Here is a 57,671-nt window from a genome sequence, read left to right on the forward strand (position 1 = left end):
TGCCGCCAGCGCCTGCAGCGCCGCCGCCGGCACCGTCACGCTCCAGCTGCCGTCCTGGCCCACCGTGGCGGTGTAGGTCTGTCCGCCCAGCGTCACGGTCACGGTCTGGCCCGGCTCGACGTTGGCGGTGATGCCCGAAACGGTCTGATCCGTGGCCTTCTCCGCGTTGTCCAGAATGTTGTCCCCGGCAAAGGGCGCAAGGGTTACCGTCGGATCGCCCGGCGAGGTCACCGGCGCCTCCACGGTGATGGTTTCGGTAGTCGTGGCTGCGGTGCCCGCCGCGTTGCTCACCGTGACCGCGATGGTCGCCGTGCCCGCCGCCAGCGCCTGCAGCGCCGCCGCCGGCACCGTCACGCTCCAGCTGCCGTCTGTTCCTACCGTGGTGGTGTAGGTCTGTCCGCCCAGCGTCACGGTGACGGTCTGGCCTGCCTCCACATTGGTTGTGGTGCCCGAAAGCGTTTGATCTGACGCCTTCTCGGTGTTGTCCAGCACGTTATCCCCGGCGAAAGGGTTGACGGTGAGCGTTGGCGCACCGGGCGTTCCCGGTGCGGCCGGGTTGTCACCACCACCACCTCCTCCGCCCCGACTGGTACCCAGTGCAACGCCCGCCAGACCAAGCAGGCCCACACCGCTGGCGGTCATTAGTCCGGTAGAAATATTGCTGTTATCAGCCAGGAGAAGGGGATCGACACTGTCGAGAGATTCATAGGTGGGCGTCATGGTTGTGGCGGCGTAATCTGTTGCGTCAACCGCCGTGGGGAAAAGCGCATGCTCTGGGGGGTTCACACCATCGTCAAACACCAGTTCACTGTGATCGCCGGCAGCATCATCCAGAAAGAAGTTTTTATAGCGAACCGTGCTGCCGTCACGCATCTGAACGATAAGGTCATCACCCTGCCGTTGAAATTGCGTCACCACTTCACGTGTGCCGTTAATACGGACAACGCTGGGTTCACTGAGGGTAATCGTTTGTGCTGAGACGCCATCGACCTGTGAAATGAGCGTACCATTTGCACGGGAAATGATATCCACCCGAGTTTGAGTGATTTCTGCCATCTTGACCTTACTCCACCAGAGAAGCTAATTAACTGAAATGAAAACCATAAAAATAATTTATGGGTAACCTTTCCACGTTTTACTTGCTGCGAATCTGAAAACGTTTCAACCTGGCGCGACAATAGGTAAAAAAATCAAGAACGATGGCAAAAAATCTAAGCGAAGCGTAATAATTGTTTAAATTTTAATTAATCCGAACTTACTTTTGGCAACATCATGAAAATAATATTCATCACAGTCAGGGCAAAAATCAATCGTAATATGCAGTTTTATTTATGATTTAACCAAGATAACATTAGCCAAATTTTGGTTTTGTCAGTAAAAAAGTGGCAAAAATGTGCCGCGCATCGCTTTCAGATGTTGCTAAATATTTCTAAAAAATGCGCAAAGTTACGGATTAACCTGTTTTTTTTAGGCCTTGACAGGCTGAAGGCATACTCAAATTTAACTAAGCAATACACGTAGCGAAAATGTGACCACGGTCATACAACGTCGCGGCAGGAGGGAAAGTAAGCCAGGAAAGTTCTGGAAAAATCATTGGCACCGCTAAAAGTCGGTACACTGGCGCTGCGCGAAAATCATCTACGTAAAATGATGAACTGTTAAGCCTGTGTTCTCACAGCGTTTTGCAGCAATTTGATGCTACACTTTTTTGCTTCGATACAGATGAAATAAGAGCCATGACAGCACTGGATGCCGCAAAATCAACCTGTTCTGAACGCCGCCTTAGCGCCGGTACGCGTACCATTTTTTTAATTAATGGACTAGGCATGTCAGCCTGGGCACCACTGGTACCTTATGCGCGCGATCGCTTGCAGTTAGAAGGAGCATCCCTCGGTGCCCTGCTACTCTGCCTGGGGATTGGTTCACTGCTTGCGATGCCCGTCACAGGCACGCTGGTCGCCCGCTTTGGCTGCCGTCGGGTGATGATGAGCTCGACGCTGCTGGTCCTGTTAATGCTACCCGTGCTGGCAACCGCGCCTTCCCATCTGGTGATGGCCGCAGCACTCATGCTGTTTGGTGCCGGGTTGGGGATGCTGGACGTTGCAATGAATTATCAGGCGGTGGAAGTAGAAAAAGCCGCAGGACGCCCCATGATGTCAGGCTTTCACGCGTTTTTCAGCCTGGGAGGCATTTTAGGTGCCGGTGCGGTAAGTCTGCTGTTAGGTCTGACATTGACCCCTCTCTTATCGGTTCTGATCGTTATGGCGGTGATGGTCGCATTGCTGCTGTGGCGACTGTCCGGCTATATGAACCAGCGCTTACATCAGCCTGATCAGCCCTGGCTGGTGATTCCGCGCGGGCGTGTCGCCTTTCTGGGCGTACTGTGCTTTATCCTGTTTCTGGCAGAAGGCGCAGTACTGGACTGGGGTGCCCTGTTGCTGCTGCAAAATCCGTCAATGTCGACGGCACATGCAGGTCTGGGCTATGCCGTATTCTCTGTAGCGATGACGGCAGGACGCTTTACTGGCGATAAGATTATTCAACGTTTTGGCCGCTATCCGGTGATGGTCATGGGCGCGCTGGCCGCGGCGTCGGGCCTGGCGCTCGCCGTCCTGCTGCCCTGGCCGGAAGCGTCATTACTGGCTTTCTTACTGGTGGGATTTGGTTTATCCAATACCGTGCCTATGTTATTTAACGCGGCGGGTAATCAGCATGCAATGCCCGCTAACCTGGCGATTTCAGCCATGACAACGTTGGGATATGCAGGTATTCTTTCTGGTCCGGCGTTGATCGGGTTCATCTCTCAATGGATTAGCCTTAGCGGTGCATTTTTACTGATTGCACTGCTCTTGTTGGCTGTGGCTGTCAGTGCGCGCAACGTTGCGCGATAAATCAGGTATCTGAGACGCTATGTTGTATAAGTTTCCTCTGACATCCAGCAATGTCACCCGCTTTTTTATCGTATTTAACCTGGTACTGTTACTGGCGCTGGGTTGTATGGTGCAAAATTCAATTAATGCCTGGCTAACCGATAAACGCTATGCCATGGCCGATATGGCGCACGACGTACAAAAACGTATTGATACCTATCGTTTTGTGACCTGGCAAATTTATGAAAACCTCTCGGCCAGTGCGGCAGGTTCCGTCCCTGCCAGCAATTTACAAGAGACGCGTCTGCGTCCTGATGTCTATTACCTCGAAAAAACCCGACGTAAAACCGAAGCGCTGATCTTTGGTTCGCATGACAGCAGCACGCTGGATATGACGATGCGGATGTCCAGTTATCTTGATACGCTGTGGGGTGCCGAATCGCCGACCTGGTCGATGTATTTCTTAAATGGTCAGGACAACAGCCTGATTATGATATCGACCCTGCCGCTGAAAGATTTGGCCACTCGCTATAAAGAGAATGCGTTAAGTTCATTAGTGGATGCGCGCCGTGCTGAAATGCTGCAGCAGGCGAATGCGCTGGATGAACGCGAAAGCTTTTCGCCTCTGCGTCATCTTGCTTTCCAGAACGATCACTACTTTACCCTGCGTACGACGTTTAATCAGCCCGGCCATCTGGCTACTGTCGTCGCGTTTGATTTGCCTGTGAATGACTTAATCCCGCTTAATATGCCGGTAGAGAACTTCCAGTTGCGTCAGGATGCCAGCTTTACCAATAACACCAGTACAAACCAGGAAGGCCTTGAGACAACCCAGGTTTCGCTGGTCAGCCACGACATTGAGATAGCCGCAGCCCTGCCCAGCACCTCGCTGCAGCTGGTTTACCGGGTCCCCCTTGTTCGCCTGCTGCTCGACAGCGCGCATAACCTGATGTGGCCACTACTGATTAACCTGGTGCTGTTTTTACTTTCACTGAGTGGCGTATTGTTACTACGCAAACAATCGCTTCGTCCCAGTGAAAACCAGAGTGCTGAACTGGACTCCCTTCGCGTACTCAATCAGGAGATTGTGGCTAGCTTACCTGTGGGCCTGTTGGTGTACGACTTTGCGAGTAACCGTACCTTGTTAAGTAATAAGATCGCCGAGCATCTTTTGCCTCACCTGAACCTGCAAAAGATCATCAATATGTCCGATCAGCATCAGGGTGTATTACAGGCTACGATCAACAACGAAGTGTACGAAATACGCCATGCGCGTAGCGTTTTATCGCCGCATACACAGCTGTTTATGATGCGCGATCAGGATCGGGAATTACTGGTCAACAAGAAACTGCAAAAAGCACAGCAGGTGCTGGATCGTAACCACCAGATGCGTCAGCAGTTGCTGCATCACCTTGGCCATGCGTTAAACCAGCCGCTGGAAAAAATCGTCTCGCAGTTGGTGCAGTTGAGTCAGCGTGATAACGACGAAAGCGTGCTGGATATTCTGGACGAGAGCCAGTCACTGGCTCGTCTGGTGGACGATATCGTGCTGCTCAATCGTCTTGAAGCGCATGACTGGTCACCTGATGCGTCGGTATTTAACCTGCAAGAGTTACTGGACGAAATTACGCTGGAGAGCCTGCCGCTGCTGCGCCGCAAAGGCCTGTCACTGGTGGTGAATAATCATCTGGCAAATGACGAGATGCGCTTTGGCGATCGACGTGCATTGCGCAAAATCCTCACCACGCTGATGCATTATGCGCTGATTACCACCCGCTGGGGCAAGATTACCCTGGCGGTGAAGACGGCAGAGAACCAGCCTGACCGGGTCTATATTGAACTGGTGGATACCGGTGCCGGACTGACCGTGGATGAACTGGCCAACGTGGACTTCCCGTTCCTGGGCGATACCAGTCAGGATCGTTATGGTCAGGCGTCCGGCATGGCGTTTTTCCTGTGCAAGCAGTTGTGTAAACAAATGGGCGGTAGCCTGGAGATTGTGGCGAAAGCCGATATCGGCACACGCTATAACATTCAACTGCCCCTCACGCTTGAGGAACAGCGTGATGAGGAGGAAGAGAAAATCCTGGAAGGCGTAACCGCGCTGGTGGAGATCGCCGTTGAAGATGTCCACAAAATTGTTTGTCGCCATCTGGAAAACTGGGGCGCGCGCTGCCTGACGCCTGATGAACGTATTTCGGGTCAGGATCACGACGTACAGATCACCGACGATCCGGGCAAACTGAGTGGCTGGGCATTGTTACTGGCAGAAGACGAACCGGGCCATCATGCGCTGAACGATCAACAGTATCGCGTCAATTTCAATCTCAGTAATGCACTACTGGATGCATTACTGGCACTGATTGAGAAGCAATTGTCCCACGATGTAATGGAGGATAACACTGAAGAAGATGACGCCAGCACGCCACTGCTAAGTGGAGGCTATTTCCAGCTGTTTACTGAGACAGTACCGGATGATGTAAAGAGATTGTATACTGAGTCAGCGATAAACGATTATGCCTCGCTTGCTCAGACTGCCCATCGCCTTAAAGGCGTGTTTGCTATGCTTAATTTGACACCGGGCAAACAGCTTTGTGAAGAATTAGAACACCACATCAAAGTGTGTGACGATTCAAACATTAAAAATACCACCAGTAATATTGACGCTTATGTCAATCAACTGCTGCAGCAAGGTAACCAATAAGATGAATAACCTGAATGTAATTATTGCCGATGATCACCCAATTGTTCTTTTCGGTATCCGAAAATCTCTGGAACAAATTGAGTGGGTTAACGTTGTGGGTGAGTTTGAAGACTCAACAGCACTGATTAACAACCTGTCCAAGCTTGATGCCAATGTGCTGATCACCGACCTCTCTATGCCGGGTGAAAAGTATGGTGACGGTATTACGCTGATCAAATATATCAAACGCCATTATCCTGATCTGTCGATCATTGTTCTGACCATGAACAACAACCCGGCCATCCTCAGCTCCGTGCTGGATCTGGATATCGAAGGTATCGTTCTGAAGCAAGGTGCGCCAACCGATCTGCCTAAAGCGCTGGCTGCGCTGCAGAAAGGCAAGAAATATACGCCGGAAAGCGTGGCGAAACTGCTGGAGAAAATCAGTGCCGGCGGTTATGGCGATAAGCGTCTGTCGCCTAAAGAAAGCGAAGTATTACGTCTCTTCGCTGAAGGCTTCCTGGTAACGGAAATTGCGAAGAAGCTGAACCGCAGTATTAAGACCATCAGTAGCCAGAAAAAATCGGCCATGATGAAGTTGGGTGTGGATAACGATATTGCCCTGCTCAACTATCTGTCATCGGTCAGCGCAACCCAGATCGACAAAGAGTAAGTTTTCAGGCGGTGCACTCGCACCGCCTCCTTCCGCTTCTCTTTTATCCCTGCCGGGCTTTACGTACCCGCTCCGCATAGAGACCCAGCGTTGATTTCAGCACATCCAGCGTCACGGGCTTCGACAAGCAGTTGTCCATCCCTGCGTCCATACAACGCTGCTTTTCTTCGGCCAGCGCGTTCGCCGTGACGCCTATCACCGGGAACACATGCCCTAACTGACGCAGGCGCTGAGTCAGACGGTAACCGTCCATATTGGGCATGTTCACGTCGGTCAGCACAATATCAATTATATTACGGCTTAAGACATTTAAGGCGTCAACACCGTCCTGGGCGGTTTTCACCTGATAACCCAGCGTGCCAAGCTGCTCTGACAGCAGCATGCGGTTGATAGGATGATCGTCAACGATCAGCACCATAATGTCGTCATTATGGATTTTCTCTTCGACCGGCCCGCTCAGAGAAAGCGCGTCCGTGCTCTCGGTTTCCACGGCAATGCGGTAAATACGCGCCAGTAAAGTCGGCAGTTCATGCAGGGTTGCCGTGCTGTGGATCCAGCGCCCTGCCTGCGGCTCACGCGGCATATCCACATGCGCGCCGTCAAACGTGATAACCGCACGCACCTGGGGGAATGTCTCCATTGCATAGTCGGTTAACACCACATCATTACTGCCAGGGTTTGCCAGCATATCGGCGACCTGGAAGCCATGTTGCTTCAACAGCCTGTCCAGATACTGGGCCAGGTACTCATTGCGCATTGCCAGCCAGATTTTCTTATCCTGCAGCCCGTCAAGCAGTGGAATGGACGGCTGCTTACCATTGTAGATGGGGATACGCACGATAAACTGGCTTCCCATTCCCGGCTCTGACTCCACCTCAATATCACCGTCCATCATGTTGATCAGCTTTTCACAAATCGCCAGGCCCAGCCCGGTGCCCTGGAAATTACGCTGGACGCCATTTCCGACCTGGAAGAACGGATCGAATAACCGGGTGAGCTCTTTTGCCGGAATCCCGACGCCGGTATCACGCATACGAAAGGCCAGATAGCCCTGGGTGACGTATGCATGCAGGATAATGCAGCCGGTATGCGTAAATTTGATCGCATTATTGAGCAGGTTAGAAATCACCTGTTGCAGACGCAGGGGATCGCCATCGAGGAACTGCGGAACATCGTGTTCAATATAGCAGTACAGTGTCAGGCGTTTTTTCACCACCAGCGACAGATAGTTACCGACAATATGGGTAATCACTTCACGCGGGGAGAAAGGACGCGGTTCAATCTTCAACTGTTCCGACTCGATTTTCGAGAAATCGAGAATATCGCTGATGATTTTTAACAGCAGACTGGAGGAGTTGTTCATGGCGGTGACCAGCGAGTCGATACCGCTGGGCAACTGTCGTGTCTGTAATAAATCCAGATTACCAATAATGCCGTATAACGGCGTGCGCAGTTCATGGCTGACCGTGGCCAGAAACATCGATTTCGACTGGCTGGCCTGTTCAGCGGCATGCGCCATCTCCTGCAATGACTGCTCCATACGAACGCGCGCGGACACGTCAACCAGCACGCAGATGGCGACGTTTTCATTGCGATATCGGGAATGCACAAAGCTGATTTGCAGATTGGTGTTGCTGCCCGTCAGGACATCCACAAAGTTGACCTGTTGGCCGCCGATAATTTCATTTAACCGCTTGCGGTCTTCCTGCGTCAGCAACGTAAGATAATTATGCGCCAGCTCATTACTCAGAATGTTGGTGCCATCGCTGGTGCGCAGAATACAGATCCCGACCGGTGCTGACGCCACGATCTTACGGTTAAACTGCTCATGCTCTTCCAGCCTGTGTGCATTCTCTTCCGCAGGCAAAAACATGCGCCGCTCAAATAACCAGGCCAGCGTAAACAGCAGTACCGCACTCATGATATTGAGCAGCACCGCGTTAATCATCATGAGCCTGAGCTGATCGACCAGGACATCCGTTGACACCGACCAGATCACATTGAGTTCTGATGGCGGTAAGGGTTTCTTGAGCACCAGCTGGCGATAACCGTCCAGATAACCAAACCAGGTTTTATCGTCGGGTAATTCGTTTAGCGAGAAACCTACGCCTCCCCGGCGTGACGTCAGCAGCGGCGTATAATTTTCGTCGGTTATGGTCGCGGTCACCGGCAGGCTGCCGGGCTGGATAAATTCATCAAGGCGGATATTTTGCTCTACGCCCAGCAAAGCCTGCAGTTTATCGGCCACATAGACCGGCATCACCACAGAGAAGCTGCCTACACCAGGCTGAGCGGAGCTGCTCACCCAGTAAGCCGGATTACGCTGGTCCTCTTCCGGGCTGTTACGGTAACGCTGCAGGTTTTCCCGCAGAAGCTTCAGACTGCGATCGCGACTGACATTATTATTGTTATTGCTGACGGTAAAGTCAGCCAGGCACCTGTTATCGCCGCCAATCAGGAAGACCCGGTTCAGCTCGTAGGAGGAGGCGAAATTGCTTTTCCAGTAGTTAATGTAGTTGCCTAAGGAATCAAGCGAGTTGCGCCAGGTGGTGCTCATGGAGGCACAGTCGTCACCGGAATATAACGGCATAAACTGCGGCTGAATCAGATTGTCCGCCTGGGACTGACCGATGGGTGCAGGTCTGGCGAGCCGGTTTTCAGCAATATATTTGAGTTCACGCATCATGCCCGCAGAATGACGGACGTACCAGTCAATGGTGCCGTAGTTACTGGCAAACTCCTGACGTACCTTGTTCTCTTTGTCATGCAGGACGCTGATAATATAGAACGTCGTCAGAACAGCGCCCAGCAACCAGATGAGCAGTGCCAGCGCGCGAAACAGATAGCGCGAAATGCGCAGCGTCGTGCGGAAAGAAACTAGATATTTCAAAGGTGACTCGCAGGTGGCAAGGTTAGTCGCATTGTTGGATTTTTGATGTTCATACACTAGCTTTATCGCAGCGAAAAAGCCAGTCGACTCCGGGCTCAGGGCGCAGTTTGAGAATGTTTGACCTGCCGCCCACCTCTCCTCTCGCTGTCTTCACAGCCAAAAAAAACGGCAGGCCGGGTTACCCCTGACCTGCCGTTGCGGTTTAACGTACGACGGGTAACTTACTCGTCGTCGTCCACTGCCGGTTCATCATCGTCGTCATTGTCGACTTCAGGTACGATATCATCGTCCCCTTCCGCCACGCTGCCATCGATAGCATCCAGCTCTTCTTCTTCCACCGGTTCCGCTACTCGCTGCAGACCGACAACATTCTCGTCTTCGGCTGTACGAATCAGGATCACACCCTGGGTATTACGGCCCACGATGCTGACTTCGGAGACACGGGTTCTTACCAGTGTGCCGGCATCGGTGATCATCATGATCTGATCGCTGTCGACAACCTGTACCGCACCAATAACTGGGCCATTACGCTCAGTTACTTTGATGGAAATCACGCCCTGCGTTGCACGGGATTTGGTCGGGTACTCACTGTTCGCGGTACGCTTACCGTAGCCGTTCTGCGTAACCGTAAGAATAGCGCCCTCTTCACGCGGCACGATAAGCGAAACTACACGATCGTTTTGCGCCAGCTTAATGCCCCGTACGCCCGAAGCCGTTCGGCCCATGGCACGTACCGCGGATTCTGCAAAGCGCACCACCTTACCGGCCGCAGAGAACAACATCGCCTCATCGTTACCGTTCGTCAGCGCCACACCGATCAGCTCATCGTCATCACGCAGGTTAATCGCGATAATGCCTGCGCTACGTGGGCGGCTAAACTCCTGCAGACCCGTTTTCTTCACGGTCCCGCTGGCGGTAGCCATGAAGATGTTAAAGCCTTCGGTGTATTCACGTACCGGCAGAATCGCCGTAATACGTTCGTTGGCTTCCAGCGGCAACAGGTTAACGATAGGACGCCCGCGTGCACCACGGCTGGCTTCAGGCAACTGGTAGACTTTCATCCAGTAGAGCCGGCCACGGCTGGAGAAGCACAGGATCGTGTCGTGGGTATTCGCCACCAGCAGACGATCGATAAAGTCTTCTTCTTTGATTCGGGCGGCAGACTTGCCTTTACCGCCACGGCGCTGGGCTTCATAGTCGCTCAGCGGCTGATATTTCACATAGCCCTGATGCGACAATGTCACCACAACATCTTCCTGATTGATCAGGTCTTCGATGTTGATGTCGGCGCTGTTAGCCGTAATTTCAGTGCGGCGGTCGTCGCCGAACTGATCGCGCATCAGCTCAAGCTCTTCGCGAATGACTTCCATCAGACGTTCTGAGCTGGACAGGATGTGCAGTAATTCTGCAATCTGATCCAGCAGCTGTTTGTACTCGTCCAGCAGCTTCTCATGCTCAAGGCCGGTCAGCTTCTGCAGACGTAAGTCCAGAATGGCCTGCGCCTGTTGTTCCGTCAGGTAATACTGACCATCACGGATACCGAACTGCGCTTCCAGCCACTCTGGACGGGCCGCATCGTCGCCTGCACGTTCCAGCATCGCGGCCACATTGCCCAGCGCCCACGATTGCGAGATCAGACCCGCTTTTGCTTCCGCTGGCGTTGGTGCGCGGCGAATCAGTTCGATAATCGGATCGATGTTAGCCAGCGCAATCGCCAGACCTTCAAGGATATGTGCCCGATCGCGCGCCTTGCGCAGTTCGAAAATAGTACGGCGTGTCACCACTTCACGGCGATGGCGAACGAAGGCTTCGAGAATCTCCTTCAGCGCCATAATCTTCGGCTGGCCCTGATGGAGAGCGACCATGTTGATACCGAAAGAGGTCTGCAACTGAGTCAGGGAATAGAGGTTATTGAGAACCACTTCACCAACGGCGTCACGCTTGATTTCAATGACGATACGCATGCCGTCTTTATCAGACTCATCGCGCAGCGCACTGATTCCTTCGACGCGCTTTTCTTTCACCAGCTCGGCAATCTTCTCTATCAGGCGCGCTTTGTTCACCTGATAGGGCAGCTCGTGAATGACGATGGTTTCACGTCCGGTTTTGGCATCCACTTCCACTTCACCACGGGCACGGATGTAAACTTTACCGCGACCGGTGCGATAGGCTTCTTCAATGCCGCGACGCCCGTTGATAATGGCCGCCGTCGGGAAATCAGGCCCCGGAATGTGTTCCATCAGCCCTTCAACGCTGATGTTTTCATCTTCAATATAAGCCAGGCAGCCGTTAATCACTTCGCGCAGGTTATGCGGCGGAATGTTGGTGGCCATACCGACGGCAATACCGGACGATCCGTTGACCAGCAGGTTAGGGATTTTAGTGGGCAGAACTTCAGGGATCTGCTCGGTACCGTCGTAGTTCGGTACGAAGTCAACGGTCTCTTTTTCCAGATCAGCTAACAGGTCGTGGGCGATTTTAGACATGCGCACTTCGGTATAACGCATCGCCGCAGCGGAGTCGCCGTCGATGGATCCGAAGTTGCCTTGACCGTCCACCAGCATGTAACGCAGGGAGAAAGGCTGGGCCATACGTACGATGGTGTCGTAAACGGCAGAATCACCATGCGGGTGATATTTACCGATAACGTCACCGACGACGCGGGCAGATTTTTTATAGGGTTTGTTCCAGTCATTACCCAGTTCGCTCATCGCGTAGAGTACGCGGCGATGTACTGGCTTCAGGCCATCACGCACATCGGGTAAAGCTCGGCCAACAATGACCGACATGGCGTAATCGAGGTAAGAATTTTTTAACTCTTCTTCGATATTAACCGGTGTAATTTCTCTCGCAAGGTCGCTCATGGAGCCGCTATCCCTCTACTAATCCCGGATTTTAAAGGTGCGAAAGTATATCACACCGCAATTCACTGGTGAACGTTAACCACCTTATTAAGGTGCTTTTACTCATGTTGATAAGGTGCGCCATGATAAGTTAAGCGTTTATACTGATGTCACATTTTGTCAGGAGTCACGATTCAATGAATGCACAACCACAGAACCCTCAGCACAATGTCGATGCACAGGAAATTGCCAAGTTCGAGGCCGTTGCCTCGCGCTGGTGGGATCTGGAGGGCGAATTTAAACCGCTGCACCGTATTAATCCCCTGCGGCTGGGCTACATTGCGCAACACAGTCACGGGCTGTTCGGTAAAAAAGTGCTTGATGTCGGCTGTGGTGGCGGTATCCTGGCGGAAAGCATGGCCCGGGAAGGTGCAATCGTCACCGGGCTGGATATGGGCGCGGAGCCACTTGAGGTGGCACGACTGCATGCGCTGGAGAGCGGCGTGACGCTCGACTATGTGCAACAAACGGTCGAGGAGCATGCCAGCCAGCATGCAGGCCAGTACGATGTGGTGACCTGCATGGAGATGCTTGAGCACGTGCCGGATCCACGTTCGGTGGTGCACGCCTGCGCGCAGCTGGTTAAACCCGGTGGCGAGGTGTTCTTCTCGACCATTAACCGTAATCCCAAAGCCTGGCTGATGGCGATTTTCGGTGCGGAATATGTCCTGCGCATGGTGCCGCGTGGGACGCATGATGTGAAGAAATTTATCCGTCCCTCTGAGCTGCTGGGTTGGGTGGATGAAACCCCCCTGCGTGAACGCAACATGACGGGCCTGCACTACAACCCGCTTACCGATCGGTTCCGTCTGGGCAAAGGTGTGGACGTGAACTACATGATCCACACGCATCACGGCGAGGCGTAATTCCTGTGCAGCGTGCGGCTTTGCCCACGCTGCTGTCATCCCACTGTCATCACAAAACGCTATCCTCCCTGCCGCTACGCGTTAAGCCCTGTGGCACGACGGCTATGGCTCAAAACAGGCTTTCGCATAGACCAATGCTGGAAAAAGTCGCGCAATGTTTGAAAAATCAGCGGTCGATCATAAATCGCAATATTTTCTCAGACTGGTTGACAAGACCTGCGGCCTTACGAGACGCGGCCTAAGAAAACCCGCAGAAAATACAACCCCCGCAGACATCATTTTTTCCTCTTGTTAAGCGCCAGCAAAATACTAGAATAAGCCTCCATATTGTTATACTTATCTTCGAAAACCCCAAGATGTAGTGTTTATCCACAACATTATTCACAATGAATATGCTGTGTATAAATCGGGATTTCTTTTAATTATTGGATACTCACGCAAAGGTAAAAACGCGACATGAACCAAAGTCTGCTCGTTACTAAACGCGATGGCCGCCAGGAGCGCATTGATCTCGACAAAATTCACCGTGTCCTCGACTGGGCAGCTGAAGGGCTGAACAATGTGTCGGTTTCACAGGTAGAGCTGCGTTCCCACATTCAGTTTTATGATGGCATCAAAACCTCTGACATCCATGAAACGATCATCAAGGCCGCTGCAGACCTTATTTCTCGCGATGCCCCTGACTATCAGTACCTTGCCGCCCGTCTGGCGATCTTCCACCTGCGTAAAAAAGCGTACGGCCAGTTTGAGCCGCCCGCGCTGTACGATCAGGTCGTTAAGATGGTTGACCTGGGTAAATACGATCGCCATCTGCTGGAAGACTACAGCCGTGAAGAGTTCGAGCAGATGGACGGCTTCATCGACCACTGGCGCGACATGAATTTCTCCTACGCGGCCGTGAAACAGCTGGAAGGCAAATATCTGGTTCAGAACCGCGTCTCCGGTGAGATCTACGAAAGCGCCCAGTTCCTGTACATTCTGGTGGCGGCCTGCCTGTTCTCAGGCTATCCGCGTGCGACCCGGATGGATTACATCAAGCGTTTCTACGATGCGATTTCCACGTTTAAGATCTCCCTGCCGACGCCAATCATGTCGGGAGTGCGTACGCCAACCCGTCAGTTCAGCTCCTGTGTCCTGATTGAATGTGGCGACAGCCTGGATTCCATCAACGCGACCTCCAGCGCTATTGTGAAATACGTTTCACAACGCGCAGGTATTGGTATTAACGCGGGTCGTATCCGCGCGCTGGGCAGCCCGATTCGCGGCGGTGAAGCTTTCCATACCGGTTGTATCCCGTTCTACAAGCACTTCCAGACGGCGGTGAAATCCTGTTCGCAGGGCGGCGTCCGTGGCGGCGCAGCGACCCTGTTCTATCCGATGTGGCATCTGGAAGTGGAAAGCCTGTTAGTCCTGAAAAACAACCGTGGTGTGGAAGGTAACCGCGTGCGTCACATGGACTACGGTGTGCAGCTCAACAAAATGATGTACCAGCGCCTGCTGAAGGGCGAGGACATCACGCTGTTTAGCCCGTCAGACGTACCTGGCCTGTACGATGCGTTCTTTGCCGATCAGGACGAATTTGAACGTCTTTACACCAAATACGAACAAGACAGCAGCATTCGTAAGCAGCGTGTGAAAGCGGTGGATCTGTTCTCGCTGATGATGCAGGAACGCGCCTCTACCGGCCGTATCTACATCCAGAACGTTGACCACTGCAACACACACAGCCCGTTTGACGCCAGTATTGCGCCAGTACGCCAGTCGAACCTGTGTCTGGAAATTGCGCTGCCAACTAAACCGCTCAATGACGTCAACGACGAAAACGGTGAGATTGCGCTCTGTACGCTGTCAGCATTTAACCTTGGTGCGATTGACAGCCTGGACGATCTGGAAGAGCTGGCCACGCTGGCCGTACGCGCGCTGGATGCACTGCTGGATTATCAGGATTACCCGATTCCGGCCGCGCAGCGGGGTGCGATGGGTCGTCGTACGCTGGGCATTGGCGTCATTAACTTTGCTTACTACCTGGCGAAGCACGGCGTGCGCTACTCCGACGGCAGCGCGAATGGCCTGACGCACAAAACCTTTGAAGCCATTCAGTACTACCTGCTGAAAGCCTCAAATGAGCTGGCTAAAGAGCAAGGCGCCTGCCCGTGGTTCAATGAAACCACCTATGCACAGGGCGTGCTGCCGATTGATACCTACAAGAAAGATCTGGATGCGATTTGCAACGAGCCGCTGCACCTGGACTGGGAAACCCTGCGCGAGCAGATTAAAACCCATGGCCTGCGCAACTCGACGCTTTCTGCCCTGATGCCGTCTGAAACCTCGTCGCAGATTTCAAACGCCACCAACGGTATCGAACCGCCGCGCGGCCATATCAGTATTAAAGCGTCTAAAGACGGTATCCTGCGTCAGGTGGTGCCGGAATATGAGCGTCTTAAAGATCAGTACGAACTGCTGTGGGATATGCCGTCCAACGATGGCTACCTGCAACTGGTTGGCGTAATGCAGAAATTCATCGATCAGGCGATTTCGTCAAATACCAACTACGATCCGTCGCGCTTCCCGAATGGCAAAGTGCCGATGAAGCAACTGCTGAAAGATCTGCTGACCGCCTACAAGTTCGGCGTGAAAACGCTCTACTACCAAAACACCCGTGATGGTGCGGAAGATGCGCAGGACGATCTGGCACCTTCTATTCAGGATGATGGCTGCGAAAGCGGCGCCTGTAAGATCTGACGGTCGGGCGGGAGCCTTTCCCGCCCACATTTTTCCGCGAGGCCGGTGCTGAGCCTCGTCTACCATGGACAGTTTTTTATGGCTTACTCCACTTTTTCACAAAACAAAAATGACCAGCTGAAAGAGCCTATGTTTTTCGGTCAGTCCGTTAACGTGGCGCGCTTTGACCAGCAGAAATACGATATCTTTGAAAAACTGATCGAAAAGCAGCTTTCGTTCTTCTGGCGTCCTGAAGAAGTCGATGTCTCACGCGATCGCATCGACTACCAGGCCCTGCCCGATCATGAAAAGCATATCTTCATCAGCAACCTGAAATACCAGACGTTGCTGGACTCGATTCAGGGACGCAGCCCGAACGTGGCACTGCTGCCGCTGATCTCGATTCCGGAACTGGAAACCTGGATCGAAACCTGGGCGTTCTCCGAAACGATCCACTCTCGCTCGTACACCCACATCATTCGCAACATCGTGAACGATCCGTCTGTGGTGTTTGACGATATCGTCACCAACCAGCAGATTCTGGCGCGTGCGCAGGACATCTCTAAGTACTACGATGACCTGATTGAGATGACTAACTACTGGCATTTGCTGGGCGAAGGTACGCATCAGGTCAATGGTAAGTCCATTACGGTTAACGTGCGCGCGCTGAAAAAGCAGCTGTATATTTGCCTGATGAGCGTCAATGCGCTGGAAGCGATCCGCTTCTACGTCAGCTTTGCCTGCTCTTTTGCGTTTGCTGAGCGAGAACTGATGGAAGGCAACGCCAAAATCATCAAGCTGATTGCACGCGACGAAGCTCTGCATCTGACCGGCACCCAGCACATGCTTAATCTGCTGCGCACCGGTGAAGACGATCCTGAAATGAAAGAAATTGCCGCCGAATGCCGTGAAGAGTGCTTCGAGCTGTTTAAGAAAGCGGCCTTACAGGAGAAAGAGTGGGCAGATTACCTGTTCAGCGGCGGCTCCATGATCGGTCTGAACAAAGATATCCTGTGCCAGTATATCGAATACATCACCAACATTCGTATGCAGGCGGTTGGCCTCGATCTGCCGTTCGAAACGCGCTCGAACCCGATTCCCTGGATCAACGCCTGGCTGGTGTCCGATAACGTTCAGGTTGCCCCGCAGGAAGTGGAAGTCAGTTCTTACCTGGTGGGTCAGATTGATTCAGAAGTGGGCGAAAACGACTTCGACGACTTCCAGTTATAACGATGAGCCGTTCTGTTGTTATTCTGCGCAGTTCCGGCACCCGACTGGAGTGCGCAGACGATCATCCTAATCTGTTGACCATGCTGGAAGCCAACAACCTGTGCGTGGAGTTTCAGTGCCGGGAAGGTTACTGCGGCTCCTGCCGTATGCGGTTACTGCGCGGCGAGGTCGACTACGCGGAAACCCCGCTGGCCTTTATTGAACAGGGGGAGATCCTGCCCTGCTGCTGTAAGGCGAAAGGTGAAATCGAGCTTGAACTCTAGTGGTTGAGCCAAAGCGTTTAAAAAAACCGTCATCCCAACCGGATGACGGTTTTTTTTCGCCGGGTGCTGAATCAGGGGATACGGGCAATGACTTTGATTTCAAAATCGAATCCTGCCAGCCAGTTAACGCCGACCGCCGTCCAGTTAGGATAAGGTGGCTGCGGAAATATCGCTTTTTTCACTTCCATAATGGTAGCGAACTGCGTTTCAGGGTCGGTATGAAACGTGGTGACATCAATAAGATCATCGAACGAACAGCCTGCCGCCGCCAGCGTCTGGCGCAGATTCTCAAAGGCCAGTTGCACCTGAGCAGCAAAATCCGGTTCAGGCGATCCGTCCTTGCGACTGCCAACCTGACCCGAGACGAACAGCAGGTCGCCCGAGCGGATCGCAGCGGAATAGCCATGCCTTTCATACAGCGCATGACGACCCGCCGGGAAAACTGCTTCACGATTGCTCATTGTTTTACCCTCTGGTGAGTTGTTATCAGGAAATCATGCGCCTCATGACGACATGATTTAATATACTTCCCGTATGTGAAATAAACCACACATACGCCCCGTATGTCAATTTCAGATACGCGACGTATACGAAAAGGAGAGAACCATGGCAGGACGACCTCGTGCGGTCACGATGGAAGAAAATCGCCTTAAACTGATTGCCGCCGCACGTAAAGCCTTTGCCGAAAAGGGGTTTGCTGCCGCGTCCATGGATGAGCTGACGGCGAGCGTTGGTTTAACGCGCGGTGCACTTTATCACAATTTTGGCGATAAACGTGGCCTTCTCGCCGCTGTGGTCGCGGAAGTCGACAGTGAAATCGCCCAGCGTGCAAAAGCGCGCGCGGCCAGTGCGGGCGACAGCTGGAACCAGTTGCTGGCGGAAGGTATCGCCTATATCGAGATGGCGCTGGACCCCGAAGTGCAGCGTATTGTATTACTGGATGGCCCGGCCTTTCTTGGCGATCCCTCCCTGTGGCCCAGCCAGAACGCCTGCCTGACCGCAACCCAGCATGCACTGGAGGAGATGGTCACGAGCGGCGTGCTGAAGCCTGTGGATGTTGAAGCCGCTGCCCGCTTGCTGAATGGTGCGGCGTTTACTGCCGCCTTGTGGGTGGCCGCCAGCGCCGAGCCCCAGGCCACGCTGGCTAAAGTCACGGCGACCTTTACCGTGCTGGCGACGGGGCTACGGCGTTAAACAGCGTGTTAGTTGAGGAAACGCGGGGAACAGAAAAGAAGGCGGTCGGTGCCGTTTGGCACCGGTCCGTATTTTTAATGCTTAATAGTTTCAAGCACATCAATCCAGCCGTGCCCTGTGCTGACCTCGCTGCCGTGTAACCAGCGCCGCAGCATGTTCATTGCCATCATCGCCACCACTTTCTGACGGGTTTCCAGGTTGTGACGACCACTATTGAATTTAACACGTTGTCCCCAGGTCGCTTCCGGTGTATGGAGCGCCACAGAGATCGCGTCTTCGCTCAGGCTGCCGACGGACAGGGCAAGCTGAGTCTGCAAGCGCGTCGCCAGCGCCTGGGTGCGCATGACCTGAACATCCAGACTCTCGTCCTGCTGCGGCAGAATTTCGCTGGCGCTAAGGGGCACGTCAGCCGAAGCCAGTTGCCAGTGAAGTAACCCTGCGGTGTACTGTTCGCTGATCGCCAGCCGCCAGTGACGTTGATGCAGTTCCCGCGCCAGCAGTGCAGGCAGCCCCTCAGTGCCTTCAAATATCGTACACTCGGCCAGCAACAAACGTACCTGCTGCCAGACCTGCTCCATCGCGACGCGCTGTTCGGCTGGCCCCGTAAGTTTGATTTCGATAATCGGCATGGAAGAACGGTAGCCCATCAGCACGTTCTCCGGCAGCGGCAACGGTTCCAGTTCATTCGCAATGTCGCTTTCTCCCCGGCCAAAGGTGGTCAGCCGCAGGCAAACGGGCGGTTCAGGCAGGTCGAACTTCGCTTTCAGACGCGGAATGATTTGTTGTTCGACCATTACCTTGAATTCAGAGGGAACGCCTGGCGTAAAGAACATCCAGCAGCGATTGAGTTGCAGTGCAAAGCCACAGGCGGTGCCGACCGGGTTATCCAGCATTTCGGCGTTAGCGGGAATTTCTGCCTGTTTACGGTTGCTCTCAGCCATAACCCGTCCGCGGCTGGCGAACCAGGCTTCCATCGTTTCCAGCCAGGCTTCCTGCATCACCAGCCCTACCCCGCTCGCTTTGGCCGCGGCCTGGGCGCTAAGGTCGTCAGTGGTTGGCCCCAGTCCACCATTCACGATGAGCACGTCCGCCTCAAGACTGCGGGCCTTTAGCGTTTCCACCAGCGACGACATTGCGTCACCCACCGTAGTCCGGCTGGTCATCGGCAGCCCGTGTTGAAATAACACATCAGCCAGCCAGGCGGCGTTGGTATCGACGATTTGTCCATGTAACACTTCATCGCCCGTGGACAGCATTTCAACTCTTATCACATTCATTCTCCTTGTGCCTGTCGCTTTACTTTAGAAAGCCCCTGAACAAAACACAATCTGCGGGCAGGAATTAACCGGGTAACGGCATTTTCAGGCAGGTGACAGAAGTGCGGAAGAACCAGAAAGGGAGAACGGACAGGACAGCGCCTGCCCGTTTTAGGCGATTGAGATTAGCGACGCGCCAGCAGCAGGCCTAATACCAGCCCTGCAGTAGCACCGATGCCAATGCCCTGCCACGGTTTTTCATGGACGTAATCATCAGCACGGTACGCGGCCTGTTTGGCACGGTAGTAATAGCTATCTGAGGCCTGGCTGACACGTGATTTAACATCTTCCAGCGCGCGTTCAGCTTTGGTTTTCAGTTCGATATATTTCTGATCGGCCGGATCACCTGATGACTTCAGCACTTCTTCCAGCGTTTCAGTCAGCAGTGCGATATCGTCGTCATAGCCCGTGTCGAAAGATTCAGTCTGTTTTACCATCATTTCCTCCATGTGAATTGCAATGCACCTGGTTAACTATAGCCATAAATGAGGGCTTTGCGCGGCCCCTTACCAGGAATCACCTGAAAATCGGCGCAAGGAAAGCGCACGCGCGTCAACTTATGGCAGGCTGTGATTACGCAAAGAAGTGTAAGAGATGACTTGCTTACAGCAATTTCGCTTCGTTTATTTGATTTATCTGATAAATTTTCAGCGAACTGAATTTTTCTCTAAGCCGACTGTCGTACCCTGCTGTTGCCTGTAATAATCAGGCTCTGTGCTTCGACACGACAGTCACAACAAACTCGAAAAGCTAAGGAATGATCTCCGGCATGAATCGAAGAATGTTTATGAAAGCGTCAATGGCCTTCTCCGCGGTGAGCGGTATGACAGGCTTATCAACGCTATTCGCGCAATCCGCCTGGGCAGATGATGGCATTGCTGACGGAATCGCAGTGCGCTTCGATTTCGACGAGTTAAAAAAGAACGCGGCCGCACTGGCCAAAAAGCCGTGGGGTGGTCCACCGGGCCCGCTGCCGCAAACGCTGGCTAACCTGACGCCGCAGGCTTACAACGATATTCAGTACGATGCTAATCACTCGCTGTGGAACAACATTCCAAATCGCGAGCTTGATGTGCAGTTTTTCCACGTCGGCATGGGCTTTAAACGCCGCATCCGCATGTTTTCCGTCGACAGTGCCAGCCGTGAGGCACGCGAAATCCACTTCCGCACCGAGCTGTTTAACTACAACGATGCGAAAGTCGACACTAAGCAGCTGGAAGGCAAAACCGATCTGGGGTTTGCGGGCTTCCGTGCCTTTAAAAAACCTGAACTGGCCCGCCGCGATATCGTCTCCTTTCTCGGTGCCAGCTACTTCCGTGCTGTCGATGATACTTACCAGTACGGCCTGTCCGCGCGTGGCGTCGCCATTAACACTTTCAGTAATGGCCAGGAAGAGTTTCCGGACTTTACAGCGTTCTGGTTTGAAACGCCGAAAGCCGAAGACACGACCTTCACCTGCTATGCCTTACTGGATGGGGCCAGCATCACCGGCGCATACAAGTTTGTGATTCACTGCGAAGCCGAACGCGTGGTGATGGACATTGAGAATCATCTCTTTGCCCGCAAGGATATTCGTCAGTTAGGCATTTCGCCGATGACCAGTATGTTCAGCTGCGGCACCAACGAGCGTCGGATGTGTAACACCTACCATCCCCAGATTCACGACTCCGATCGCCTGGCAATGTGGAGCGGGAAAGGGGAATGGATTGCCCGTCCGCTGAATAACCCTCAGCGCCTGCAGTTCAACGCCTACGAAGATGAAAACCCGCGTGGTTTTGGTCTGCTTCAGCTTGATCATGACTTTGAGAATTATCAGGACGTGATTGGCTGGTATAACAAACGGCCAAGCCTGTGGGTGGAACCGGTTGGTAAGTGGGGTAAAGGTGCCATCAACCTGATGGAGATCCCCACGACCGGTGAAACGCTCGATAACATCGTCTGCTTCTGGCAGCCCGCCGAACCGATCAAAGCGGGCAACGCGTTCAGTTTTTCGTACAAACTCTACTGGAGCGCACTGCCGCCCGTACAGAGCCAACTGGCGCGCGTGGATGCGACCCGCACCGGCATCGGCGGCTTCCCCGAAGGCTGGGCGCCAGGCGAGCACTTCCCGGATGTGTGGTGCCGCCGCTTTGCTGTCGACTTTATCGGCGGCGATTTGCAGGCCGCCGCACCAAAGGGCATTGAACCGGTGATTACCGTGTCCTCCGGCACCTTTAAGCAGGTTGAGATTCTGTATGTTGAGCCGATCAAAGGGTACCGTATCCTCTTTGACTGGTATCCTGACAGCGACAGCGTACAACCCGTTGAGATGCGTCTGTTCCTGCGAACCAAAGACGAAACGCTGAGCGAAACGTGGCTCTATCAGTATGTGCCGCCCCCGCCAGACCAGCGTAAATACGTTGACGATCGCCAGATGACCGTCAGCTAACACGGCCATCTCACGGCATAATGCATCTCAGGCCTGGCGCCGGGATGCATTTTTTTTGCGTACGTGAAAAGAACACGCGACAGGCTGAGGGAGGAATAAAACCGTCAGGCCGTTAGCGCGGTTTATTTCCCCCCTGCTCTGCGCATATCAATATGGGGAATACCGTCCTCAAGGTAGCTGTCGCTGACCGCGACAAAACCGTGACGCTGATAAAACCCTGCAAGATGCGCCTGGGCAGAAAGAAACTGTGCATGCCCTGGCCAGTGCTGTTCACAGCTGGCTATCGCCTGCATCATCAACTGGTTACCTAAATTCAGGCCACGGGCTTTGCTGGAGATGATGACGCGCCCAATTTTTACCTCTGTCTCGGCGCGCCGGGGCGACAGGATGCGCGCATAGGCCAGCAGGTCATCCTGCGCCATGCCGAGGAGGTGACGATTCTCGCCCTGCAAATCCTGACCATCCACATCCAGATAGGCGCACTGCTGCTCCACGACGAAGACTTCACAGCGCAACGCCAGTACTGCATAAAGCTGCGGGACGCTTAATGCCTGCTGGTGCAGATCCAGCCAACTGATATGCATGTCTCATCCTCATTCAATAACCGACCCCTCACTGTAGCCTGCTAGCGGCTTTGCAGCCAGTGTTGATAACGCGCAGGCCAGGCCATGGTGGGTGTGCCGGGTTTCCCCATCCCAAAACCGTGCCCGCCGGTTGGGTAGCGGATCATCTCCACATTTACGTGATGTTGCTGACAGGCTCGCGCCATGATCAGCATGTTGTGGGGATCGGATATCGGGTCATCTTCGGCCTGCACCAGAAAAAAAGGCGGTGATGCTGCTGTCACCGTATTCTGCACCGACCAGGCGGCGTCTTCTGCCGCCGTAGGATGCGCCCCCAGCAAAACGCGGTGAGTAGATGTGTGCGTATAAGGCGCTTCCAGCGTAATGACGGGATAAATCAGCGCGGCACCGTCAACCTGAACAGGTGCGCTGTCCTGTGCCTCTGTCACCGCCCCCATGCGCGCGCCCATCGGGCTGATGGCCATCCCGAGCAAATGCGCACCGGCCGAAAACCCCAGCACCGTTAACCCTGTTGCCTGCGCTTTGACCAGTTGCAGGGCACGCAGCGCATCCTGCAGGGCAACCCGGTTACCATCGCCCCAGTGTTCGGACGGCAGACGATAACGCAATATCGCCGCAGTGTAGCCGCGCGCCGTTAACCAGCGAGCCGCGGGCCAGGCTTCTTTTGCCATTTCTATCCGTTTATAGCCGCCACCGCCGGCGATCAGGACAACATGACCGTTCCCCATGCCCGGTCGTAAGACGGTTAAGGTGGGTACGGCGATATGACGCTCTGCGCCTGAAGGCGATGTCTCAACCGGCCCCTCTGGCCCGCCACCGCCGGGTGGCGTGCCGGGCCAGAGGGGAATAACGGTTTGGGCGACAGCGGCCTGCGCGGCGAATGACAGTGTGCTTTTTGCCGTCAGCAGCGTTGCGGTACACCCCAGCAGAAAATGTCGGCGATCCATAAGCAATGCTCCCCCTTATCTGTTCGCCCCATTTCAGCACGAAACTGTGGAAACAGAATGAAGATGCAGAATGAAAACGAAGAGAAAAGCGGACGCGACGTGATATTGCGAAGGCTATGCAAAAAACACCTGTGTCGATTTTCAGACAAAAAAATCAGGCCCGAAGGCCTGATTAATCGCAACAGCGTGACATTACATCAGCGGCTGGGCCATCTGCACCAGTCTGATTAACGGCTGCGGATAAACGCCCAGCACCAACACCAGAATCGCGGAGATCAAGACAACCACGCCACCGGCGGTGAAGGCCCAGTTGGCTGGCGTATCGCGGCTCAGCAATTCAGGCGGGCTGAGATAAAGACTGACGGTAACGCGCAGATAGTAGTAAAGACCAATCGCACTGCCGACCACCACCGCACCGGTCAACCACCACAGGTTGGCGCTCACGCCAGAGGCAATCACGTAGAATTTACCGATAAAGCCCAGCGTCATGGGGATACCCGCCAGCGACAGCATCATCACGGTCATCACGGCCGACAGAATCGGACGGTGCCAGAACAGCCCGCGATAGGAGTAAAGCGAATCGGCATCCGGGCCACGATAAGGACTGGACATCAGGCTTACCACACCAAACGCGCCGAGGCTGCTGAACAGGTAACCGGCCAGGTAAACCCCTGCGGTTTCCAGCGACAACTGATGATCTTTCACCGCAATCAGCGCGACCAGCAGATACCCCAGATGCGCAATGGAAGAGTAACCCAGCAGGCGCTTGATATTGCTTTGCGAAATCGCCATCAGGTTACCGAACAGGATGGAGACAAAGGCAATCACGGCCAGTACCGTCCGTACGGCTTCGCTGTCGGTCACCGGCGTGTACATAAACAGGCGCATGATAACGCCGAAGATCGCAATTTTGCTGGCGGTGGCAAGGAAAGTAGAAACCGGTGCGGGTGCGCCCTGATAAACGTCCGGCGTCCACAGATGGAATGGCACCAGTGACAGTTTAAAGCCCAGACCGATAATCAACATGCCCAGACCGACCAGCAGCAGCGGCTCCTGAATCATGCTGTCCGTCAGACTTTTACCCAGGCTGACGAAGCCCAGGTTGCCCGAGTCAGCGTAAATCAGCGCGATACCAAACAGCAGGAAAGACGATGCCGCCGCCGACAGGATGGTGTATTTCAGGGCCGCTTCCAGCGAACGTTTCTGACGGAAGGCGTAACCAATCAAACCAAACAACGGCAGTGACAGCAGTTCAATCCCGATAAACAGTGATGCAAGGTGGTTAGACGCTGACAACACGATACCGCCCAGTGCAGCAATCAGAACCAGCAGATAAAACTCGTCCTTGTTGTCCGGGAACGTGGCCAGCCACGGATAGGCAAAAGTACAGGTTGCCAGGCTGGCGAGCATCACCAGGGCGGTATAGAACATCGAATACGCGTCTACACGCAGCAGCGGCGTGACATCCATCGCGCCAACCTGACCGACAAAATACAGTGACAGCAGCGCCAGGTTCAGGCCAACCACTGTTAGCGTGGCGTTAACAAAGTGGTTGCGTCGCCAGGCAATGGACAGCATCACAACCACCACCGTCAATCCGACGATTAACAGCGGCAGCAACGCGATCAATTGTTGAGGAGTTATTGTCATGGCGAATTACGGCCTTGTAGTTGAAATTGAAGCGGTAAACCACTGCTGAATATTGCTCATTGCAGCATGTGAGGTATCCAGAATCGGCTGAGGATAAACACCCAGCAGCACCAGCAGGACCACGAGCACCCCAATGGTCAGGAATTCACGCGCCGACATGCCCGGCAGCGGATCTTTCGATTTCGCTTCACCGTAGTAGGCACGTTGCATCATCACCAGCGAATAGACCGAGGCGAAAACCAGGCCAAAGGTCGCAATCACGATAATGACTGGAACGATCTGGAAACTGCCGGTCAGGATCATGAATTCCCCGACGAAGTTACCCGTACCTGGCATACCCAGATTGGCGACAGCAAAGAACAGGGATAACCCTGGAATCCATTTAATGCGCGACCACAAACCGCCCATCTGACGCATATCACGGGTATGCAGACGTTCGTAAAGCTGTCCGCACAGGATAAACAGCGCCGCTGCTGACAGGCCGTGCGCGATCATCTGTACAACCGCGCCCTGGAAGGCCAACTGGCTACCGGTGTAAATCGCAATCAGGACAAAGCCCATGTGCGAAATCGAGGTGTAAGCGATCAGGCGTTTGATATCCGTCTGCGAGAACGCCATCCAGGCACCGTAGAAAATCCCGATGATCCCTAACCACATCGCGATCGGTGCAAACTCTGCCGAGGCGTTTGGAAACAGCGGCAGGCTGAAGCGCAGTAAGCCGTAGGCGGCGGTTTTCAGCAGGATACCCGCCAGGTCAACTGAACCTGCGGTCGGAGCCTGACTGTGCGCATCAGGCAGCCAGCCATGAAGCGGGACAACCGGCATTTTCACCGCAAACGCGATGAAGAAGCCCAGCATCAGCAGGTACTCCACGGTGTGCGACATTGGCGTCTTCAGCAACTGCTCGTAGTTGAACGTCCAGACGCCCGTGGCGTTGTAGTGAACAAACACCAGCGCCAGAATCGCAATCAACATCACCAGACCGGATGCCTGAGTATAAATAAAGAATTTGGTCGCGGCGGTAATACGGGTTTTACCGTCCGATGCTTTATGTCCCCACAGCGCGATGAGGAAGTACATCGGCACCAGCATCATTTCCCAGAAGAAGAAGAACAGGAACATGTCAATGGCGAGGAACACGCCGATAACGCCGCCCAGGATCCACATCAGGTTCAGATGAAAGAAGCCCTGATACTTTTCAATTTCGTTCCAGGAACACAGCACTGCCATCAGGCCGAGCAGTCCGGTCAGCACCACCATTAACAGCGAAAGGCCATCAAGCGCTAAATGGAAATTAATGCCGAAACGGGGAATCCAGGGTACTGAGAAGCTCGATTGCCACTGCGGAATACCCGCTGCCTGCGTCAGTGAATAGCCCCCCTGCAACCAGAGTTGCAGCGAGAGCGCCAACGTCAGCCCCATGGTGATCAGTGCGATCCAGCGAGGCACCTTCGCGCCGAAGCGCTCGGTGAGCCAGCAGACGAAACCACCGAAGAAGGGTATGAAAATTAGCCAAGGTAATAACACGGCATACTTCCCTTTTTTTTGTCCTGGCTCGGGCTATCTCACTTGCCCGTTTCGCCCCCGGCAGTGCTCGCAATCCTCACGTACTTCAGTACGCTCCGGTTGCTGTGCGCTGGCGGTGGCAAAACGGACTGCGCCGATTACGCCCTTACATCAGACAATCTTTGACATTCTTAATGGGTAAGTTTTCACACCTACCCGCTCATCAATCTTTAAATTACCAGCAGCAGCGCCAGCACAACGACGGCACCAACGCTCATCGACGCGACATACCAGCGCAAATACCCGTTTTCACTGACCACCAGACCTTTATTGGCGATACGTGAAAGCAACGCAGGCAGGTTCATCAGGCCGTTAAGAGGATCGCGTTTTAACAACCACGCAATGCCCAGATACGGTTTGACGAAGACTTTGTCGTAGAGCCAGTCAAAGCCCCAGGCGGCGAACCACCAGGTGCCGAAGAAACGGCCCGGCGCACTGTTGGCCACGCTGCTGACCAGCTGACGCTTGCCCAGCCAGAGGGCAGCGGCGATAACGATGCCCGCAACCGCGACCAGGCCGGACGCGATCTCCAGCGTGACTTTACCGTTCTCACCAAACTCATTGGCCGGTAAAACGCCCGCCAGCGGTGGGGTAATTAATGCACCCACAAACGTTGAGAGCACCAGCAACACAATCAGTGGCAGATGATGGGTAATGCCTTTGCCCGCGTGTGCATGGATTTTCTCTTCGCCGTGGAAGACGATAAAGATCATGCGGAAGGTGTAGATTGAGGTCAGGAACGCCCCTACCAGACCCGCGACCATCAGGTTCAAATGGCCGTTCGCCAGTGCACCAAACAGGATTTCATCTTTACTGTAGAAACCGGCGGTAATCAGCGGCAATGCGGCCAGGGCAGCACCGCCGACCAGGAAGCAGGTGTACACCAGTGGGATGCTTTTACGCAGTCCGCCCATCTTAAAGATGTTCTGCTCGTGGTGGCAGGCCAGGATAACCGAACCTGAGGACAGGAACAGCAAGGCTTTAAAGAAGGCATGGGTCATCAGGTGGAAAATGGCGGCATCCCACGCCTGCACACCCAGCGCCAGGAACATGTAGCCGATCTGACTCATGGTGGAGTAAGCCAGTACACGTTTGATATCCGTCTGGACCAGAGCAGCAAAACCCGCCAGTACCAGCGTAATCGCACCGATAATGCCGACCAGATGCAGCACTTCAGGCGTCAACAGGAACAGGCCGTGGGTGCGGGCAATCAGGTAAACCCCTGCCGTCACCATGGTGGCGGCGTGAATCAGCGCGGAAACCGGCGTTGGACCTGCCATCGCATCGGCCAGCCAGGTCTGAAGCGGCAGCTGCGCAGACTTACCTACTGCGCCACCCAACAGCATCAGCGTGGCCCATTGCAGCATATGGTTGTCCGCCGCAAAGTGTGCCGGAGCCAGTTCCGCCATTTCGCGGAAGTTGAGCGTACCCAGTTCGTTGTAAAGGATGAACAACGCAAATGCCAGGAAGACATCACCGACGCGCGTGATGATGAATGCCTTCATCGCCGCCTTGCCGTTTTCCGGATTGCTGTAATAGAAGCCGATCAGAAGATAGGAGCACAGCCCTACCCCTTCCCAACCCAGATACATCAGCATCAGGTTATCCGCCAGAACCAGAACAACCATGCTGGCGATAAACAGGTTGGTATAAGCGAAGAAGCGTGAATATCCCTCTTCTCCACGCATATACCACGAGGCGAACATATGGATCAGGAAGCCGACACCGGTCACCACCGACAGCATGGTGAGCGACAGGCCATCCAGCGTCAGATTGACCTGAATATTAAAATTGCCGACATGAATCCAGGTCCACAGCGCCTGAGTGAAGACCTGCTGCCCGTGGGCAAAGAAGTCGAAACCCACAAACACCGTGGTGAGCGCAGCCAGCCCGACCGATCCCATGCCCACGGTCGCGGACAGGTTTTCTGACCAGCGGCCACGGGAGAACGCTAACAGCAGAAAGCCGATTAGCGGAAATAAGACAGTTAAATAGAGAAGGTTCATCCGCGCATCTCGCTCACAGTATCAATGTTCAGCGTCTGACGACGACGATAGAGCTGAAGCAGCAGGGCCAGCCCAATACTGGCTTCCGCTGCGGCGAGACTGATAGCCAGAATATACATCACCTGACCGTCAGCCTGTCCCCAGTAGCTGCCTGCAACAACCAGCGCCAGCGCCGCGGCATTGATCATGATTTCCAGGCTTATCAGCATAAACAGCAGATTACGGCGCAACACCAGCGAGGTCAGCCCCAGCACAAACAGCACCGCCGCCAGAATCAATCCATGTTGTAAGGGAATCATGCTTGCTCCTTATTCGCCTGCGCGGCATCGTTTGAACGGTTGCTCAGGACTTCGCCCTGGCGCTCTTCGCGGCCCAGGTGGAAAGCCACAACCAGGCCGGCCAGCAGCAGCATTGATGCCAGTTCAACCGCCAGCACATACGGGCCAAACAGACTAATGCCCACCGCTTTCGCATCGATAATTTTGCCGTCAATACCCTGGTCATGTGCCGTCATGATGGCGTAGATCATCACTGCCAGCAGCAGCAACGAAACCAGGCCCGGACCAATCCATAACGACGGACTTAACCATTCACGCTCCTGTTTCTGCGTGGCTTTGCCCAGGTTAAGCATCATCACAACGAACACGAACAGCACCATGATGGCGCCGGCATACACAATAATTTCCAGCGCACCTGCAAAGTAGGCACCCAGAGAGAAGAAGACGCCAGCCACCGATAACAGCGAAACGATCAGGTACAGCAACGCATGTACCGGATTAGTGTGGGTGATCACGCGCAACGTCGTCACCACCGCCACCAGTCCGCAAAGATAAAACGCAAATTCCATGCCCTGCTCCTTAAGGTAGTAAGCCTTTGACGTCGATAGGTTTCGCTTCGTTCTCTGCGTCACCCTTATCTTTACCGTCAATTGCCATACCTGCCATACGGTAGAAGTTGTACTCCGGATATTTACCCGGCCCCGAGATCAACAGGTCTTCTTTTTCGTATACCAGATCCTGACGCTTGAACTCGCCCAGTTCGAAATCCGGCGTCAGCTGGATAGCGGTGGTTGGGCAGGCCTCTTCGCACAGGCCGCAGAAAATGCAGCGTGAGAAGTTGATACGGAAGAACTCTGGATACCAGCGGCCGTCTTTGGTTTCCGCTTTTTGCAGCGAAATACAGCCTACCGGACAGGCTACCGCACACAGGTTACAGGCAACACAACGCTCTGCACCATCAGGATCGCGGGTCAACACAATACGGCCACGGTAACGCGGTGGCAGGTAGACCGGCTCTTCTGGATACATCTGGGTTTCGCGTTTCGCGAAGGCGTGCATGCCAATCATCCAGATACTGCGCACTGTCGTGCCGAAGCCTACGACAATATCTTTTAACGTCATTTGTTACCCCTTACTGCGCTGTATAAAGAATCACTGCGGCGGTCGCCAGCAGGTTCAACAGCGTCAACGGCAGACACACTTTCCAGCCGAACGACAGCACCTGGTCATAGCGTGGACGCGGAAGCGCAGCACGAATCAGGATGAACATCATCATAAAGAACGCCGTTTTCAAGGCGAACCAGATGAACGGCGGCAGGAAAGGCCCGTGCCAGCCACCAAAGAACAGCGTCACAATCAGCGCTGAAACGGTGGTAATCGCGACATATTCGCCGACAAAGAACAGACCAAATTTCATACCGGCATATTCAATGTGGTAACCGTCAGCCAGTTCCTGCTCGGCTTCGGGCTGGTCAAACGGATGGCGGTGACAAACGGCCACACCCGCGATACAGAAGGTCACAAACCCAAAGAACTGCGGGATGATGTTCCACAGATGCGTCTGACTGTTGACGATATCGGTCATGTTGAACGAGCCCGCCTGCGCTACCACGCCCATCAGTGACAGACCCAGGAACACTTCGTAACTCAAGGTCTGCGCAGAGGCACGCATCGCACCTAACAGCGAGTATTTGTTATTACTCGACCAGCCCGCAAACAGCACGGCATATACAGCCAGGCCCGCCATCATCAGGAAGAACAGCAACCCGATATTGAGATCGGTCACCACCCAGGTCGGTGAAACCGGGACGATAGCAAAGGCCAGCAGCAGGGAAACAAACGCGATGACCGGCGCCAGCGTAAAGATAAAGCGATCGGTGAACGGGGGAACCCAGTCCTCTTTAAAGAACATCTTGATCATGTCAGCAACCAGCTGCAACGATCCGCCCCAGCCCACACGGTTTGGCCCATAGCGGTTCTGAAACAGGCCGAGCAAACGACGCTCGGCGAAGCTCATAAACGCACCGCAGGCCACCACGACCAGCAAAATCACCAGCGCTTTACCAATGGCGATCAGAATGTCGATAACATCCGGTGTTAACCAGCTCATTGCGCCGCCTCCTGCAGAGAATCAATTTTCGCATTCGCCAGGAAGGGCGGGACACCCGGCATACCGAGTGGAAGCCCAACCTGCCCTGCCTGCAAAGAAGCCGAGAAACGCACTGGCAAACGTACGGTTTCACCTGCACAGGTTAATTCCACTGCTGCACCGTTATTCACGCCCAGCTTCGCGGCATCTTCCGGGTTCAGAACCAGGGTTGGTGCCGACATGCGCTGCTGGATAACCGGCGCACGCTGCGTCATTTCTTCACTTCCGAATAACTGGTAGTAAGGCGCGACGCGGAACTGACCTTGCGTGGCATAGGCTTCTGGCACGCTGCTGAACCAGGCAAGCTGCGCATCGCTGGCTTCGAACAAACGCACACCGGGATCGCCATGACGCAGTTTCCCGCCCACTTCATCCTGGAATTTGTTCCACGCCTGCGGTGAGTTCCAGCCTGGTGCCCACGCAAACGGAATTTGCGAACGCGGTGCGCTCGGCTGGTTGTTCCCTTCCATCGAGAAGGCAAACATGGTGTCCTGATCCTGCGGCTGACGCGGCTCGTGCACGCTGATATTCGCGCGCACAGCAGTACGCCCACTGGCACGGTGCGGAGAACGCGCCAGCTTCTGACCACGAATACGGAAGCTGGCATCCGGCGCCGCATCCTTGATCCCTTTCAGCTGTGGCAGACTTGCCACAACGGCATCAATGACATGGTCCAGTTGCGTCCAGTCAACGTGACGACTTTCCAGCGCGCTGTGCAGTGAGTGCAACCAGCGCCAGCTTTCCAGCATCACAATGCTGTTATCGTAGTAGGCAGGATCGTACACCTGGAAGAAGCGCTGTGCGCGGCCCTCATGGTTAATTGACGTACCGTCGCTTTCGGCAAAACTGGCGGCGGAAAGCAGCAGTCCGGCTTTTTCCACCGTGGCGGTGCGCTGATGATCGACCACAATCACGTTAGCCGCATGGTTCAGCGCCGCATCGACCTGCGCTTTTGGCGCATGGCGATACAAATCGTTTTCCAGCACCACGACCGCATCGGCTTCGCCGTTCTGCAGTTGTTCCAGTGCCTGGTCCAGCGTATTGCCCCCCATCAGGCCCAGGCCCATGCTGTTAGCATGACCAGCCAGCAGGGTGATACCGACGTCTGCACCGCGCGCTTTCAGGGCTTTGGCCACGTTCGCGGCCGCTTCGATCATGGCACTGCTGCCTGAATGCACACCGGAAATGATTAGCGGTTTTTTGGCACCGGCCAGCGCCTGTACCACCACATCCAGCTTACCGTTCAGCGCACTGTCGAAGTCGCTGACGGCTGGCGCACTGTCGTCCAGCGCGTGGGCAATCGCAAAGCCAAGACGCGCCTGTTCTTCAACCGGGGCACGGTAGCTCCACGCCGCGATGTCGTCCAGACGGGTTTCATCGACGTTGGTGACAAATAACGGATGCTTAGCGTGCTGACCGATATTGAGGATCGCGGCGATCTGCCAGTCTGCGACTTTCTGCGCAGCGGCCATTTCGCGGGCTTTGCCTTTTACTGCCTGACGCACTGACAGGGCCACGCGTGCGCCAACCTGTGTCAGGTCTTCGCCTAACACCAGCACCGCGTCGTAGCTCTCGATCTCGCGCAGTGAAGGCGTATAAATGCCGCCTTCACGCAGCACTTTCAGCAGCAGTTCAAGACGCGCCTGTTCGCCCGCGGGCATACCGGTAGAGAAGTTTTCCGCACCGACCAGTTCGCGCAAAGCAAAGTTACTTTCGATGCTGGCACGCGGCGAACCAATACCAATGACGCGCTTCGCCTGACGCAGGACATCGGCTCCGGCGTTAACGGCCTGCTCGGCATTCAGCTTCACGCTGTCGTTGCCACGCAACTGGACCGGATGGCGAGGACGATCTTTCAGATTGACATAACCGTAGCCAAAGCGACCACGATCGCACAGGAAGTAGTGGTTAACGCTGCCGTTATAGCGGTTTTCGATACGACGCAGTTCGCCGTAGCGCTCACCGGGGCTGGTGTTACAGCCTACGCTGCACTGCTGACAGATGCTTGGCGCGAACTGCATATCCCATTTGCGGTTATAGCGTTCGGAGTGGGTTTTATCGGTGAACACGCCGGTCGGGCAGATTTCCACCAGGTTACCGGAAAACTCGCTTTCCAGCGTGCCGTCTTCCGGACGACCAAAATACACGTTGTCGTGCGCACCATACACGCCCAGATCTTTACCGTCGGCATAATCTTTGTAGTAACGCACGCAGCGGTAGCAGGCGATACAGCGGTTCATTTCGTGCGAGATGAACGGACCGAGATCCTGATTGCGGTGGGTACGTTTGGTGAAGCGATAGCGGCGGAAGCTGTGGCCTGTCATGACCGTCATATCCTGAAGATGACAGTTACCGCCCTCTTCACATACCGGACAGTCATGCGGGTGGTTAGTCATTAACCACTCCACCACGCTTTCACGGAACTCTTTCGCTTCGCCATCATCAATTGAGATGAAGGTGCCATCGGACGCCGGTGTCATACAGGACATGACAAGGCGGCCGCGGGTGTCTTCAGCGTTCTGGAATTGCTTCACCGCACACTGGCGGCAGGCACCCACGCTTCCCAGCGCCGGATGCCAGCAAAAATAAGGAATATCAAGGCCCAGAGACAGACATGCCTGTAGCAGGTTGTCCGCTCCGTTCACATCATATTCTTTACCGTCTACATGGATTGTAGCCATAGTGACATGCTTCCGTCAGGCTCGTCAGAAACGAGCGTTAATCAAATTCTTGCCCCTGCACACTGCAACAGGGACGGCGGCACAGGGCCAGCTCCCGTGGATAACGGCGAATTACCAGCGCGCTTTCAGCAGGTTTGGCTGAATACCGCCGATAGATCGGGTATTGCCAAACACCTGCGGCGCAATGCCGGCTTCAAACTCTTCACGGAAATATTTAATGGCGCTCTGCAGCGGCTCGACCGCACCCGGCGCGTGGGCACAGAAGGTTTTGCCCGGGCCAAGCTGGCGGCAAAGCTGCTCCAGGGTCTCAATGTCCCCCGGCTGGCCTTTTTTCTGCTCCAGCGCGCGCAGAATCTTCACGCTCCACGGCAGGCCATCACGGCATGGCGTACACCAACCGCAGGATTCGCGGGCAAAGAACTCTTCCAGGTTACGCACCAGTGAAACCATGTTGATTTCATGGTCCACGGCCATTGCCAGAGCGGTACCCAGACGGCTGCCGGCTTTACCAATGCTGGCAAATTCCATGGGCAGATCGAGGTGCTGCTCCGTTAAAAAGTCGGTCCCCGCGCCACCCGGCTGCCAGGCTTTAAAACGCAGGCCGTCGCGCATACCGCCGGCATAATCCTCAAGGATTTCGCGTGCGGTGATGCCAAATGGCAGTTCCCACACGCCAGGGTTTTTGACCCGGCCGGAGAAGCCCATCAGTTTCGTACCGGCATCGTCGCTTTTTGACAGACCTTTGTACCACTCGACGCCGTTGGCCAGAATAGCCGGCACGTTCGACAGCGTTTCAACGTTGTTCACGCAGGTCGGCTTGCCCCACACGCCCGCGCTTGCCGGGAAAGGCGGCTTGGAACGTGGGTTGGCACGGCGACCTTCCAGGGAGTTAATCAGTGCCGTTTCTTCACCGCAGATATAACGTCCCGCGCCGGTGTGGACGAACAGTTCAAAATCAAAACCGGTACCCAGAATGTTTTTGCCCAACAGGCCTGCTTCAGTGGCTTCCGCAATCGCACGACGCAGATGCACTGCGGCTTCAATGTATTCGCCGCGCAGAAAGATGTAGCCCCGGTAAGCTTTCAGGGCAAACGCACTGATTAGCATGCCTTCCACCAGCTGATGCGGCATCTGTTCCATCAACAGGCGGTCTTTATACGTGCCAGGCTCCATTTCATCGGCGTTACACAGCAGGTAACGGATGTTCATGGATTCATCTTTCGGCATCAGGCTCCACTTCAGGCCCGTCGAGAATCCGGCACCGCCGCGCCCTTTCAGACCGGAATCTTTTACCAGTGAGACGATTTCGTCAGGTGCCATCCCTTTCAGGGCTTTTTCCGCACCGGCATAGCCGTTTTTGCTGCGATACTCATCAAGCCATACCGGCTGCTGATCCTCGCGCATGCGCCAGGTCAGGGGATGGGTTTCAGCAGTACGAATGATCTGTTTGATTGTCATTGATACTGCTCCAGCAAAGAGGCGATGCCTTCCGGCGTCAGATGAACGTGGGTATCTTCATCCACCATCATGGTTGGACCTTTATCACAGTTACCCAGGCAACAGGTCGGCAGTAAGGTAAAGCGACCGTCGGTTGTCGTCTGGCCAGGCTTAATATTCAGGTTTTCTTCCAGTGCCGCCTGAATCCCCTGAAAACCGGTGATGTGGCACACCACGCTGTCGCAGTAGCGAATCACGTGACGGCCAACAGGCTGACGGAAAATCTGACTATAGAACGTTGCCACGCCTTCTACGTCGCTGGCAGGAATCCCTAACACTTCTGCAATCGCATGGATCGCACCGTCAGGCACCCAGCCGCGCTGCTTCTGCACAATTTTCAGTGCTTCAATGGAGGCAGCGCGCGCATCTTCGTAATGGTGTTTTTCGTGCTCAATCGCATGGTGCTCTTCCGCACTCAGCACGAAGACCTCGTTAGGGTCGATCGTTTTAATAGCAATGTGTTGATCGTGCATAATTAGCGGTCCACGTCTGACATAACAAAGTCGATACTACCGAGGTATACGATCAGGTCGGATACCAGGCTGCCACGGATTACCGATGGAATCTGCTGCAGGTGCGGGAAGCTCGGTGTACGCACACGCGTGCGGTAACTCATCGTGCTGCCGTCGCTGGTCAGGTAGTAACTGTTGATCCCTTTGGTCGCCTCAATCATCTGGAAAGATTCGTTGGCCGGCATGACCGGGCCCCAGGAAACCTGCAGGAAGTGGGTGATCAGGGTTTCAATGTGCTGCAGCGTACGCTCTTTCGGTGGCGGCGTGGTTAACGGATGATCCGCCTTAAACGGCCCTTCCGGCATGTTGTTCAGGCACTGCTCCAGGATACGCAGCGACTGCCACATCTCTTCCATTTTCAGTTGTACGCGCGTATAGGCATCACTGATGCCGGCGCCCACAGGAACCTCAAAATCGAAGTTTTCATAGCCTGAGTAGGGGCGCCATTTACGCACGTCAAAATCGAGACCCGTTGCACGTAGTGCGGCACCGGTTGTGCCCCAGGCCAGCGCTTCTTCCATGTTATAGGCGGCTACGCCCTGCGAACGGCCCATCAGTACGGTGTTGCGCAGCGCCGCTTTGTCATACTCTTTCAGACGTTTTGGCATCCAGTCCAGGAAGTCACGCAGCAGGCGTTCCCAGCCTTTCGGCAGGTCATGTGCGACGCCGCCAATACGGAACCAGGCCGGATGCATACGGAAACCAGTAATCGCCTCCACCACGTCATAAATTTTCTGACGGTCGGTAAAGGCAAAGAACACCGGCGTCATGGCCCCGACGTCCTGAATAAAGGTAGAGATGTACAGCAGGTGACTGTTGATGCGGAACAGCTCTGAAAGCATCACGCGGATTACGTTAACGCGATCGGGCACCACGATGCCGGCCAGTTTCTCTACCGCCAGCACATAAGGCATTTCGTTGACGCAGCCACCGAGGTATTCGATGCGGTCAGTGTAGGGAATATAGCTGTGCCAGGATTGACGCTCACCCATCTTCTCGGCACCACGGTGGTGATAACCAATATCCGGAACGCAGTCGACAATCTCTTCACCATCCAGTTGCAAAATGATGCGGAATGCACCGTGCGCGGAGGGGTGGTTAGGACCCAGGTTGAGGAACATGAAGTCTTCACTGGCAGTACTGCGTTTCATGCCCCAGTCTTCTGGCTTGAACGTCAGCGCTTCCATTTCCAGATCTTCTTTCTGTTTGGTCAGCGTGAAAGGATCGAATTCGGTGGCGCGCGCAGGGTAATCCTTACGCAGCGGGTGCCCTTCCCACGTCTGCGGCATCATGATGCGGGTCAGGTGCGGGTGACCATCAAAAGTGATGCCGAACATCTCCCAGGTTTCGCGCTCATACCAGTTCGCATTGGCGAAAATTTTCGTGATGGTCGGCACGTGCATATCGTTTTCAGACAATGCCACCTTGAGCATGATGTCGCGATTGCGTTCAATCGAAAGCAGGTGGTAGAAAACGGAAAAATCCGCGGCAGGTAACCCGGCGCGGTGGGTGCGTAAACGTTCGTCCATACCATGCAGGTCATAGAGCATGACGTAAGGCTTGGGTAATTTACGCAGGAAAGTGATGATTTCCAGTAGCTGTTCACGCTTAACCCATACCACCGGAATCCCGGTACGTGTTGCCTGAACAGTAAAGGCATCCGGCCCAAAACGATTACGCAATTCGCCAATTACCGGGTCATCCAGATGATCCCGGGTTTGCCATAGCGGCTGAGCGAGATCTTGCGTGGTCAAATCTGTCATACGTTACTCACCATTCCGGCCTGCTAACAGGCGCTCAAATGAAGGCGTCAGGATGGTGCCATGCATTAATTTGTGTATTGTCGCTGCAGGCACTAATTCCATCCATACGGTTAACTTAAACTTCGTCTGGTGTACGCAGGTTGGTTACTGCAATACGCTCGCCACGCTTACGTTCACGCTCAGACTGCATATTGGCACGGTAAACGCCCTGATCGCCGACCACCCAGGACAGAGGACGACGCTCTTTACCAATCGACTCCTGCAGTAACAGCAGAGCCTGCATGTAGGCTTCAGGACGCGGTGGGCAACCTGGAATGTAAACGTCAACCGGCAGGAATTTATCAACGCCCTGCACGACAGAATAGATATCGTACATGCCGCCTGAGTTAGCACAGGCCCCCATGGAAATGACCCATTTCGGCTCCAGCATCTGATCGTACAAACGCTGAATCACCGGGGCCATTTTAGTGAACGGCGTACCGGCAATAACCATAAAGTCGGCCTGACGCGGTGAGGCACGCATAACCTCAGCACCAAAACGCGCCACATCGTGCACGGCGGTGAAGGAGGTGGTCATCTCAACGTAGCAGCAGGAAAGACCAAAGTTGTAGGGCCACAGGGAATTCTTACGTCCCCAGTTCACCATGTCGTGCAGGGCATGTTCGAGCTTGCCCATGTAAACGCTGCGATGAACGTGCTGCTCCAGCGGATCGCTGACGATTTCCTGCTTTTGCAGAGGGTAACGGTCGTTCTCACCACCGTTCGGGTCTATGCGGGTGAGCGTATAGTCCATCTTATTGCCTCTCTTTTTACTGCTTGTGAGGATTGGTGTGACTTACCGTGGGAGTTTTAACCACGATTCGGCGGCGTGCAGGAGTCCAGTCCAACGCGCCAATGCGCACCAGATAAACCAGGCCCGCCAGGAGCACCAAAATGAAAATTGCGGCTTCCACAAAGCCGACCCATCCACTTTCACGGATTGAGGTCGCCCATGCGTATAAAAAGAGAGCTTCGACGTCGAAGATAACGAAGAACATCGCCACCAGGTAGAATTTGGCGGATAAGCGGATGTGAGTATCACCCACGGATTCAATACCGGATTCGAAAGGCGTGTCTTTATGACGGGCACGAGCTCTGCCGCCTAACAGCCATCCTCCGGTCAACATAAACGCACAAAGGCCAAATGCGATGACGATAAAAACGATGAATGCCCAATGCTGAGCGATGATTTCGGTGGTAGTTGACATACTCATTGCTTACTCATCAAAAGTGGCGCTGGCATCCTGCTCTGGTTCTGGCAGCAAACTCACCACATCGATTCAAAGGGAAGGATAAAAACCTTACAAATTTTGCTGTTAATGTGCAATAAGCAGCAATTTTATGTGGTTTTTTACTCCTTTCTATAACCTTTTGTCAACTTTGACAAAAGTATCCAAACATTATTTTACACCTGCATCATATTATTAACATATGACGCGCGTGTTTCCAGCTAAATCGCTTCAGTCTGTAGGGGTAATTTCAGTGTAGCGGGTATTTCAACGTGTGGATCGCGTTATCAACGCGCATAGTTTGACAGGATTCGACGGGATTGCCTTGCTTTTAGAAGGGCTATTTTGTTGATCCAGAACACAGAATTATCATTTTTGTGTTAAATTTAATCAGTTATCAGCCTGATTCGCATCAACAAATCTCCACTTCGTGCTTTCCCTTCCCCGCTCGCCCTGTTGACCAGAGTATGAACAGGTATTTGACAGAACAGGACTGAAAAAGAAAACCACGGGTCAGAAAAGCAGCAAAAAAAAGCCTCTTGTTCCGGTTACAGAACAAAAGGCGCATTTACTCAGTTTAACGTACCGGCAGATTTCGCATTTTTTGCGAAAGAAGACGGGATTTACTCTTCGTCGTCCAGCAGTAAGGCACCATCGGCATTGCCGATCATGTTGTAGGGATCGTGGGTAGACTGCATGGCGTTGAAAATGGCCAGCGCCAGTTCGTTGTCGTTGTCCGCGTTGCGGCACAGCAGATACTGAGTATCTGGCAGCACCGGTAATCCTTCTGCTGCACCCATTACGCGCAGTTCAGGGCTCATCATCTCCACCGGACGCGCGGTCACGCCTAAACCAGCTTTAACGGCAGCACGTACCGCTGCCAGCGTTGAAGCGACGTAAGAGATGCGCCAGGGAATGCCTGCTTCGTTCAGATGGTCAATCGCCATATCACGATAAGGGCTGGGTTCATCCAGCAATACCAGAGGGATCGCTTCCCCACGCTGGAACACATAGTCCGCTGCGCAATACCACAGGGTTGGCGATGTCCGCAGTACCTGATGTGTAAAGTTACCCGGACTGGAGGTGGTAACAACCAGATCGACTTCGCCCTGATTCAGCATTTCCATCATAAATGGATTGCGTTTCACACGAACGTCAATGGCCAGTTTGGGATAAACAGAGGTAACGCGGTTTAACAGGAACGGCAGAATGGTATCGGACGTATCGTCTGACGCACCGATTGTCAGAACGCCCTGAATATTGCTGTACATCAGCGATGTGCAGGCTTCATCGTTAAAACGCAGAATTTTTCTGGCATAACCCAGAAGCTGAATGCCATGTTCTGTTAATAATTTGTTGCGGCCATGCCTGGCAAACAACTCTTTACCGACCAGTTGTTCCAGACGCTGCATCTGCTGACTTACTGCCGATTGCGTTCTGCATACCGCAGCAGCCGCGGCTGCAAAGGTGTTTAAATCCGCAACAGCAACAAAAGTTCGAAGCAGATCGAGATCGAGATTAAGTATCGGACGATTTGCATTAGTCATGTTTTTCTTCACTTATTAGAGTTTTAAGAACTACTATCCTGGTGTTATTACAAGCTTATCAAAGCGATAAGCGGTAATGATGCTTCATGCCGTCCCAACACAGGGCCGACATAAAATTTACTTACGAAGGCGCACGGCACGTTCCTGTAAAACACGGAAGCCGTGACCTGAAGACAGAGACAACTTCTGTACCGAAGGCACTGGATGCAAAATTGCGGGAAGCTGTGTAGTTGTCTTTTTCAACCCCAAAAAAGTCATTACGCCGGGGTAAATGGGTCTGTCATACACACACGCTGTATCGCGTTTAATCACATCAAATAGTAAATTATACTTAATCATTTTTGACCGCAAAATGGAAATGTTTTTATGAAAAGCATTGCAAATTTTGATCGGATCGCATTTTCCAACACGTCATGCACGTCCTGTGCGCATTCAACCCGCCCAAAAACAGTGAATAAGACTTTTAGACAGGTAAACCTGTACTAAAGATGCTCTCTGTTTTTTAGCCTGGCTTCAAAAAACGAAAAAAAGTCCTTAGAGATAAAATAGTTAACCGTATTAACGATTAATGCACGGCTGTTACACCCTACTTACGCTATGCACTATCGTGCAAAATTTATGCATCAATAAAGCATAATTAAACTATTTCATTTATGACGCATTAGGCCTGTTCAGATTTCAGTATGTCGATTACGTTCCCTGTCGGCATAAAAAAAAACAGCAACGCGCCAAACAAAGCCTTTTCATCAGGCAGCATAAAAAGCCATTAATTACGACTCAAGCAGACTTTTAAACCATTCAGGGTCATAAGCAATATGCATTACGTCGTCTGGACGGAGACAAAGATGCTGAAGACGCCAAAACCACCTCGCGCCCTTCTTTTGTGTTCGTGAGGAGAGTACATTGTGCAGGTTTGTTTTCAGCGGCAGGCAAAAGGATTCTGCATATTAAGGCGGCCAAAAATGACTTTTCAAATTGATAAATCCGGCAAACTGGACAATGTGTGTTATGACATTCGTGGGCCGGTTTTAAAAGAGGCCAAGCGCCTGGAAGAAGAAGGTAATAAAGTTCTCAAGTTGAACATCGGTAACCCCGCGCCGTTTGGCTTTGAAGCGCCCGATGAAATTCTGGTGGATGTGATCCGTAACCTGCCCAGTGCACAAGGTTATTGCGATTCCAAAGGGCTCTATTCCGCCCGAAAGGCCATCATGCAGCATTATCAGGCGCGGGATATGCGCGATGTCACAGTAGAAGATATCTACATTGGAAACGGTGTGTCAGAACTGATCGTTCAGGCGATGCAGGCGCTGCTGAACAGCGGAGATGAAATGCTGGTTCCGGCACCGGACTATCCGCTCTGGACGGCAGCCGTGTCGCTGTCGAGCGGAAAAGCCGTGCACTATTTGTGTGATGAGTCCGCCGGCTGGTTCCCGGATCTGGATGATATTCGTAGCAAAATCACGCCACGCACTCGCGGCATTGTTATCATCAACCCCAACAACCCCACCGGCGCGGTTTACAGCAAAGAGCTGCTGATGGACGTGGTTGAGATAGCCCGTCAGCATAACCTGATTATATTTGCTGACGAGATCTACGATAAGATCCTCTACGATGCCGCACAGCATCACTCTATTGCCGCACTGGCACCGGACTTGTTAACGGTCACGTTTAACGGCCTGTCAAAAACCTACCGTGTGGCGGGCTTCCGTCAGGGCTGGATGGTGCTGAATGGTCCGAAAAAGCACGCAAAAGGCTATATAGAAGGGCTGGAAATGCTGGCTTCCATGCGCCTGTGCGCCAACGTTCCGGCGCAGCACGCAATTCAGACCGCCCTGGGGGGATATCAGAGCATCAGCGAGTTCATCGCACCGGGTGGTCGTCTCTACGAACAGCGTCAGCGAGCCTGGGAACTGATCAACGATATTCCCGGCGTCAGTTGTGTGAAGCCGGAGGGAGCGCTGTACATGTTCCCGAAAATTGATGCCAAAAAATTCAATATTCAGGACGACCAGAAGATGGTGCTGGACTTCCTGTTACAGGAAAAAGTGCTGCTGGTGCAGGGCACCGCGTTTAACTGGCCGTGGCCCGATCATCTGCGTATCGTAACCCTGCCGCGCGTCGATGACCTGGAAATGGCCATCAATAAGTTTGGCCGTTTCCTGCAAGGCTACCGCCAGTAGTCCTGTTGCATCTATACTGATGTCATTTTGGGGAGAGTTGACCTCTCCCCTGTCGTAAACAGGAACGACCATGACTCAAAGCCATTTCTTCGCCCACCTCTCACGCCTCAAACTGATTAACCGCTGGCCACTGATGCGTAACGTGCGGACCGAAAACGTCTCTGAACACAGTTTACAGGTGGCGATGGTCGCCCATGCGCTGGCCATCATCAAGAACAAAAAGTTTAACGGTAACCTGAATGCCGAGCGCATCGCGATGATGGCGCTGTACCATGATGCCAGTGAAGTGCTCACGGGCGATTTGCCTACCCCGGTGAAGTATTACAACGCGCAAATTGCCCATGAATACAAAAAGATTGAGAAAATCGCGCAGCAGAAGTTGATTGAGATGCTGCCCGACGAGTTGCAGGACGTTTATCGCCCGCTGATTGATGAACATCTGCACAGTGAAGATGAGAAAGCGGTAGTGAAGCAGGCCGACGCACTCTGCGCCTACGTTAAATGCCTGGAAGAGTTGTCGGCAGGCAACAATGAATTCTTACTCGCCAAGGCGCGGCTGGAAAAAACCCTGACTCAGCGTCGCTCGCCTGAGATGAGCTATTTTGTTGAGGTGTTTATCCCAAGCTTTAGCCTGTCTCTGGACGAAATCTCGCAAGATACACCGCTCTGATTCAGGCGGCCCGATGCCGCCACTCTGCACTTAAGGCTGGCTGTGAAAGGCAAACTTACCCGCTGGCTGTCTGGTAATGATTAGTGACGCCAGTGAAGTCAGGCGCAGCGCCACGTCATCCAGTCGCGGTGTCTCGTCTGGCGCATTGACAGCAATGACGGCACAGCCCGCCGACAGCCCGGCGATCACGCCAGCAGGCGCATCTTCAACCACAACACAGTCGGCTGGAGACAGTTTCAGCCTTTCGGCACCCAGCAGGTAGGGATCGGGTTCAGGCTTACCCTTTGCTACCTGCTCAGCCGTAATGAAGACCGCAGGCAGAGGCAGGCCCGCCGCTTTGTGGCGGGCATGAGCCACTGGCACAGAACCTGAAGTAACAATCGCCCAGGGGATCTGCAGTTCATTAAGCTGAGTGAGCAGCGCCAGGGCACCTGGTAACGCCTTCACACCGTCCGTATCTTCCGCTTCCGTTTTTTCCAGTGCCAGGAACTCGGCCTGAATCGCGGCCTCTGACTGACCGGCCATAAAATGACGCAGGGAGGTGATTGCCTGTTTACCGTGAATGAAGTCCAGAATTTCATCAGCCGCAATGCCATGACGTGCGCCCCAGTTAGACCAGGCACGTTCAACCGCCGGTAATGAATCCACTAAGGTGCCGTCTAAATCAAACAAAAAACCACTGTACTCCACACGTCACTCCTCATCAGGCGTTAATGATTTGCGCAATCTCGTTTACGCTTAAATGGTACTGGCGGGGACAAGTCTGCCATAAAGCCAGCATGCGTTGATACTTTTCCCACATCGGTGTTTGTGCATTGAAGCCGTGCGTGCCGGAATCAAAATGCGTGTAGCGCCCTTCCGTATTCACCATAAAGCGTACATAGCCAAGGTAGCGGGATTCCGTAGCCGCATCAAATCCCAGAAACGCCAGGCGCCGGGTATCAATCTCTCCTTCGGTTTTCAGATTAGACCAGGAAATCTGTAGCGCATGGTGCATTTCCATGATGTCGATGAGCGTACGGCAGGTGGCTTCAGAGAGTTCGCCGAACTCTTTATCCAGTTCACGCATCTGCAGGCTGTAGCCGCGCTCAATAATGGTCTGATAACGCCGAAAGCGCTCCGCATTCTCAGGCTCCAGCATCGCCATCATTTTGTACTGGTTCGCCAGAATTAAGCGTTGTGCGTGGGTCATTTCCATCTTTCTCTCCCTCAGCCCAGAGGCTGTTCAGGTTTTATACGATGGAAGGATGATGACACAGGGGGAGCGATGCGGAGGTTGCCACATCGCTTTTCATTGATTTAACCACAGATTCACATGCAATATTTCGGCACGCTGCAGGTTAGAGATCGTCCAGAAAAGTCCGGTCCAGTTGCTTAAAGGCGCGCTTCAGCAGATCGGCAAGCGCCTGATAGGTTGGCGTGCCTTCAACCGGCGCAATCGCCTGCCCTGCGGCTTCCAGTTTGGTGCGCACGTCATGAAACCAGCGCAGAAGCGTCGGCGGCAGTGGCGTGACCGAACGTTTGCCCAGCCACCACAATCCCTGCATCGGTAAACTGCAGGCGAAAAGCGCTGTCGCGACGGCAGGACCCAGTTGCCCACCCATCGCGATCTGCCAGGTCAGTGTAAACACCGCCAGCGGGGGCATAAAGCGAATGGCAAAACGTGTGGCCGATGATACCCGGTTTTCGGGAAAGACCGGTGCCAGACGTTTATCATTGGGCCACGTCTTCATATAATGCTGCCCGCGCTGAAACATCCGGAACCAGCCCGTGTTAGATTGATTCGCCATGGCTCGCCTCAACTAATGCTGTATTTTTTGAAAAATAACTATAACGACACAACTTTACGTAACATCCTTCAAATCTTTTTGTCTTTAAAGGTGACTCCGGCTATTCTGACGCCGTTTTAGTCGCGTCAGTGTCGCAACCTTCTTTGTCACAGAGGCGATAAGACCCGTTTTAAGCGTGATTTAAAATTTATGCGTAAAAACTCAACTTTTTTTTGCATATAACGCATTATTTTGACCCGGGTATGACTTTTGTCATTAATCTGGCAGCTTCAATAGGCTACGCTGTATGTCTGATTGCGTTTTTTTTAGCCACTTTTAACAAATAGGTACTTCCATGTCGAGTAAGTTAGTACTGGTCCTGAACTGCGGCAGCTCATCCCTTAAGTTTGCCATTCTGAATCCCACCACCGGAGACGAATTTCTGTCAGGTCTGGCTGAATGTTTTCACCTGCCCGAAGCGCGGATCAAGTGGAAGCTTGACGGCCAAAAACAGGAAGCACCTTTAGGTGCTGGCGCTGCCCACAGCGAAGCACTGAATTTCATTGTTAAAACAATTCTGGCACAAAAACCAGAGCTTTCGGCACAAATCGCTGCAATAGGTCATCGCATCGTCCACGGCGGTGAAAAATTGACGCAATCGGTCGTGATCTCTGACGCTGTCGTTCAGGGTATCAAAGATGCCGCTTCTTTTGCACCGCTGCATAATCCTGCGGGCCTGATCGGCATTGATGAAGCGATGAAAAACTTCCCCCATTTGTCTGACAAGAATGTGGCGGTTTTTGACACCGCTTTCCATCAGACAATGCCGGAAGAATCCTATCTCTATGCGCTGCCCTATGCGCTCTACAAAGATCACGGCGTGCGTCGCTACGGTGCGCACGGTACCAGCCACTACTATGTGACCCACGAAGCGGCAAAAATGCTGAATAAGCCGCTGGAAACCCTGAATATCATCACCTGTCACCTCGGTAACGGTGGATCGGTTTCTGCCATCCGTAACGGCGAATGTGTGGATACCTCCATGGGGCTGACGCCGCTGGAAGGCCTGGTGATGGGCACCCGCAGCGGTGATATTGATCCGGCCATCATCTTCTTCCTGCACGATACATTGGGCATGAACGTGGATGCTATCAACAAGATGCTGACCAAAGAGTCCGGTCTGTTAGGGCTGACCGAAGTCACCAGCGACTGCCGCTACGTTGAAGATAATTACGCCACGAAAGACGATGCCAAACGCGCAATGGACGTATTCTGCCATCGCCTCGCCAAATACATCGGCAGCTATACTGCGCTGATGGACGGCCGTCTTGATGGCGTGATCTTCACCGGTGGTATCGGTGAAAATGCGGCGATGGTCCGCGAGTTAACGCTGAAGAAACTGGCTCTGCTGGGCTTTGAACTCGATCATGACCGCAACCTGGCCGCGCGTTTTGGTAAAGCGGGCTTCATCAACAAAGAGGGCACGCGTCCGGCACTGGTTATCCCAACGAATGAAGAGTTAGTCATCGCCAGGGACGCCGCGCGTCTTACCGCCTGATATCCTTTCTCCGTCAGCTCAGGCTGACGGTGTTATTTTGACACCCAGTGAACTCTGAGAGGTGCAATCGTGTCACGTACAATTATGCTCATTCCGACCGGCACCAGCGTCGGCTTGACCAGCGTTAGCCTTGGCGTTATTCGCGCCATGGAACGTAAAGGCGTTCGACTGAGCGTTTTCAAACCCATTGCTCAACCACGCGCCGGTGGCAATGCGCCCGACCAAACCACCAGCATCGTACGCAAAAATTCCGGTATTCCTGCGGCAGAACCGCTGCCCATGTCACGCGTTGAATCCTTGCTGGGATCCAATCAGCAGGACGTGCTGATGGAAGAAATCATTGCCCGCTATCATGCAAATACGCAGGATGCAGAAGTGGTGCTGGTGGAGGGCCTGGTGCCCACGCGCAAACATCAGTTTGCCAGCGCCCTTAACTACGAAATTGCTAAAACGCTGAACGCTGAAATTGTGTTTGTGACCGCGCTGGGTAATGACTCGCCGGCCCAGCTTAAAGAACGTATCGAACTGACGCAAAGCAGCTTTGGCGGTGCGAAGAATAAAAACATCACCGGCGTCATTATTAACAAGCTGAACGCGCCGGTCGACGAACAGGGCCGGACGCGTCCCGACCTGTCTGAAATCTTCGATGATTCCACGAAGGCCAGCATTGCCAATATCAATCCCGACCAATTGTTTGCCAACAGCCCGTTGCCCATCCTGGGTTGCGTGCCGTGGAGCTTTGATCTGATCGCGACCCGCGCGATTGATATGTGCCGCCACCTGAACGCGCGCATCATTAATGAAGGTGAAATTCAGACGCGCCGCGTGAAGTCGGTAACCTTCTGTGCCCGCAGCATTCCTCATATGCTTGAGCACTTCCGTCCAGGCTCGCTGCTGGTCACCTCCGCAGACCGTCCGGATGTACTGGTTGCCGCCTGTCTGGCCGCCATGAACGGCGTAGAGATTGGGGCTATTCTGTTAACCGGTAACTACGAGATCGACGAGCGGATCGCCAAACTGTGCGAACGCGCGTTCCAGACCGGTCTGCCGGTCTTTATGGTCAAAACCAATACCTGGCAGACATCACTGAGTCTGCAAAGCTTCAATCTGGAAGTGCCGGTAGACGACACACAGCGCATTGAGAAAGTGCAGGAATATGTCGCAGGCTACATCAATGCAGACTGGATTGAGTCGCTGACCGCCACCTCTGAACGCAGCCGTCGTCTGTCCCCGCCGGCATTCCGTTATCAGTTGACCGAGCTGGCACGTAAAGCCGGTAAACGCATCGTCCTGCCAGAAGGCGATGAGCCTCGCACCGTGAAAGCGGCCGCGATCTGTGCCGATCGCGGCATTGCGACCTGCGTGCTGTTAGGTAACCCGGATGAAATTCAGCGCGTGGCCGCAGTACAGGGCGTTGAGCTGGGTAAAGGCATTGAGATTGTTGACCCTGAAGTGGTTCGCCAGAACTACGTTCCGCGTCTGGTTGAACTGCGTAAAAACAAAGGCATGACCGAAGTGGTGGCGCAGGAACAGCTGGAAGACAACGTGGTGCTCGGTACCATGATGCTGGAGCGTGGCGAGGTAGATGGCCTGGTTTCAGGTGCGGTGCATACCACGGCCAATACCATTCGTCCGCCGTTACAGCTGATTAAAACCGCCCCGAACAGCTCTCTGGTCTCGTCGGTATTCTTTATGCTGCTGCCGGAGCAGGTGCTGGTCTATGGCGACTGCGCGATTAACCCGGATCCTACCGCTGAACAGTTGGCTGAAATTGCTATCCAGTCTGCCGATTCCGCCAAAGCCTTCGGTATTGATCCGCGCGTGGCGATGATCTCCTACTCGACCGGTAACTCCGGGGCAGGAAGCGACGTCGAAAAAGTGCGCGAAGCTACCCGTCTGGCACAGGAAAAACGCCCGGATCTGGTCATTGACGGTCCGCTGCAGTATGACGCGGCGATTATGGAAGACGTCGCGAAATCGAAAGCGCCAAACTCGCAGGTCGCGGGTCGCGCAACGGTATTTATCTTCCCGGATCTGAATACCGGTAACACCACCTATAAAGCGGTGCAGCGCTCAGCCGATCTGATTTCTATCGGACCGATGCTGCAAGGGATGCGTAAACCCGTCAACGACCTGTCGCGCGGTGCGCTGGTGGACGACATCGTCTATACCATTGCCCTGACAGCGATTCAGTCACTCCAGGCGGAAGGCCAGTAACAAACCGCCTGACCGGTAGTGAGAACAAAGAGCATGCAGCCCGCATGCTCTTTTTTTATTGCAATGTCACATCCAGCGCACGTAAATGCTGTGGCTGCCAGGAAAGCATAACCTCGCTCCCCGGTTTCCAATCAGGCGCGACATCGGATGAGGCCAGTTTCACCATAAAATTCCCCTGCCCGGCCACGTCGGTCAGCATGCGGACATGATCACCCAGATAGATAAACTGTTGAATGGTAGCCTGCACAGACTGGTCGCCCGGTTTTGGTGCGTTCACGTTGATGCGTTCGGGCCGGATGCTGAGCTGGATACGTTTGCCAGGCGAACTGGGTCGGACTTTCAGCGCGTCCAGATGAACGCCATTATCCAGTGCCACCTGATAATACTCGCCCTTTTGACCCGATTGTGTGGCTAACAGGCAGTTATTTTCGCCGATAAACTGTGCAACAAAGGCATTATCTGGCTGCTCATAAAGCTTACTCGGGCTGTCCATCTGCTGAATCATGCCATCATTAAACACCGCGACCCGATCTGACATGGTCATTGCTTCGCTCTGGTCATGCGTGACGTAAACGATGGTCAGCCCAAGCAGGTTGTGCAGTTGCTTGATTTCCATCTGCATATGCTCACGCAGTTGTTTATCCAGTGCCCCTAACGGTTCATCCATCAGGATCAGCCTGGGTTCAAAAACCAGTGCCCGCGCCAGCGCTACACGTTGCTGCTGGCCACCCGACATCTGGGCAGGATAGCGATCGGCCAGCGAGGTCAGTTTAATCATATCCAGCACGCGCTTAACCCGCACTTTGATATCCGCTTTGCTCAGGCGACGTATGGATAGGGGAAATGCCAGATTCTCCGCCACGGTCATATGGGGAAACAGCGCATAATTCTGAAACACCATGCCGATATCACGCTGATGGGGCGGCAGCGTGTGCAGGGGTTTATCACGCAGCAGAATCTCGCCATCGGTGGGCGTTTCAAAGCCCGCCAGCATCATCAGGCTGGTGGTTTTCCCCGATCCTGAGGGCCCTAACAGCGTCAAAAACTCCCCTTCTGCCACGTCCAGATTAAGGTTGCGCACCACCAGCTTGTCGCCGTCGTAGCTCTTTTTGATATTCCTGAAACTGACAAAATTTCTCATGGCGTACTCTCGAAAACAGGATGGAAAGGGTTTCGGCACGATTCATGCATCATCCGTTTGACATGCGAATCCTGGCGGGCCTTTTTTTAGCACTACCATAACGCCGCTGATTCGCACAAGCAGAATTTGACAAAATAAAACGAACGGGCTTGCAAAACATTCTTGCAGGCCATTGTTTTCTATTTACTTTTTAAATTTAACATTACATTAACGTGAATGAGATCACAGAATCAGGCAAGGTAAGAGGTTGCACACTTGTGGTGCCTCAGGGGGAAACTGAGGCGATTTGCAGGTGGTGTTCCAGACGGGCAAGGACAGGCGCGAACGCATTGGGGATATCCGCTTCGTCAACGCAGGCATAGCCCAAAAGTAACCCACGCTGCGGCGTGCCTTGCAGGTAGTAGGAAGACAGCGGGCGCGTCAGCACACCGCACTGTTCAAGATCAGCGCTGAACGCCACATCGTCGATGCTGTCGGGCAGTCTGAGCACCAGATGCAGCCCCGCATTGCTGTGATGCACAATCCAGTCGGCCCCCAGCGACTGGCTGATCACGGCGACCAGCGCCGCGCGGCGACGACTGTAGATCTGCCGCATCCGCCGTACATGAGCCGCATAGTGCCCTTCGCGGATAAACGCGGCCAGCGTGAGCTGCACCAGCCCATAACCGCCGCGATAGAGCTCGGAGTGCGCCATTTTCATACGCGTAGCCATGGATTTAGGCACCACCATGTAACTGAGTCGAATGCCGGGATACAACGTTTTGCTGAACGTCCCCAGGTATATGACAGGCGCATCCGCCGCCAGCCCTTGCAGCGCGGGCATCGGGCTGCCGGAAAAACGGAACTCGCCATCGTAGTCATCTTCCACCACCCAACTGCCGCTGCGCTTCGCACGCTCCAGTAACTCATGCCGCCGTTGCAGGCTCATCACCGCACCCAGTGGATACTGATGGGAAGGCGTCACGCAGATTAAACGCGGCGCAGGGCTGTCAGGCTGCTCCGGGGGCAGCACCAGCCCCTGCTCGTCAACCGGCGTAGGGATCAGCGTAACGCCGTTCACCGCCAGCACGTTACGAATGCCCCAGTAGCCAGGTTCCTCTACCAGCGCCCGGTCACCCGGATCGCACAGCATCTTTGCCAGCAGATCCAGCGACTGATGCGTGCCTGCGGTCACCAGTACCTGCTCGGGGCTGCAGTTGACGGAACGAATCACCCGCAGGTAATCGGCCAGCGCCTGTTGCAGCTCGGTGCAGCCGCCGTGGCTGGCATAGCTCAGGTTCTCAACGGGCAGGCGTCGGCTCAGACGAAGCTGGATTTTGCGCCAGATGTCGTGCGGCATGTGACTGACATCCGGTACGCCGGGCATAAACGCCCCCCACTGATGACTTCCGGCACCGCTGTTTGCCAGTAATCGCGATCCCCGACGGGACAGCCTGACGGGCTTCATTGGCGGCGAAACCGGCCTGACCAGCGGCCCGCCTGGCACCTCTTCAGGCAGCACCGCACTGACAAACGTGCCGCTACCTGTGCGGGTTTGTAAGTACCCCTCTGACTGCAACTGTTCATACACGGCCAGTACGGTATTGCGTGAGACCGCGAGTTCGCGAGCAAGGTCGCGGCTGGCGGGCAGCCGTGTTGCGGTGGCAATGGATCCATCCTGAATCGCCGCCTGCAGCGCGTCATACAGTCGCTTATTCAGCGTACCGCCGGACAGCGCGGCCAGCCGTTGTGCAAGCAGGTCACCGAGTAAGCTTCGCAAAATTGGTACCTCAAAATAAAAAAAACTGGCTCTGGATTATAAAACCCTGAAAACGCTAAAACCAAGAAGGCAAATTCCACTGTAACAATATGGAAACAAACACCACGAGGTCGCGTTATGAGTAACAGTGAAGTGCAGGTCCGTCGTCTCAATGCCACGCCACGCGGCGTGGGCGTCATGTGCGATTTCTATGCGGTGAAAGCTGAAAACGCCACGCTGTGGGATCACCAGGGCCGCGAAATCATCGATTTCAGTGCCGGCATTGCCGTACTGAACACCGGACACCGTCATCCTAAGGTCATCGCCGCCATCAAGGAACAGCTCGACTGTTTTACCCATACTGCATTTCAGATCGTGCCCTATGAAAATTACATCGCCCTTGCGGAAAAACTGAATGCGCGGGTGCCCGTCAACGGCCCTGCTAAAACCACCTTTTTCTCCACCGGCGCGGAAGCGGTTGAGAACGCGGTAAAAATTGCCCGCGCGGCGACCGGCCGTCCCGGCATCATCGCGTTTAGCGGCGCGTTTCACGGGCGCACCAACATGACGATGTCGCTGACCGGCAAAGTGACCCCGTACAAAACCGGTTTCGGCCCTTTTGCTGGCTCAGTATTTCATGCCCGCTACCCGAATGCACTGCATGGCTGTAGCGTCGAGGACGCGCTGGAGAGTGTACAAACGATTTTTCGCTGCGATATCAGCCCGCAGCAGGTCGCAGCGATCATTTATGAGCCGATCCAGGGTGAAGGCGGTTTCAATGTCGCACCGGCGGCCTTCGTCACCGCGCTACGTAAGCTGTGCGATGAACACGGCATCCTGCTGATTGCCGATGAGATTCAAAGTGGTTTTGCCCGCACCGGGAAACTGTTTGCCAGTGAGTACTATTCCGATGTGCAGCCTGACCTGATTACCATGGCGAAAAGCCTGGCCGGCGGGATGCCGTTGTCGGCCGTGTCCGGACGGGCTGAGATTATGGATGCCCCGTTACCCGGCGGGCTGGGTGGCACCTATGCGGGAAGTCCTCCTGCCATTGCAGCCGCACTGGCCGTACTGGAGGTGATTCGTGAGGAGAACCTGTGCGAGCGCGCCCTGCAACTGGGCGGGCAGCTGGCCGAAACGCTGAAAGGCGCGGGTTGTAACGCGCTGGCGGACGTGCGTGGGCGGGGTTCGATGATTGCGGCTGAGTTCTGCGACAGCACAGGAAAACCGCGCGCGGACATCGCCAAAGCCATCCAGCAGGCGGCACTGGACGAAGGCTTACTTCTGCTCACCTGCGGTGTCCACGGTAACGTGATTCGCTTCCTTTATCCGCTGACCATCCCGGATGCACAGTTCCGGACGGCATTAAATCTGCTGAATCGCATTCTCGGTCAACACTAAGTTGAGCTGGCTGGCTGCCCGTTCCGCAGTCAGCTGAGCTGATGGCATCAGGATTGCAACGCAAACACCAGGCAGTGAGTTCTGCCTGACAAGAATAATTCAGGAGTTCGGGGATGATGAAAAAAATAGCGGCAATGGTGCTGGCAGCCGTGGCGCTGCAGGCACAGGCGGAAACCCTCACGGTAGTGTCCTTCGGCGGGACGAATAAAGACGCACAGGATAAAGCGTTCTATAAGCCGTTCATGGCCGCGGGAAAAGACAGCATCGAAGCAGGCGAATATAACGGTGAGATGGCCCGCATCCGCGCCATGGTCGAAACCAAACAGATCGGCTGGGACGTCGTCGAACTGGAAACTCCGGAACTGGAGCGCGGTTGTGAAGAAGGTCTGTTTGAAACCCTGGACTGGAGCAAAATTGGCAATAAAGCGGACTTTGCCAAAGGCAGCGTCAGCGAATGTGGGGCCGGTTTCTTCGTCTGGTCAACGGTACTGACCTACGATGGCAACAAACTGAAAACCGCCCCCACGAGTTGGGCCGATTTTTGGGATGTAGAAAAATTCCCGGGCAAACGTGCGCTGCGTAAGAGCGCAAAATATACCCTGGAAATCGCGCTGATGGCGGATGGCGTGAAGCGTGAAGATGTTTATAAGGTGCTGGCCACACCTGCGGGCGTGGATCGCGCCTTTAAGAAGCTTGATGTACTCAAGCCCCATATTCAGTGGTGGGAATCCGGGGCACAGCCGCTGCAGTGGCTGGTATCAGGCGACGTTACGCTGGCCTCGGCCTATAACGGCCGTATCGGCACCGCCCAGGCAGAAGGCCATAACTTTAAAATCGTCTGGGATGGCAACCTGTATGACTTCGATAACTGGGCGATTGTGAAAGGCTCAAAACATAAAGCGCTGGCAGAGAAATTCATCGCCTTCTCGCTGCAGCCTGAGAACCAAAAGGTCTATGCCGAAAATATTCCTTATGGCCCCGCCAATATCAAAGCAGGCAAACTGCTGGCGGCGGATCGTCTGGCTCAACTGCCAACAGCGCCCGAAAACATGGCCAAAGCCGTACAGGTTAACGCCACGTTCTGGCTGGAGCATGGTGAAGAACTGGAACAGCGTTTTAACGCCTGGGCCGCGAAATAACCTGCTGCCGGACGCGATCCGGCAGCCCCTTTTCAGGAGGTCGGCATGAGTCAAAATCCCTTGATGGATTCAGCGCCCGTCAGCCGTACGGAACGCGCGTTCAGTCTGCGCCACTCGTTCAACCGGGCAGGTTGGTTAAAAACACAACGCTCTCTGTTTTTAGTGGCCCCGTTACTGATTTTCGTCGTGGTGTGCTTTTTATTCCCTATCGGCTCTATCCTCAGCATGAGCGTGAGCAATCCTGAGCTTAATGACGCCCTACCCCAAACCAGCCAGGCCCTGGCGAAATGGGACGGTAAAGCGCTACCGGATGAGAGCCTGTATGCACTGCTTGCAAAAGAAGTCAGCGCGGCACGCGAACAGGGCCAGATTTCGGGGATTGCGAAGCGGTTAAGTTATGAAGATAACGCGTTTCGCCGCCTGATCCTGGCCGTACCGCGCCAGGCGCCCGAGGATGGCCTTAACGTCAAAGCCACCCTTATCGACAAACAGCCCCTGTGGGGCGAGTTATCCACCTGGCAAACCCTGAAGCGCGTAGCAAAGCCTTATACCAGCTATTACCTGCTGTCGGTGTTTGACCATAAAGTCGATGCCAGAACGGGTGAAATCACCGCGCAGTCGCCGGATCAGGCGCTGTATGTCAACGTCCTGCTGCGCACCTTATGGATGGCCACCGTCGTGACGTTATTGTGCGTGGGGCTGGGTTATCCGCTGGCCTACTGGCTGGCGAAACAGCCTTCTAACCGGGCCAATCTGTTGATGATTATGGTGCTGCTGCCCTTCTGGACCTCACTGATTGTGCGGACGGCCAGTTGGATTGTGCTGTTACAGTCCGGCGGATTAATCAACCGCACGCTGATGGGCACCGGGCTTATCGACAGCCCGCTCACCCTGGTGTTTAACCGGGTGGGGGTTTACATCTCCATGACACATATATTGCTGCCTTTTATCGTGCTGCCGCTGTATGCCGTAATGAAAGGCATATCCCCCAGCTACGTCCGCGCAGCGGTGTCGCTGGGCGCGCATCCGTTTGTCGCCTTCTGGCGCGTCTATGTGCCGCAGACCTTTGCCGGGATCACCGCAGGTGCGTTGCTGGTGTTTATGATGGCGATTGGCTACTACGTGACGCCAGCCCTGCTGGGCGGCCCGGACGACCAGATGGTCAGCTACTTTGTCGCCTTCTTTACTAACAGCACGATGAACTGGGGCATGGCCGCCGCCCTGGGCAGCCAGTTACTGATCATTGTCACGTTACTGTATGTGGTCTATTCGCGCGTTACCCGCACTTCTTCTGAAGCCGCGGTGCGTTAAGGAGCAAATGATGAGACAACAAGGTTCCACGCTGCTGCGGGTCTGGCGTTACCTGTTTAATTTTTACGGTGCCGCCGCCCTGCTGTTTTTAATAGTGCCGGTGCTGGTGATCGTGCCGTTGTCGTTTAACGCCAGTTCGTTTTTAAGCTATCCCCTCAGTGGCTTTTCATTGCGCTGGTACGACGCGTTTTTCCATTCTAACGAATGGCTGGGCGCGCTGATGAACAGCCTGCTGGTGGCTCCGCTGGCCACCCTGCTGGCCACCGTGCTGGGCGTACTGGCCGCGATGGGCCTGGTACGGGGCGACTTTCGCGGTAAAGCGCTGGTGATGGCAGTCATCATTTCACCGATGGTTGCACCGGTGGTGATCATCGCGGTGGGCATGTTTTTCTTCTTTGCCAAACTGTCCCTGCTAAACAGCTATCTCGGGCTGGTTCTGGCTCATGCGCTGCTGGGCGTCCCGTTTGTGGTGATCACGGTCGTGGCCGTCCTGAAAAGTTACGACACCAACCTGACACGCGCCGCCGTCAGTCTCGGCGCCTCACCACTGCTGGCGTTTTGTAAAGTCACCCTGCCGCTGATTGCACCGGGCGTGTTTTCCGGGGCGTTATTTGCCTTCGCGACCTCCTTTGATGAAGTGGTCGTCACGCTGTTTCTTGCCAGCCCTACGCAGCGGACGCTACCGATTCAGATGTTTGCCGGTATCCGCGAGAACCTCGATCCCACCATTGCAGCGGCAGCCACCATTATGATTGCGGCCTCTCTGTTGCTCCTGATCGTGATGGAAGTGCTGCGCCGCCGTGGCGAAAAAATGCGTCAGCCGCAGCCGGTCTGATCCTCTTTACTTGCTTTGCGCACGCACCACACCGCCCTTTACACTGAGAGGGCGATTTTTTATTGATCCCGGGCACAGGCGCGTGATGTCAGCCACGATCCCCACAATGGGTTAACGATCAAACGTCTTAATGCAATACCCGACTGAGACATCGTCAAGACAGACTGGCGCGGTGGCGGAAAAGCGAAAGCCGACGCCCGAGGAAGAATGACGCTGCCCGCCAGGAAAAGGCTGCCGTCAATCGTATTGTGGAGCGCGTTGCCGCAAAAGAAGGAAGGATGCTTTGCGAACGGCAAGGCGTTCGCAAAGCAGAAAACTCAGTTGCTGTTTTCGTTATTGCGGCTCAGCCACAACGACAGCGCTTTGAGTGAATCATCGGTAAACTCGTCGCAACGGGCGGTGATTTCATCCGGCGTCATCCAGAAGATTTCATCAACCTCTTCTTCCTGCATCGCAAACGGGCCGTGAGAGACGCAACTGAACAATCCGCCCCAGACGCGGCAGTGCTCATCTTCGAAATAGAACTTGCCATGCTCCGCAAAGGGCACGTCGGCAATACCCAGCTCTTCTTCCGCTTCACGTCGGGCAGATTCCAGCATATCCTCACCGCTCTGCACCACGCCGCCTGCCGTCGCATCCAGTTTACCCGGCATAAAATCTTTGATTTCAGTACGGCGCTGAACCAGTATTTTCCCCATACCATCGTGAACCACGATATAGGTCGCGCGGTGACGTAAGCATTGTGCACGCATCTGCGCGCGCGTAGCCTGCGCAACGACTTCATTCTCTTCGCTTACGATATCGACCCACTCGATCTCGCCACCAGCAGTTTGATCCACCATCCGTAACCCTTTCCTGTTTAGCGTGTCTTCATGCACGCGCTGTTTGCCACATCTATATCATAGTGTGTCGTAAGGTAATCACTTATGACAACTTGAGCAAGCGCCGATCGCTAGCGATGTTTACCGCTCTCCGTCAACCACAACTGCACCGATGCACGCTGCCACTGAAACTCAGCATAATGCTGTAAACGGGCTGGCAAGGGATCACCGTGAAGCGCCAGTCGATTAAGCATGACAGCCAAATCGGTATCTGCAATCGACCACTCACCAAAAAGGTTTTGCTGCCCTTCCGGTAACAGCCGCTGTACGGCACTTATCAGCTTATCGGCCGCCTGAAGCGCAGCGGGCGTAAGCGGCGCAAAGCGCTCTGCGGCGAACAGCACTT

46 protein-coding genes (1 of these 46 running past the window's edge) are annotated in these 57,671 nt (G+C 54.2%); 17 read left to right on the forward strand and 29 right to left on the reverse strand.

Annotation, left to right across the window (positions count from 1 at the left end; all coding sequences use genetic code 11):
• A partial coding sequence (locus RAC90_RS10390; RefSeq protein ID WP_375124320.1) for an Ig-like domain-containing protein occupies positions 1-1,056 on the reverse strand: 1,056 nt, incomplete at its 3' end.
• A gap of 680 nt (positions 1,057-1,736) precedes the next feature.
• Between RAC90_RS10390 and RAC90_RS10395 the strand changes: the two genes are divergently transcribed.
• The 3 genes from RAC90_RS10395 to rcsB are packed head-to-tail and all read left to right on the forward strand — an operon-like array spanning position 1,737 to position 6,226.
• Positions 1,737-2,891: an MFS transporter gene (locus RAC90_RS10395; protein ID WP_033740605.1), complete on the forward strand. Its 1,155-nt coding sequence runs from the start codon at positions 1,737-1,739 to the stop codon at positions 2,889-2,891.
• 19 nt (positions 2,892-2,910) lie between these two features.
• Positions 2,911-5,574, forward strand: coding sequence for a phosphotransferase RcsD (gene rcsD, locus RAC90_RS10400; RefSeq protein WP_033740607.1), 2,664 nt, complete (start codon positions 2,911-2,913; stop codon positions 5,572-5,574).
• Position 5,575: 1 nt separating this feature from the next.
• On the forward strand, positions 5,576-6,226 hold the full coding sequence (gene rcsB, locus RAC90_RS10405; RefSeq protein ID WP_006120001.1) for a response regulator transcription factor RcsB: 651 nt from the start codon (positions 5,576-5,578) through the stop codon (positions 6,224-6,226).
• Between the two features lie 43 nt (positions 6,227-6,269).
• Here rcsB and rcsC read toward each other — a convergent pair whose 3' ends face one another.
• Complete coding sequence (rcsC, locus tag RAC90_RS10410) at positions 6,270-9,116, reverse strand: two-component system sensor histidine kinase RcsC (RefSeq protein ID WP_375124321.1); 2,847 nt, start codon at positions 9,114-9,116, stop codon at positions 6,270-6,272.
• A gap of 221 nt (positions 9,117-9,337) precedes the next feature.
• On the reverse strand, positions 9,338-11,980 hold the full coding sequence (gene gyrA, locus RAC90_RS10415; protein WP_033740609.1) for a DNA topoisomerase (ATP-hydrolyzing) subunit A: 2,643 nt from the start codon (positions 11,978-11,980) through the stop codon (positions 9,338-9,340).
• Between the two features lie 176 nt (positions 11,981-12,156).
• Between gyrA and ubiG the strand changes: the two genes are divergently transcribed.
• The 4 genes from ubiG to yfaE all read left to right on the forward strand — a co-directional run bounded on the left by ubiG (position 12,157) and on the right by yfaE (position 17,099).
• Entirely contained in the window at positions 12,157-12,885 is a 729-nt protein-coding gene (gene ubiG, locus RAC90_RS10420) for a bifunctional 2-polyprenyl-6-hydroxyphenol methylase/3-demethylubiquinol 3-O-methyltransferase UbiG (protein ID WP_033740611.1), read from the forward strand.
• 456 nt (positions 12,886-13,341) lie between these two features.
• Positions 13,342-15,627, forward strand: coding sequence for a class 1a ribonucleoside-diphosphate reductase subunit alpha (gene nrdA / locus RAC90_RS10425; RefSeq protein ID WP_033740614.1), 2,286 nt, complete (start codon positions 13,342-13,344; stop codon positions 15,625-15,627).
• A gap of 78 nt (positions 15,628-15,705) precedes the next feature.
• Positions 15,706-16,836, forward strand: a complete 1,131-nt coding sequence (gene nrdB / locus RAC90_RS10430) for a class Ia ribonucleoside-diphosphate reductase subunit beta (RefSeq protein WP_006120006.1) — start codon at positions 15,706-15,708, stop codon at positions 16,834-16,836.
• 2 nt (positions 16,837-16,838) lie between these two features.
• The gene (gene yfaE / locus RAC90_RS10435; RefSeq protein ID WP_006120007.1) at positions 16,839-17,099 is read left to right on the forward strand and encodes a class I ribonucleotide reductase maintenance protein YfaE; all 261 of its coding nucleotides are present in this window, start codon (positions 16,839-16,841) and stop codon (positions 17,097-17,099) included.
• A 71-nt stretch (positions 17,100-17,170) separates the two neighbouring features.
• Here the strand turns inward: yfaE and RAC90_RS10440 are convergent, their stop codons facing one another.
• Complete coding sequence (locus tag RAC90_RS10440; protein WP_164482313.1) at positions 17,171-17,560, reverse strand: RidA family protein; 390 nt, start codon at positions 17,558-17,560, stop codon at positions 17,171-17,173.
• A 145-nt stretch (positions 17,561-17,705) separates the two neighbouring features.
• On the opposite strand from RAC90_RS10440, the gene RAC90_RS10445 reads away from it, so the two are divergent.
• Positions 17,706-18,293 carry a TetR/AcrR family transcriptional regulator gene (locus RAC90_RS10445; protein WP_006120009.1) on the forward strand — a complete coding sequence of 196 codons (588 nt, stop codon included), beginning with the start codon at positions 17,706-17,708 and terminating at the stop codon, positions 18,291-18,293.
• A gap of 74 nt (positions 18,294-18,367) precedes the next feature.
• Here the strand turns inward: RAC90_RS10445 and RAC90_RS10450 are convergent, their stop codons facing one another.
• The gene (locus RAC90_RS10450; protein ID WP_006120010.1) at positions 18,368-19,564 is read right to left on the reverse strand and encodes a nicotinamide mononucleotide deamidase-related protein YfaY; all 1,197 of its coding nucleotides are present in this window, start codon (positions 19,562-19,564) and stop codon (positions 18,368-18,370) included.
• A 170-nt stretch (positions 19,565-19,734) separates the two neighbouring features.
• Positions 19,735-20,046 (reverse strand): stress response protein ElaB, encoded by a 312-nt coding sequence (gene elaB, locus RAC90_RS10455; protein WP_033740963.1) that lies wholly within the window; start codon positions 20,044-20,046, stop codon positions 19,735-19,737.
• Between the two features lie 332 nt (positions 20,047-20,378).
• On the opposite strand from elaB, the gene RAC90_RS10460 reads away from it, so the two are divergent.
• Positions 20,379-22,037: a glucan biosynthesis protein D gene (locus tag RAC90_RS10460; RefSeq protein WP_006120012.1), complete on the forward strand. Its 1,659-nt coding sequence runs from the start codon at positions 20,379-20,381 to the stop codon at positions 22,035-22,037.
• Positions 22,038-22,159: 122 nt separating this feature from the next.
• Here RAC90_RS10460 and RAC90_RS10465 read toward each other — a convergent pair whose 3' ends face one another.
• The 16 genes from RAC90_RS10465 to lrhA form a co-directional block, all read right to left on the reverse strand.
• Positions 22,160-22,621 carry a GNAT family N-acetyltransferase gene (locus tag RAC90_RS10465; protein WP_054633423.1) on the reverse strand — a complete coding sequence of 154 codons (462 nt, stop codon included), beginning with the start codon at positions 22,619-22,621 and terminating at the stop codon, positions 22,160-22,162.
• 41 nt (positions 22,622-22,662) lie between these two features.
• Positions 22,663-23,568 (reverse strand): alpha/beta hydrolase, encoded by a 906-nt coding sequence (locus RAC90_RS10470; protein ID WP_375124322.1) that lies wholly within the window; start codon positions 23,566-23,568, stop codon positions 22,663-22,665.
• A 192-nt stretch (positions 23,569-23,760) separates the two neighbouring features.
• Positions 23,761-25,218, reverse strand: coding sequence for an NADH-quinone oxidoreductase subunit NuoN (gene nuoN, locus RAC90_RS10475; protein WP_375124323.1), 1,458 nt, complete (start codon positions 25,216-25,218; stop codon positions 23,761-23,763).
• Positions 25,219-25,224: 6 nt separating this feature from the next.
• Positions 25,225-26,745 (reverse strand): NADH-quinone oxidoreductase subunit M, encoded by a 1,521-nt coding sequence (nuoM, locus tag RAC90_RS10480; protein WP_033740623.1) that lies wholly within the window; start codon positions 26,743-26,745, stop codon positions 25,225-25,227.
• 209 nt (positions 26,746-26,954) lie between these two features.
• A complete protein-coding gene (gene nuoL / locus RAC90_RS10485) occupies positions 26,955-28,790 on the reverse strand; it encodes an NADH-quinone oxidoreductase subunit L (RefSeq protein WP_033740625.1) in 1,836 nt (611 codons plus the stop codon).
• On the reverse strand, positions 28,787-29,089 hold the full coding sequence (nuoK, locus tag RAC90_RS10490) for an NADH-quinone oxidoreductase subunit NuoK (RefSeq protein WP_028724970.1): 303 nt from the start codon (positions 29,087-29,089) through the stop codon (positions 28,787-28,789). Before nuoK ends, nuoL begins: the two co-directional genes overlap by 4 nt.
• A complete protein-coding gene (nuoJ, locus tag RAC90_RS10495; RefSeq protein ID WP_006120019.1) occupies positions 29,086-29,637 on the reverse strand; it encodes an NADH-quinone oxidoreductase subunit J in 552 nt (183 codons plus the stop codon). The genes nuoK and nuoJ overlap by 4 nt, the downstream gene beginning before the upstream one ends.
• A gap of 10 nt (positions 29,638-29,647) precedes the next feature.
• The gene (nuoI, locus tag RAC90_RS10500; RefSeq protein ID WP_006120020.1) at positions 29,648-30,190 is read right to left on the reverse strand and encodes an NADH-quinone oxidoreductase subunit NuoI; all 543 of its coding nucleotides are present in this window, start codon (positions 30,188-30,190) and stop codon (positions 29,648-29,650) included.
• A 10-nt stretch (positions 30,191-30,200) separates the two neighbouring features.
• Complete coding sequence (gene nuoH / locus RAC90_RS10505; protein WP_033740629.1) at positions 30,201-31,178, reverse strand: NADH-quinone oxidoreductase subunit NuoH; 978 nt, start codon at positions 31,176-31,178, stop codon at positions 30,201-30,203.
• A complete protein-coding gene (gene nuoG, locus RAC90_RS10510) occupies positions 31,175-33,898 on the reverse strand; it encodes an NADH-quinone oxidoreductase subunit NuoG (protein WP_375124324.1) in 2,724 nt (907 codons plus the stop codon). Before nuoG ends, nuoH begins: the two co-directional genes overlap by 4 nt.
• 111 nt (positions 33,899-34,009) lie before the next feature.
• Positions 34,010-35,350 carry an NADH-quinone oxidoreductase subunit NuoF gene (gene nuoF / locus RAC90_RS10515; RefSeq protein ID WP_170317973.1) on the reverse strand — a complete coding sequence of 447 codons (1,341 nt, stop codon included), beginning with the start codon at positions 35,348-35,350 and terminating at the stop codon, positions 34,010-34,012.
• Between the two features lie 2 nt (positions 35,351-35,352).
• Positions 35,353-35,868: an NADH-quinone oxidoreductase subunit NuoE gene (nuoE, locus tag RAC90_RS10520; RefSeq protein WP_006120024.1), complete on the reverse strand. Its 516-nt coding sequence runs from the start codon at positions 35,866-35,868 to the stop codon at positions 35,353-35,355.
• A 2-nt stretch (positions 35,869-35,870) separates the two neighbouring features.
• Positions 35,871-37,670 carry an NADH-quinone oxidoreductase subunit C/D gene (gene nuoC, locus RAC90_RS10525; RefSeq protein ID WP_006120025.1) on the reverse strand — a complete coding sequence of 600 codons (1,800 nt, stop codon included), beginning with the start codon at positions 37,668-37,670 and terminating at the stop codon, positions 35,871-35,873.
• 115 nt (positions 37,671-37,785) lie between these two features.
• Positions 37,786-38,463 (reverse strand): NADH-quinone oxidoreductase subunit B family protein, encoded by a 678-nt coding sequence (locus tag RAC90_RS10530; protein ID WP_006120026.1) that lies wholly within the window; start codon positions 38,461-38,463, stop codon positions 37,786-37,788.
• A gap of 16 nt (positions 38,464-38,479) precedes the next feature.
• A complete protein-coding gene (locus RAC90_RS10535) occupies positions 38,480-38,923 on the reverse strand; it encodes an NADH-quinone oxidoreductase subunit A (protein WP_006120027.1) in 444 nt (147 codons plus the stop codon).
• A 638-nt stretch (positions 38,924-39,561) separates the two neighbouring features.
• Entirely contained in the window at positions 39,562-40,485 is a 924-nt protein-coding gene (gene lrhA / locus RAC90_RS10540; protein WP_033740635.1) for a transcriptional regulator LrhA, read from the reverse strand.
• A 962-nt stretch (positions 40,486-41,447) separates the two neighbouring features.
• On the opposite strand from lrhA, the gene RAC90_RS10545 reads away from it, so the two are divergent.
• Entirely contained in the window at positions 41,448-42,665 is a 1,218-nt protein-coding gene (locus tag RAC90_RS10545; RefSeq protein WP_033740636.1) for a pyridoxal phosphate-dependent aminotransferase, read from the forward strand.
• Between the two features lie 70 nt (positions 42,666-42,735).
• Positions 42,736-43,335 (forward strand): 5'-deoxynucleotidase, encoded by a 600-nt coding sequence (gene yfbR, locus RAC90_RS10550; RefSeq protein ID WP_006120030.1) that lies wholly within the window; start codon positions 42,736-42,738, stop codon positions 43,333-43,335.
• 30 nt (positions 43,336-43,365) lie between these two features.
• Here yfbR and RAC90_RS10555 read toward each other — a convergent pair whose 3' ends face one another.
• From RAC90_RS10555 to yfbV, 3 genes are all read right to left on the reverse strand, one after another.
• Positions 43,366-44,025, reverse strand: coding sequence for a sugar phosphatase (locus RAC90_RS10555; protein WP_006120031.1), 660 nt, complete (start codon positions 44,023-44,025; stop codon positions 43,366-43,368).
• Between the two features lie 13 nt (positions 44,026-44,038).
• A complete protein-coding gene (locus tag RAC90_RS10560) occupies positions 44,039-44,533 on the reverse strand; it encodes a YfbU family protein (protein ID WP_006120032.1) in 495 nt (164 codons plus the stop codon).
• Between the two features lie 142 nt (positions 44,534-44,675).
• Entirely contained in the window at positions 44,676-45,125 is a 450-nt protein-coding gene (gene yfbV, locus RAC90_RS10565; protein WP_054633417.1) for a terminus macrodomain insulation protein YfbV, read from the reverse strand.
• Between the two features lie 334 nt (positions 45,126-45,459).
• Here yfbV and ackA point away from each other — a divergent pair, with 334 nt between their 5' ends.
• The gene (ackA, locus tag RAC90_RS10570) at positions 45,460-46,662 is read left to right on the forward strand and encodes an acetate kinase (protein ID WP_033740641.1); all 1,203 of its coding nucleotides are present in this window, start codon (positions 45,460-45,462) and stop codon (positions 46,660-46,662) included.
• Positions 46,663-46,731: 69 nt separating this feature from the next.
• Positions 46,732-48,879, forward strand: coding sequence for a phosphate acetyltransferase (gene pta, locus RAC90_RS10575; protein WP_006120035.1), 2,148 nt, complete (start codon positions 46,732-46,734; stop codon positions 48,877-48,879).
• A gap of 55 nt (positions 48,880-48,934) precedes the next feature.
• Here pta and RAC90_RS10580 read toward each other — a convergent pair whose 3' ends face one another.
• Positions 48,935-50,020 (reverse strand): ABC transporter ATP-binding protein, encoded by a 1,086-nt coding sequence (locus tag RAC90_RS10580; protein ID WP_006120036.1) that lies wholly within the window; start codon positions 50,018-50,020, stop codon positions 48,935-48,937.
• Between the two features lie 265 nt (positions 50,021-50,285).
• Positions 50,286-51,779, reverse strand: coding sequence for a PLP-dependent aminotransferase family protein (locus RAC90_RS10585; protein WP_375124325.1), 1,494 nt, complete (start codon positions 51,777-51,779; stop codon positions 50,286-50,288).
• A gap of 117 nt (positions 51,780-51,896) precedes the next feature.
• Between RAC90_RS10585 and RAC90_RS10590 the strand changes: the two genes are divergently transcribed.
• The 4 genes from RAC90_RS10590 to RAC90_RS10605 all read left to right on the forward strand — a co-directional run bounded on the left by RAC90_RS10590 (position 51,897) and on the right by RAC90_RS10605 (position 56,444).
• Positions 51,897-53,159, forward strand: coding sequence for a 4-aminobutyrate--2-oxoglutarate transaminase (locus RAC90_RS10590; protein ID WP_039339696.1), 1,263 nt, complete (start codon positions 51,897-51,899; stop codon positions 53,157-53,159).
• Positions 53,160-53,272: 113 nt separating this feature from the next.
• Complete coding sequence (locus RAC90_RS10595; protein ID WP_033740647.1) at positions 53,273-54,298, forward strand: ABC transporter substrate-binding protein; 1,026 nt, start codon at positions 53,273-53,275, stop codon at positions 54,296-54,298.
• Positions 54,299-54,343: 45 nt separating this feature from the next.
• Positions 54,344-55,609 (forward strand): ABC transporter permease, encoded by a 1,266-nt coding sequence (locus tag RAC90_RS10600; RefSeq protein ID WP_375124326.1) that lies wholly within the window; start codon positions 54,344-54,346, stop codon positions 55,607-55,609.
• A gap of 10 nt (positions 55,610-55,619) precedes the next feature.
• On the forward strand, positions 55,620-56,444 hold the full coding sequence (locus RAC90_RS10605) for an ABC transporter permease (RefSeq protein ID WP_033740651.1): 825 nt from the start codon (positions 55,620-55,622) through the stop codon (positions 56,442-56,444).
• A 317-nt stretch (positions 56,445-56,761) separates the two neighbouring features.
• Here the strand turns inward: RAC90_RS10605 and yfcD are convergent, their stop codons facing one another.
• On the reverse strand, positions 56,762-57,286 hold the full coding sequence (yfcD, locus tag RAC90_RS10610) for an NUDIX hydrolase YfcD (RefSeq protein WP_033740653.1): 525 nt from the start codon (positions 57,284-57,286) through the stop codon (positions 56,762-56,764).
• A 110-nt stretch (positions 57,287-57,396) separates the two neighbouring features.
• Positions 57,397-57,671 carry the final stretch of a glutathione transferase gene (gene yfcF, locus RAC90_RS10615; protein ID WP_205958660.1) on the reverse strand. It continues 367 nt past the right edge of the window, so only the last 275 of its 642 coding nucleotides appear in the window; its start codon lies off the right edge, out of view; it ends in the stop codon at positions 57,397-57,399.

This window comes from Pantoea sp. CS_6 (genome assembly GCF_041954745.1).
Taxonomy (GTDB): Bacteria; Pseudomonadota; Gammaproteobacteria; order Enterobacterales; family Enterobacteriaceae; genus Pantoea; species Pantoea stewartii.

Excerpts from the sequence above, each read along its gene's own strand:
- RAC90_RS10445 (WP_006120009.1), top strand. The coding sequence starts at position 17,706 with ATGGCAGGACGACCTCGTGCGGTCACGATGGAAGAAAATCGCCTTAAA.
- nuoJ (WP_006120019.1), bottom strand. The coding sequence starts at position 29,637 with ATGGAATTTGCGTTTTATCTTTGCGGACTGGTGGCGGTGGTGACGACG.
- nuoI (WP_006120020.1), bottom strand. The coding sequence starts at position 30,190 with ATGACGTTAAAAGATATTGTCGTAGGCTTCGGCACGACAGTGCGCAGT.
- nuoL (WP_033740625.1), bottom strand. The coding sequence starts at position 28,790 with ATGAACCTTCTCTATTTAACTGTCTTATTTCCGCTAATCGGCTTTCTG.
- RAC90_RS10465 (WP_054633423.1), bottom strand. The coding sequence starts at position 22,621 with ATGCATATCAGTTGGCTGGATCTGCACCAGCAGGCATTAAGCGTCCCG.
- RAC90_RS10545 (WP_033740636.1), top strand. The coding sequence starts at position 41,448 with ATGACTTTTCAAATTGATAAATCCGGCAAACTGGACAATGTGTGTTAT.
- nuoC (WP_006120025.1), bottom strand. The coding sequence starts at position 37,670 with ATGACAGATTTGACCACGCAAGATCTCGCTCAGCCGCTATGGCAAACC.
- ubiG (WP_033740611.1), top strand. The coding sequence starts at position 12,157 with ATGAATGCACAACCACAGAACCCTCAGCACAATGTCGATGCACAGGAA.
- RAC90_RS10395 (WP_033740605.1), top strand. The coding sequence starts at position 1,737 with ATGACAGCACTGGATGCCGCAAAATCAACCTGTTCTGAACGCCGCCTT.
- RAC90_RS10460 (WP_006120012.1), top strand. The coding sequence starts at position 20,379 with ATGAATCGAAGAATGTTTATGAAAGCGTCAATGGCCTTCTCCGCGGTG.
- elaB (WP_033740963.1), bottom strand. The coding sequence starts at position 20,046 with ATGGTAAAACAGACTGAATCTTTCGACACGGGCTATGACGACGATATC.
- nrdA (WP_033740614.1), top strand. The coding sequence starts at position 13,342 with ATGAACCAAAGTCTGCTCGTTACTAAACGCGATGGCCGCCAGGAGCGC.
- rcsD (WP_033740607.1), top strand. The coding sequence starts at position 2,911 with ATGTTGTATAAGTTTCCTCTGACATCCAGCAATGTCACCCGCTTTTTT.
- RAC90_RS10605 (WP_033740651.1), top strand. The coding sequence starts at position 55,620 with ATGAGACAACAAGGTTCCACGCTGCTGCGGGTCTGGCGTTACCTGTTT.
- nuoE (WP_006120024.1), bottom strand. The coding sequence starts at position 35,868 with ATGCACGATCAACACATTGCTATTAAAACGATCGACCCTAACGAGGTC.
- RAC90_RS10590 (WP_039339696.1), top strand. The coding sequence starts at position 51,897 with ATGAGTAACAGTGAAGTGCAGGTCCGTCGTCTCAATGCCACGCCACGC.
- nuoH (WP_033740629.1), bottom strand. The coding sequence starts at position 31,178 with ATGAGCTGGTTAACACCGGATGTTATCGACATTCTGATCGCCATTGGT.
- RAC90_RS10535 (WP_006120027.1), bottom strand. The coding sequence starts at position 38,923 with ATGAGTATGTCAACTACCACCGAAATCATCGCTCAGCATTGGGCATTC.
- RAC90_RS10530 (WP_006120026.1), bottom strand. The coding sequence starts at position 38,463 with ATGGACTATACGCTCACCCGCATAGACCCGAACGGTGGTGAGAACGAC.
- yfcD (WP_033740653.1), bottom strand. The coding sequence starts at position 57,286 with ATGGTGGATCAAACTGCTGGTGGCGAGATCGAGTGGGTCGATATCGTA.
- yfbR (WP_006120030.1), top strand. The coding sequence starts at position 42,736 with ATGACTCAAAGCCATTTCTTCGCCCACCTCTCACGCCTCAAACTGATT.
- rcsB (WP_006120001.1), top strand. The coding sequence starts at position 5,576 with ATGAATAACCTGAATGTAATTATTGCCGATGATCACCCAATTGTTCTT.
- nuoN (WP_375124323.1), bottom strand. The coding sequence starts at position 25,218 with ATGACAATAACTCCTCAACAATTGATCGCGTTGCTGCCGCTGTTAATC.
- nuoK (WP_028724970.1), bottom strand. The coding sequence starts at position 29,089 with ATGATTCCCTTACAACATGGATTGATTCTGGCGGCGGTGCTGTTTGTG.
- RAC90_RS10595 (WP_033740647.1), top strand. The coding sequence starts at position 53,273 with ATGATGAAAAAAATAGCGGCAATGGTGCTGGCAGCCGTGGCGCTGCAG.
- RAC90_RS10600 (WP_375124326.1), top strand. The coding sequence starts at position 54,344 with ATGAGTCAAAATCCCTTGATGGATTCAGCGCCCGTCAGCCGTACGGAA.
- yfaE (WP_006120007.1), top strand. The coding sequence starts at position 16,839 with ATGAGCCGTTCTGTTGTTATTCTGCGCAGTTCCGGCACCCGACTGGAG.
- ackA (WP_033740641.1), top strand. The coding sequence starts at position 45,460 with ATGTCGAGTAAGTTAGTACTGGTCCTGAACTGCGGCAGCTCATCCCTT.
- RAC90_RS10580 (WP_006120036.1), bottom strand. The coding sequence starts at position 50,020 with ATGAGAAATTTTGTCAGTTTCAGGAATATCAAAAAGAGCTACGACGGC.
- lrhA (WP_033740635.1), bottom strand. The coding sequence starts at position 40,485 with ATGACTAATGCAAATCGTCCGATACTTAATCTCGATCTCGATCTGCTT.
- nuoG (WP_375124324.1), bottom strand. The coding sequence starts at position 33,898 with ATGGCTACAATCCATGTAGACGGTAAAGAATATGATGTGAACGGAGCG.
- yfbV (WP_054633417.1), bottom strand. The coding sequence starts at position 45,125 with ATGGCGAATCAATCTAACACGGGCTGGTTCCGGATGTTTCAGCGCGGG.
- gyrA (WP_033740609.1), bottom strand. The coding sequence starts at position 11,980 with ATGAGCGACCTTGCGAGAGAAATTACACCGGTTAATATCGAAGAAGAG.
- RAC90_RS10470 (WP_375124322.1), bottom strand. The coding sequence starts at position 23,568 with ATGGATCGCCGACATTTTCTGCTGGGGTGTACCGCAACGCTGCTGACG.
- nrdB (WP_006120006.1), top strand. The coding sequence starts at position 15,706 with ATGGCTTACTCCACTTTTTCACAAAACAAAAATGACCAGCTGAAAGAG.
- RAC90_RS10560 (WP_006120032.1), bottom strand. The coding sequence starts at position 44,533 with ATGGAAATGACCCACGCACAACGCTTAATTCTGGCGAACCAGTACAAA.
- RAC90_RS10440 (WP_164482313.1), bottom strand. The coding sequence starts at position 17,560 with ATGAGCAATCGTGAAGCAGTTTTCCCGGCGGGTCGTCATGCGCTGTAT.